The organism is Rathayibacter sp. AY1C1 (assembly GCF_002932105.1).
Classification (GTDB): domain Bacteria; phylum Actinomycetota; class Actinomycetes; order Actinomycetales; family Microbacteriaceae; genus Rathayibacter.
Map to the genome: position 1 here is coordinate 1 of NZ_PSWH01000004.1, position 57,074 is coordinate 57,074.

A 57,074-nucleotide genomic window follows, 5' to 3' on the forward strand; every position below is an offset into this window, starting at 1 on the left:
CCCCCCGCCCCCGCCCCCGACTCCGAGGCGCCGACCGGCCCCGAGGGCGGCGACCCGCGGGGAGACCGGCCGTGATCCCGCTCGGCCGGGTCCCCGACGCGCACGCCTGCTCCCGAGCGGGCTGCCCGCGGACGGCGACGTTCGCGATCGAGTGGCGGAACCCGAGGATCCACGCGGAGGACCGTCGGAAGACCTGGCTGGCCTGCGGCGAGCACCGGGAGTTCCTGCGCGAGTTCCTCCTCGCCCGCGACTTCCCGCTCGAGGTGAAGCCGCTCTACACGGTCGACCGCGGAGCGGAACGATGAGCGGCGACGCGCCCCGTCCCTCCTGGCGCTTCGTCTTCTCGCGACGCTGGTTCGGCTATCTCGCTCTCGCGATCGTCTTCGCCGTCGCCTGCGTGCTGCTCTCGCGCTGGCAGGTCGCGCGGCTCGACCAGGCCGCCTCGACCAACCGGCTGGTCACCGCGAACTGGACCGCCGACCCGGTGGCGCTCGACGGGCTGCTCCCCGCCGACTCCACGTGGGACGACGCGCTCGAGTACCGCCCGGTCGAGGTCACCGGCGTCTACGAGACGCAGGGGCAGACCCTCGTCCGCAACCGGCCCTACAACGGCAACCCCGGCTTCGAGATCCTGACGCCGCTGCGGCTCGACGACGGCAGCGTGTTCGTCGTCGACCGCGGCTGGGTCCCCGTCGGCTCGACCCAGGACTCCCCCGACGCGATCCCCGCGCCGCCCGAGGGGGAGGTGACCGTCGTCGCCCGCCTGAAGCCCGCGGAGGGACGGATCGACGGACGCTCCGCACCGGCCGGCCAGATCGCCACGATCCAGCTCGATGACCTGTCGACGCAGCTGGACGAGCCCCTGCGGACCTCGGCGTACGGCCTGCTGGTCGCCGAGGCGCCGGCGCCGGTCGACGCTCCCCCGCTGGCCGCGATCAAGCCGGTCGCCGACGAGGGCCTGCACATCAGCTACGCCGTCCAGTGGGTGTTGTTCGCCGTCATGGGCTTCGGCGGGCTCGGCTGGGCGATCCGCCACGAGTACCGCATCCGCAACGCCGACGACCCCGAGGTCGTCGCGGCCGAGGAGCGGCGCGAGGAGCGCCGCCGACGCCGCGGCCGCAGCGACTCCGAGGTCGAGGACGAGCTGCTCGACGCCCGCTAGGCGAGCGTGATCAGGTCGAGGTAGTCGGCCGCCCAGTGGTCCTCGGTGCCCTCCGGCATGATCAGGACGCGCTCGGGGTTCAGCGCCTCGACGGCTCCCTCGTCGTGGCTGACCAGGACGACCGCGCCCTCGTAGTGCGCGAGCGCGTCGAGGATCTCCTCGCGGCTCGCGGGGTCGAGGTTGTTGGTGGGCTCGTCGAGCAGGAGCACGTTCGCGCCCGAGACCACGATCATCGCCAGGGCGAGACGGGTCTTCTCTCCGCCGGAGAGGACCCCGGCCGGCTTGTGCGAGTCGTCCCCGGTGAACAGGAACGAGCCGAGGACCCGGCGCGCCTCGGTCTCGGTGAGGTTCGGGCTGGAGGAGACCATGTTCTCGAGCACCGAGCGCTTGACGTCGATCGTCTCGTGCTCCTGCGCGTAGTAGCCGATCCGGAGGCCGTGCCCGGCCTCGATCACTCCGGTGTCGGGCTGGTCCACGCCGCCCAGGATGCGCAGGAGCGTCGTCTTGCCCGCTCCGTTGAGCCCCAGGATGACGACCTTGGAGCCGCGGTCGATCGCGAGGTCGACGGCGGTGAAGATCTCGAGCGAGCCGTAGCTCTTCGACAGGTTCTGAGCCTGCAGAGGGGTGCGACCGCAGGCGGACGGGGTCGGGAACCGGAGCTTCGCGACGCGGTCGACCGCGCGGACCTCCTCGAGCCCGCTGAGCATGCGCTCGGCACGCGCGACCATCTGGTGCGCCGCTGCGGCCTTCGAGGCCTTCGCGCCGAACTTCGCGGCCTGCAGCTGGAGGGCGCCGGCCTTTTTCTCGACGTTGACCCGCTCCTTCTTGCGGCGCTCCTCGTCGGCGGCGCGCTGGCGCTGGTAGTTCTTCCAGTTCATGTTGTAGACGTCGATGACCTGGCGATTGGCGTCGAGGTAGAAGACGCGGTTCACGGTCTCGCCGACCAGCTCGATGTCGTGGCTGATCACGATGAAGCCGCCGCGGTAGTTCTTAAGGAACTCGCGGAGCCAGACGACGGAGTCGGCGTCGAGGTGGTTCGTCGGCTCGTCGAGGATCAGCGTGCTCGCGTCGGAGAAGAGGATGCGCGCGAGCTCGATGCGGCGCCGCTGGCCACCGGAGAGCGTCTTGAGCGGCTGGTCGAGGATCCGGTCGGGGAGGTTGAGGTTGCTCGCGATCGACGCGGCCTCCGCCTCAGCCGCGTATCCGCCGAGGGAGAGGAAGCGGTCCGTGAGGTTGCCGTACTTCTTCATGCCGGCCTCGCTCACGGAGGTGTCGCTGCTCGACATCGCGACCGTCGCCTCCTGCATGCCGAGCACCAGCTGCCCCAGCCCGCGGGCGTCGAGGATGCGGGTGCGCGCGAGCTCCTCCGGGTCGCCGGAGCGCGGGTCCTGAGGGAGGTAGCCGATCTCGCCGCCGCGGTCGACCGTGCCCTTCGAGGCGATGAGGTCGCCCGCGAGGACCTTGGTCAGCGTCGTCTTCCCCGCCCCGTTGCGGCCGACGAGGCCGACCTTGTCGCCGTCGCCCACCCGGAAGGAGACGTTCTCCATCAGGAGTCGGGCGCCGACTCGGAGTTCGAGGTCGTGCACGCTGAGCACAGTGCTGTCCGTTCCCGCCAAGAAATGGCGTTCGGTTCGGGAGGAGTGGGGCAAGGGGCCGCGATGCGGCAGCCCCCTAGTATATTTCCTGAGCCGCGGGGCGGATCCACGTCCGCTCACCGCGGACGCGCTCGCTCCTCGCTCTCGGGCGACCAGGACTCTCGGAGATCACCCATGTCCCCTTCCTCTTCCGCCCTCCCGCGCCCGGTCCTCGCCGACCGGCTCGTCACCCGCTCCGTCGCGACCGACGCCCTGCTGGTGCTCGCGGGTGCAGGTCTCACCGCAGCGATGGCGCAGCTGTTCATCCCGATGTGGCCGGTGCCCTTCACGGGCCAGACCTTCGCGGTCCTCCTGGTCGGCACGACGCTCGGCGCACTCCGCGGCGCGCTCTCCATGCTCGTGTACGCGCTCGTCGGCGCTCTCGGCGCCCCGGTCTTCACCGAGGGCTCGCACGGCTGGGCGGTCCTCGCGGGTCCCACCGGCGGCTACATCGTCGGCTTCGTCCTCGCGTCGATCGTCACCGGGTGGCTCGCCCAGCGGCAGTGGGACCGTCGCGTCCTCGGCACGCTGGTGACCTTCCTCGCCGGCACCGCCACCATCTACCTCGTCGGCCTGCCCTGGCTGGCCGCCGCCCTCGCCTCGCTGGGGCTGCCCGCCGACCTCGGCTCCGTCCTCTCCGCGGGACTCGTGCCCTTCCTGGTCGGCGACGCGCTCAAGGCGCTGGTCGCTGCCGCGCTGCTCCCCACCACCTGGGCGATGCTCTCGCGACGCTCGCGCTGAGCGGTCGCACGGACGCCGAAGGGCCGGGAGGACGATTCCTCCCGGCCCTTCGGGCATCCGGCAGAGGTCGAGCCGCCCGGTCCTCCTACTTGACATCGGTGGAGACTCCACCGACTCGACCGGCGGGGACGACGACGGCCCCGGACTCCGGAGCCGTCCCGCCCGGCCGTTCCGACTCCACGACGGACTGCGACAGGCTGAAGACGACAGGAACGCCGAAGGGCCGGGAGGACGACTCCTCCCGGCCCTTCGGCGTCGGTGTGCAGCGGCTAGATCGAGAAGCCGAGTGCGCGCATCATGTCGCGCCCGTCCTCGGTGATCCGGTCGGGACCCCACGGCGGCATCCAGACCCAGTTGATCCGGAACGCCTCGACGATGCCGTCGAGCGACTCGGCGGTCTGCTCCTCGAGCACGTCGGTCAGCGGGCAGCCCGCCGAGGTGAGGGTCATATGGATGACGAGGGCGTCGTTCTCGTCGTCCCAGCCCAGGTCGTAGATGAGTCCCAGGTCGACCACGTTGACCCCGAGCTCGGGGTCCATGACGTCCTTGAGGGCCTCCTCGACCTGGTCGAAGAGCTTCGGCTCGAGAGTGGTGACCGCCATGATCAGACCGTCGCCGAGGTCAGGAAGCGGTCGTAGCCCTCGTCCTCGAGCCGGGTGGCGAGCTCCTTGCCGCCCTGCTCGGCGACGCGGCCGGCGACGAAGACGTGGACGAAGTCGGGCTGGATGTAGCGGAGGATCCGCGTGTAGTGCGTGATCAGCAGCACGCCGAGACCTGTGCTCTGGTGGGCGCGGTTGACGCCCTCCGACACGATCTTGAGCGCGTCGACGTCGAGGCCGGAGTCGGTCTCGTCGAGGACGGCGAACTGCGGGGCGAGCAGCTCGAGCTGGAGGATCTCGTTGCGCTTCTTCTCGCCGCCCGAGAAGCCCTCGTTGACGTTGCGCGCCGCGAAGGACGAGTCCATGCGGAGGTTCGCCATCGCCGACTTGACGTCCTTCGTCCACGTGCGGATGGCGGGCGCCTCGCCGGCGATCGCGGTCTTGGCGGTGCGGAGGAAGTTGGTGTTGGTCACACCGGGGATCTCGACCGGGTACTGCATGGCGAGGAAGAGGCCCGCGCGGGCGCGCTCGTCGACGGACATGTCGAGTACCTCGACGCCGTCGAGGGTGATCGAGCCGCCGTCGACGTGGTACTTGGGGTGTCCCGCGATCGTGTACGCGAGGGTGGACTTGCCGGACCCGTTCGGGCCCATGATCGCGTGGATCTCACCCTGGTTGATGGTGAGATCGACACCGCGGAGGATCTGCTTGGTCCCCTGCTCGGTCTCGACACTGACGTGGAGATCGCTGATCTGGAGAACGGACATTCAGACTTCCTTCGTGACGGTCGGGTCGATGTAGACGTCGCCGTCGATGATCTCGACGACGAAGACGGGGACCGGCTCGTAGGCCGGGAGGTTCAGGGGGGTGCCGGTGCGGAGGGAGAACTGGGAGCCGTGCGCCCAGCACTCGAGGCTGTCGCCCTCGACGAAGCCCTCGGAGAGCGAGATCTCGCCGTGGGTGCAGGTGTCGCCGATAGCGTGGATCTCGCCGGCGGAGTCCTGCACGACCGCGATCGCGACTCCGTCGACCTCGACCCGCATGGCCTGGTTGGGGATCAGCTCGGAGACCGAGCAGATCATCGCGGCGTTGCTCATGCGGTGACCGCCGCTCCGCGGGAGGAGCCGGTCTGGCCGGCGCTGCCGGCGAGCTCCGCCTCGATCGCGAGCTGCAGTCGGTCCTCGAGCTCGGCGACCTTGATCTGCTGCACGATCTCGCTGAGGAACCCGCGCACGACCAGGCGTCGCGCCTCGTCCTCGCGGATCCCGCGGGACTGTAGGTAGAAGAGCTGCTCGTCGTCGAAGCGGCCGGTCGCCGAGGCGTGCCCCGCTCCGGCGATGTCACCGGTCTCGATCTCGAGGTTCGGGATGGAGTCGGCGCGCGTGCCGTCCGAGAGGACCAGGTTGCGGTTCTGCTCGTAGCTGTCGGTGCCGGTGGCGCTGTTGCGGATCAGGACGTCGCCGATCCAGACGGTGCGCGCGCCCTCGCCCTGCAGCGCGCCCTTGTAGGTCACGCGGCTGCGGGTGTCGGGGGCGTCGTGGTCGACGTACACCTGCTGCTCGAGGTGCTGGCCGCCGTCGGCGAAGTACAGACCGAAGAGCTCGCCGTCCGCTCCGCGCTCGACGAGGTGCGCCGAGGGGTTCACCCGGACGATGGAGCCGCCGAGGGTGACCACGATGTGCTTCACCTTCGCGTCGCGTCCGACCCGCACGAAGTGGTTGGCCAGGTGCCGGGCGTCGTCCGCCCACTCCTGCACGGTGACGACGGTGAGCTGCGCGCCCTCGCCGACGAGGATCTCCACGTTCTCCGCGAGGGAGGCCTCCCCCTCGTTCTGCAGCACGACGACGGCGCGGGCGTAGGGCGCCGCCTCGATGATCGTGTGCGCGGCGCGGGGTGCGGAGCCGAGGCTCGAGCGGACGAGGGTGGCGACCTTCTCGTCCTCGCCCGTCACACGGACGGCGAGGGCCTTCTCGAAGCTCGACCAGGCGTTCGCGGCGGCGCGGTCCTCGGGGAGCCCGGCGGTGCCGATCCGCTGGTCGTCGCGGCCGACCCACGAGACGTCCACACCGTCCACCGCCGCGTGCTCGAGGGGGGCGGGCGAGCCGTCGAGCGCGCCGTCGATGAGATCGCCGAGGCGCGCGACGGGCGTCAGCTTCCAGGCGATCTCGCGGCCGGTGACGGCCTCGAAGGCCTCGACGTCGGCCGACGCGAAGCGCTCGGAGCGCGTCTGCACGGGCGTGAACGCCCCGTCGGAGTGGGCGCTGATGCCCAGGCGCTCAGCGGCGGCCGCGCCGTCGATCTCGGGGGTCGCGGCGCTCGTGGGGACCGTCATCTGGCGGTGGTTCCTTTCGATGGGTGCGGGGCGCCCCGTCCGGGCGCCCCTTCGAGGGGGGAGGCGGGCGTCAACCGACGCTGCCCTCCATCCCCATCTCGATGAGCTTGTTCAGCTCGAGGGCGTACTCCATGGGCAGCTCGCGCGCGATCGGTTCGATGAAGCCGCGGACGATCATGGCCATCGCCTCGTCCTCCGGCAGGCCGCGCGACATCAGGTAGAAGAGCTGCTCCTCGCTGACCTTCGACACCGTCGCCTCGTGGCCGAGCTGCACGTCGTCGACGCGGATGTCGATCGCCGGGTAGGTGTCGGAGCGCGAGATGGTGTCGACCAGGAGGGCGTCACAGCGCACGGTGTTCGCCGAGTGGTGCGCGTTCGCGTCCACCCGGACTTCGCCGCGGTATCCGGCGCGACCGCCGCCGCGGGCGATCGACTTCGAGACGATCGACGACTGCGTGTACGGCGCCATGTGGACCATCTTCGCGCCGGCGTCCTGGTGCTGGCCGGGGCCCGCGAACGCGACGGAGAGGGTCTCGCCCTTGGCGTGCTCGCCGACCAGGAAGATCGACGGGTACTTCATCGTGACCTTGGAGCCGATGTTGCCGTCGATCCACTCCATCGTCGCGCCCTCGTGCGCGATCGCGCGCTTGGTGACGAGGTTGTAGACGTTGTTCGACCAGTTCTGGATCGTCGTGTAGCGCACGCGGGCGTTCTTCTTCACGATGATCTCGACCACGGCCGAGTGCAGCGAGTCCGACTTGTAGATCGGAGCCGTGCAGCCCTCGATGTAGTGGACGTAGCTGTCCTCGTCCGCGATGATCAGGGTCCGCTCGAACTGGCCCATGTTCTCGGTGTTGATCCGGAAGTAGGCCTGCAGCGGGATGTCGACGTGGACGCCCTTGGGGACGTACACGAAGGAGCCGCCGGACCAGACCGCGGTGTTCAGCGCCGCGAACTTGTTGTCGCCCGCGGGGATGACGGTGCCGAAGTACTCCTCGAAGATCTCGGGGTGCTCGCGCAGCGCCGTGTCGGTGTCCATGAAGATGACGCCCTGCTCCTCCAGGTCCTCGCGGATCTGGTGGTAGACGACCTCTGACTCGTACTGGGCCGCGACGCCGCCGACGAGGCGCTGGCGCTCCGCCTCCGGGATGCCGAGCTTCTCGTACGTGTTCTTGATGTCGTCCGGGAGGTCGTCCCAGGTCTGCGCCTGCTTCTCGGTGGAGCGGACGAAGTACTTGATGTTGTCGAAGTCGATGTCCGACAGGTCGGCGCCCCACGTCGGCATGGGCTTGCGCTCGAAGAGCTTCAGGGCCTTCATGCGGCGGTCGCGCATCCAGGCGGGCTCGTTCTTGAGCGCGGAGATGTCGGAGACGACCTCGGGCGAGATGCCGCGTCGCGCGGAGGCTCCGGCGGAGTCCGAGTCGGACCAGCCGAACTCGTAGACGCCCAGGCTCTCGAGCTCGGGGCGGTCGATCAGGATGTCTGACATGTGTACCTCGTTTCCTACCCACTGCTAACCGGTCGGGTCCCGGAGTCATTCCCCCGGGGGTGGCCCGCGGGTGCTCTCCGGCCGGTCGCGCGATCGATCTGATGCGCGGAGCGGATGATGTGCGTCCCTGGATTCCGGAGGTGTGCGTCGGCGCTCCATCGGGCCGTGTGCGGATCACGTGCGCAGGGTGCGTCGAACCGTGACCAGCTTCTCATTCTACCGGCGTCCGCCGTTCAGCGGAACCTCCGCACCTGGGTGTCGGCCGGGCACCGGTGACGTGCCTCCAGACGCGCATGGCCATACCGGTGTCGGTGGTCCGTGATTCGGTTCCGCCATGACGAACGACGCATCGACCCCGATCCCCGCACGACTCGTGACCGCACTGGTGGGCGCCGGCCTGCCGACCGGACCCGCACGGGCGTTCGGCCCTCTCGCCCGCGCGATCGCGGCCGACCTCCCGCTGCGGGCGCTCCCCCGCGTGCTCCTGCGCCTCCGGCGGCACCTGCTCTCCGCCGAGCCGGAGCCCGCGGTCAGGCGGCGGGCTGGAGCTCCTGGGCGGCGTCCCGGCGCTGGGCGCGCACGGTGAACAGCCTCGGGTTCACGTCGAGCAGCACGCGGACCGCGCCGACCCAGATGAGCGCCGAGCCGAGGAGGTGCACCGCGACGAGCGTCTCGGGCAGCGCGGTGAGCGACTGCGCCACCCCGACCAGCGCCTGCAGCACGACGACCACGAGGAAGGCGATCACGCGCCGCCGGGCGAGCTCCGAGCCCGCCGCCCGCGACAGGCGCAGGAGCAGCGCGGCGCCCACGACGAGCACCGCCGTGGCGAGCACGCCGTGCACGACGGTCACGCTCTCCCAGTGGAACTGCATGCGGGGCACCTCCGCGGAGTCGCCGGCGTGCGGGCCGGTCCCCGTCACGAGGGTCCCCACGAGGATCACGAGGAGCGTCAGGCCGACGAGCCCGATGCTGAGCGCCCGCGTCGCGCGGTCCGGCTCGAAGGCCACGGACTGCGAGCGGTGGGCGCGGTGCCACGTCAGTGCGGTGGTGGTGAGGAGGGCGATGGCGAGAACGAAGTGCCCGGCCACGATGTACGGGTTGAGGCCCGAGTGCACGGTCGCGCCGCCCGCGAGGGCGTTCGCGACGACGAGCCAGAACTGCGACCAGGCGAGCCGGGTTATGGTGCGGTCGCGCGGCTTCTGCAGGCGCGCGGCCGTGATCGCCCAGCCCACCGCGACCACGAGGACGCCGGTGAACGCGCGGTTCGTGAACTCGATGAAGCCGTGGATCCCGAGCTCGGGGGTCGAGGTGAGCGAGCCCGGCTCGCACGCCGGCCAGGTGGGGCAGCCGAGGCCCGAGCCGGTCAGCCGGACGACGCCCCCGAAGAAGATGATCAGGATGCTCGCGACGAGCGCCGCGGTGGTCCCCCAGCGCAGTGCGCGCGGACCGAGGGTCACCCGCTCGGCGAGCAAGGAGAACGGCGTCACCATCAGAAGGGCAGCAGCGGGTCGATGCCGACGGCGAGGAAGAGCAGGGTGAGGTATCCGATGGACCCGTGGAACACCCGCATCGGCGAGACGTGCTCGTGACGGATCGCGAGGCTGTAGAGGCGGTGCGTCTCGGCGATGAACCAGACTCCGCTGCCGAGCGCGACCACCGTGTAGAGCACCCCCATGCCGGCGACGGGGATCAGCAGGAGCGAGCAGGCGACGGTGGCCCAGGCGTAGAGGATGACCTGGAGCCCGACGATCGTGCGTCCGCGCACGACGGCCAGCATCGGCACGCCGGCGGCCTGGTAGTCGTCCCGGTACTTCATCGACAGCGGCCAGTAGTGCGGCGGCGTCCAGAGGAAGATGACGGAGAAGAGGATGACGGGGGCCCAGTCGAGCGAGCCGGTGACCGCCGCCCAGCCGATCAGCACCGGCATGCAGCCCGCGATGCCGCCCCACACGATGTTCTGCGGCGTCCGGCGCTTGAGGAAGAGCGTGTAGAACACGACGTAGATCAGGATCGCGGCGAGCGAGAGGCCCGCGGAGAGCCAGTTGGCCGTGAGGCCGAGCCAGACGATCGACAGGACGCCGATCGTGGTCGCGAAGACGAGCGCGGACCGGTCCGAGATCTCCCCGGTCACGAGCGGCCGGTTCTTCGTCCGGTTCATGATCCGGTCGATGTCGCGGTCGAAGTAGCAGTTGAACGCGCCCGCCGACCCGGCGCTCAGGGCGCCGCCGATCAGGACGTTGAGGACCAGCAGCAGGTTCGGGATCCCGCCCTGCGCCAGGATCATCGTCGGAGCGGTCACCACGAGGAGCAGCTCGATCACGCGCGGCTTCGTCAGAGCGACGAAGGCCTTCACCTTGCGCGAGAGGGTCGTCGGCGACGCCCCGTCCCGCTCGACGGCGGTGGTCTCCACGACTGCGTCCATTGCTCCTCTAACGATTCGATGATCCCGAACGAGTGTAATGCGCCCGTCCGGGAGCCGGGCCCGGCGTGCACGCTTGTCCAATCGGACGCAGACATATGCGACCACGCAACCCCCGGTCGGCGGCGCACCCCCCTCCGTATACTCGGGACTGCTCGCCAGAGCGCCCGGCACGCACCCGAGCCCGCCCGACGATCGTCGGCACGGGGCCGAGAGGGCCGTCGCCGGAGCATCGTGTCGAAGTCGTCATGCGGCGTGCTCCACCATGCGAGAGGGCGGACGGTCCCCGTCTGCCCCACGTCTCGAGAAGGGTCAGTACCAAGTGTCAGAACTGCAATGGGAATCCATTGACGAGAAGGCAGTCGACACGGCGAGGGTTCTCGCCGCGGATGCGGTCGAGAAGGTCGGCAACGGCCATCCCGGAACCGCCATGAGCCTCGCGCCCGCCGCCTACCTCCTGTTCCAGAAGGTCATGCGCCGCGATCCGTCCGACGCGACCTGGATCGGCCGCGACCGGTTCATCCTGTCGGTCGGCCACTCCTCGCTGACCCAGTACGTCCAGTTCTACCTGGGCGGCTACGGACTCGAGCTCGACGACCTCAAGGCGCTGCGCACCTGGGGCTCGAAGACCCCGGGCCACCCGGAGTACGGCCACACCGACGGCGTCGAGATCACCACCGGGCCGCTCGGCCAGGGCCTCGCCTCCGCCGTGGGCTTCGCCTACGCCTCGCGCTTCGAGCGCGACCTGTTCGACCCGGAGGCCGCCGCGGGCACCTCCCCGTTCGACCACTTCGTCTACGTGATCGCCGGCGACGGCGACCTGCAGGAGGGCGTCACCAGCGAGGCCTCCTCGCTGGCCGGCCACCAGAAGCTCGGCAACCTGGTCGTCATCTACGACTCCAACCAGATCTCGATCGAGGACGACACCAACATCGCCTTCACCGAGGACGTCAAGGCGCGCTACGAGGCCTACGACTGGCAGGTCCAGGTCGTCGACTGGAAGAAGACCGGCGAGTACCACGAGGACGTCGCCGAGCTGCACGCCGCGATCGAGGCCGCGAAGGGCGAGACCGACAAGCCGTCGCTCATCATCCTGCGCACCATCATCGGCTGGCCGTCGCCGAAGAAGCAGAACACCGGCAAGATCCACGGCTCCGCCCTGGGCGCCGACGAGCTCCGCGGACTCAAGGAGGTGCTCGGCTTCGACCCCGAGAAGACCTTCGACGTCGCCGACGAGGTCATCGAGCACACCCGCAAGGCCGTCGAGCGCGGCCAGGCCCAGCACGCCGAGTGGGACGAGCAGCTCGCCGCCTGGGCGTCCGCGAACCCCGAGAAGAAGGAGCTGCTCGACCGGGTCCTCTCGGGCGAGCTGCCCGAGGGCGTCCAGGAGGCGCTCCCCGTCTTCGAGCCCGGCAAGGAGGTCTCGACCCGCGCCGCGTCCGGCAAGGTCATCAACGCCCTCGCCGGCGTGATCCCCGAGCTGTGGGGCGGCTCCGCCGACCTCGCCGAGTCGAACAACACGACGATCGAGGGAGCCGGCTCCTTCGTCCCGACGGAGTTCTCGACCCACGAGTGGACCGGGAAGAAGGGCGGCCGCGTGCTGCACTTCGGCATCCGCGAGCACGCCATGGGCGCGATCCTCAACGGGATCGTCCTGCACGGCAACACCCGCCCCTTCGGCGGCACCTTCCTGATCTTCTCCGACTACATGCGCCCGGCGGTCCGTCTCGCCGCGCTCATGAAGGCGCCGGCCATCTACGTCTGGACCCACGACTCCGTGGCGCTCGGCGAGGACGGCCCGACGCACCAGCCGGTCGAGCAGCTGTCGACCCTCCGCGCGATCCCGGGCCTGGACATCGTCCGCCCCGGCGACGCGAACGAGGTCGCCTACGCCTGGAAGACCATCCTCGAGCGCCGCGAGGGCCCCGCCGGCCTCGCGCTCACCCGTCAGAACATCCCGGTGTTCGAGCGCGGCGAGGGCGACGCGGAGGGCGAGACCTTCGCCTCCGCCGCGAACGTCGCCCGTGGTGCCTACATCCTGGCCGAGGCGCCGGGCGGCACCCCGGACGTGATCTTCATCGCGACCGGCTCCGAGGTCCAGATCGCCGTCGAGGCGCGCGAGGCCCTGAGGAGCGAGGGCGTCAACGCCCGCGTCGTCTCGGCTCCGTCCCTCGAGTGGTTCGAGGAGCAGGACGCCGAGTACCGCGAGAAGGTCCTGCCCTCCTCGGTGAAGGCGCGCGTCTCGATCGAGGCCGGCCTGAGCCTGGGCTGGCAGAAGTACGTCGGCGACGCCGGCCGCTCCGTCTCGATCGAGCACTTCGGCGCCTCGGCCGACTACAAGACCCTGTTCCGCGAGTTCGGGATCACCACCGAGGCGGCACTGTCCGCCGCCAAGGAGTCGCTCGCAGCCTCCTGACCCGAAGGCCGCGTCCACCACGGACGCGGCCTTCGCCGTCGGAGCAGCGGCTCCCCCTCACACCACGCACCACCTACGCAGAAGAAGAAGAGACATGACCGAGAACACCCCCACCGCAGAGCTCTCCGCCGCCGGCGTCAGCATCTGGCTCGACGACCTCTCCCGCTCGCGCATCTCCACCGGAGGGCTGCAGAAGCTCATCGAGGAGAAGAACGTCGTCGGAGTCACCACGAACCCCACGATCTTCGCCGCGGCCCTGACCAACGGCGAGTCCTACGACGCCCAGGTGCGCGAGCTCGCCTCCGCCGGCACCTCGGTGACCGACGCCGTCTTCGAGATCACCACCGACGACGTCGCCGCGGCGTCCGACATCTTCCGCCCGATCTACGACGCGACCAACGGCTACGACGGCCGCGTGTCGATCGAGGTCGAGCCCGGCCTGGCGCACGACGCCCAGGGCACCATCGAGCAGGCCAGGGCCCTCTGGGCCAAGGTCGACCGCCCCAACGCGATGATCAAGATCCCCGCGACCGTCGAGGGCCTCGAGGCCATCACGGAGGTCATCGGCTCCGGCATCTCGGTGAACGTCACCCTGATCTTCTCGCTCGCCCGCTACCGCGCCGTCATCAACGCGTACCTGGCCGGCCTCGAGAAGGCCAAGGACGCCGGCATCGACCTGTCGACCATCCACTCCGTCGCCTCGTTCTTCGTCTCGCGCGTCGACACCGAGATCGACAAGCGCCTCGAGGCCGTCGGCACCGACGAGGCCCGCGCCCTCAAGAGCAAGTCCGGCGTCGCCAACGCGCAGCTGGCCTACGAGGTCTTCGTCGAGGCGTTCGCCACCGAGCGCGCCCTGCTGCTCCAGGAGTCCGGCGCCAACCGCCAGCGCCCCCTCTGGGCCTCGACCGGCGTCAAGTCGACCGACCTCCCCGACACCCTCTACGTGACTGAGCTCGTCGCGGCCGGCGTGGTCAACACGATGCCCGAGAAGACCCTCGAGGCGACCTTCGACCACGGCGTCATCACCGGCGACACCGTCACGGGCTCGTACGCCGACGCGAACGCCGTCCTCGACGCCGTCGCGGCGCAGGGCGTCTCGTACGCCGACGTCACCGAGCTGCTCGAGAAGGAGGGCGTGGAGAAGTTCATCGTGTCCTGGAACGAGCTGCTGGACACCGTCACCGCGGCGCTCGAGGGCGCGAAGGCGCAGGCCTGATCATGGCCATTCAGATCCACGTCAGCGGAGACGCCGAGAAGGCCGTCGACCGCGTCGTCCCGGAGCTCGTCGCCGACGAGGTCGCGTCCGGCATCACCGCCCAGGTCCCCACCCTGTGGGGCGCCGCGGCGGAGGAGGAGGCGGCCAAGCGCCTCGGGTGGACCGAGTCGACCACCGTCTCCCGCCCCCTGATCCCCCAGATCCTCGCCCTGCGCGAGGAGTTCCAGGCCAAAGGCGTCGACCACATCGTCCTCGGCGGCATGGGCGGCTCCTCGCTCGCGCCCGAGGTCATCACCCGCACCGCCGGCGTCGAGCTCACCGTGCTCGACTCGACGGCGCCCGGCCAGGTGCTCGCGGCCCTGAACGACCGGCTCGCGTCGACCGCGGTCGTCATCTCCTCGAAGTCCGGCTCGACCGTCGAGACCGCGAGCCAGAAGAAGGCCTACGAGAAGGCGTTCACGGAGGCGGGCATCGATCCGCTCGACCGCATCGTCATCGTGACCGACCCGGGCTCGCCCCTGGACACCTCCTCCCGCGAGGCCGGCTACCGCGTGTTCAACGCCGACCCGAACATCGGCGGGCGCTTCTCGGCGCTCTCCGCGTTCGGCCTCGTGCCGTCCGGGCTCGCCGGCGCCGACATCGAGGCCCTCCTCGACGAGGCGGCCGAGGCCTCCCTCGGGCTCGCCGTGGACTACCCCGAGAACCCGGGCCTGATCCTCGGAGCGGCGATCGCCGCGACCAGCCCGCGCCGCGACAAGCTCGCGATCGTGGCCGACGGGACCGACATCGTCGGCTTCGCCGACTGGGCGGAGCAGCTCATCGCCGAGTCCACCGGCAAGGACGGCACGGGCATCCTCCCCGTCGTCCTCGGCACGCTGGCCCCCGAGCTCTCGGAGGACCTGCCCGACGTGCAGGTCGTCCGCCTGGTCGAGGACGCCACGGCGCTGCACCTGTTCCCGCGCGACCGCCACGAGGGCGAGATCCTCCTCTCCGGCTCGCTCGGCGCTCAGATGCTGACGTGGGAGTACGCCGTCGCCGTCGCGGGTCGCCTCCTGGGCATCGACCCGTTCGACCAGCCCGACGTCGAGTCGGCGAAGGTCGCGACCCGGGCCCTGCTCGAGAAGCGCCCCGAGCCCGAGGCGCCCGCGTTCACCGACGCGGGCATCGAGGTCACCGGCAGCAGCAGCGTCACCGAGGGCGTCTCGACGGTCGCCGCTGCTGTCGACCGCCTCCTCGCTCAGTTGGGCGACGGCGGCTACGTCTCGATCCAGGCGTACGTCAACCGCCTCGCGCTCCCGCAGCTCGAGGGCGTGCGCGACCTCCTCGCCGCTCAGGCCCAGCGCCCCGTCACCTTCGGGTGGGGCCCGCGCTTCCTGCACTCGACGGGGCAGTACCACAAGGGCGGCGCGCCGACCGGCGTGTTCCTCCAGATCACCGAGCGCTCCGACGTGGACCTCGAGATCCCGGACAGCCCGTTCACCTTCGGCCAGCTCATCCTGGCGCAGGCCGCCGGCGACGCGAGCGTGCTCGCCGAGCACGGCCGGCCGGTGCTGACCCTCACGCTGACCGACCCCGAGGCCGACCTCGAGGCGCTCTTCGAGGCCCTCAACACCTGATCCGACGGGCACGCCGCCGCTGCGCTCTCGAGCGCGCGGCGGCGTGCCCGCGGTCGTCCCGCGACCACTTCCCGGGGCAGCAGCCGGGCCCGCCCGCTCCTCCCCCTCCCTCACCGATAGCAGTGCGCCGGTCTCACCGGCACACAGAAGGACACTGCACATGTCTGTGGACATCACCCCCGAGTTCAATCCGCTGAGGTTGAGCTTCGACCGCCGGTTGAACCGGATCGCCGGGCCCAGCGGCCTCGTCATCTTCGGCGTGACCGGCGACCTCTCCCGCAAGAAGCTCATGCCCGCGGTCTACGATCTCGCCAACCGCGGCCTCCTGCCTCCCGGCTTCGCCCTCGTCGGATTCGCCCGGCGCGACTGGGACGACCAGGACTTCGAGCAGGTCGTCCACGACTCCGTGAAGAAGCACGCCCGCACCGAGTTCCACGAGGAGGTCTGGGCGCAGCTCGCGCAGGGCATCCGGTTCGTGCAGGGCGAGTTCGACGACCCCGAGGCGTTCGCCCGCCTGAAGACGACCGTCGACGACCTCGACCGCGAGCGCGGCACGAACGGCAACTTCGCCTTCTACCTCTCGATCCCCCCGAAGTCCTTCCCGCAGGTCACCGAGCAGCTGCGCAGCTCCGGCCTCGCCGAGCAGAAGGACGGCCAGTGGCGCCGCGTCGTCATCGAGAAGCCGTTCGGCAGCGACCTGAAGACGGCTCGCGAGCTGAACGACGTCGTCGAGTCGGTCTTCCCGCCCGACTCCGTCTTCCGGATCGACCACTACCTCGGCAAGGAGACGGTCCAGAACATCCTGGCCCTCCGCTTCGCCAACATGATGTACGAGCCGCTCTGGAACTCGAACTACGTCGACCACGTGCAGATCACCATGGCCGAGGACATCGGCGTGGGCGGGCGCGCGGGCTACTACGACGGCATCGGAGCGGCGCGCGACGTCATCCAGAACCACCTGCTGCAGCTGCTCGCCCTGACCGCCATGGAGGAGCCGATCTCGTTCGACGCGGCCGACCTTCGTGCGGAGAAGGAGAAGGTCCTCGCGGCCGTCCGCCTCCCCGCCGACCTCTCCACTTCTACCGCCCGCGGGCAGTACGCCGGCGGCTGGCAGGGCGGCGAGAAGGTGCTCGGCTTCCTCGAGGAGGACGGCATGAGCCCCACCTCGACCACCGAGACCTACGCCGCCATGCGCCTGGACATCGGCACCCGACGCTGGGCCGGCGTGCCGTTCTACCTGCGGGCCGGCAAGCGCCTCGGCCGCCGCGTCACCGAGATCGCGGTCGTGTTCAAGCGGGCACCGAAGCAGCTCTTCGCCGAGAGCCAGACCACGTCGCTGGGCCAGAACGCGCTCGTCATCCGGGTCCAGCCCGACGAGGGCGTCACCATGCGCTTCGGCTCGAAGGTGCCCGGCGCCGGCATGCAGGTGCGCGACGTGACGATGGACTTCGGCTACGGCCACGCGTTCACCGAGGCGAGTCCCGAGGCCTACGAGCGCCTCATCCTCGACGTCCTCCTGGGCGAGCCGCCGCTCTTCCCCCGGCACGAGGAGGTCGAGCTGTCCTGGAAGATCCTCGACCCGATCGAGGAGTTCTGGGCCACGCAGGGCCAGCCCGAGCAGTACCGCCCCGGAACCTGGGGCCCCGATTCCGCCGACGAGCTCCTCGCCCGCGACGGCCGCACCTGGAGGCGTCCATGATCGTCGATCTGCCCGACACCACGACGAGCGAGGTCTCGAAGACCCTCGTCAAGATCCGCGAGGAGGGCGGCGCCGTCGCCCTCGGCCGCGTCCTCACCCTCATCATCGCGACCTCCCGGGGTCACGAGGAGGAGGCCATCGAAGCCGCGAACGACGCGTCCCGCGAGCACCCGATGCGCGTCATTGTGGTCTCGAAGGACGACGGCACCACCACGGTCCCGGTCGACGCGACGGCGCGGGTCGACGCGCAGATCCGGGTCGGAGGCGACGCCGGCGCGAGCGAGGTCGTCGTGCTCCGTCCCTACGGGGACGCGGCCGAGGACGAGGAGAGCCTGGTCACGGGCCTGCTCCTCCCCGACGCCCCCGTCGTGGCCTGGTGGCCGAACAGCGCTCCGGACAACGCCTCCGCGTCCCCGATCGGCCGGATCGCCACTCGGCGGATCACCGACGCGTCGGCCCAGTCGAACCCGGCGGAAGCGCTGCACCACCTCGCGTCCACCTACGCCCCCGGCGACACCGACTTCGCCTGGACCCGCCTCACCCTCTGGCGCGCGCAGCTCGCCGCCGTGCTCGACCAGCCGCCCTACGAGCCGATCACGGCCGTCGAGGTCTCGGGCGCGCCCGACTCGCCCTCGACGATCCTGCTCGCCGCCTGGCTGCAGCTCGAGCTCGACATCCCCGTCGACCACGAGCTCACGATCAGCGCGACCGGGTCCAGCGGGATCCACGGCGTGCGGCTCAGCCGCGACTCCGGAGTGATCGAGCTCGAGCGCTCGGTGCCCAACGTCGCGACGCTCACGCAGCCCGATCAGCCGGTTCACGACATCTCACTCCCCCGCCGCAGCCTCCGGGACTGCCTGGCGGAGGAGCTGCGCCGGCTCGACCCGGATGACCTGTACGGTGAAGTGATCTCGCGCGGGGTCGACATGCTCACTGAGAAGGCCGAGGCCCGCAGCGCCTCCTGAGGTGTGGGCGCCCGTCCAGGGCGCCCGCACCTCAGAGCTTCCCGACACGGAGCCGAACCCCGCCGATCGGCACCCGAACCCGAAGGAGTCCCCTGAGATGACCACCGAACGCCGCGTGCTGGTCCACCGCGACAAGCAGACCCTCGCCGGCTCGGTCGCCGCCCGGTTCCTCACCAAGACGATCGACGTCCTCGACGACCTGGGTTCGGCGAACGTCGTGCTCACCGGAGGGACGATGGGAGCCGCCACGCTCAAGGAGATCGGCTCCTCCTCCGCCGCCGGCAACGTGGACTGGTCGCGCGTGCACTTCTGGTGGGGCGACGAGCGCTGGGTGCCCCGCGGCCACGAGGACCGCAACGACGTCCAGGCCGGGGACCTCTTCAGCGTCCTCGATGTGCCGGCGGCGAACGTGCACTCCTACCCGGCCTCGGACGAGGGCCTGGACCTCGACGGCGCCGCCGCTGCCTACGACGCGGAGCTGCGCGAGCACGCCTCCGAGGGGCGCGACTACCCGCGCTTCGACATCACCTTCCTCGGCGTCGGGCCGGACGGGCACATCGCGTCGCTGTTCCCCGAGCGCTCCGCGATCCGCTCCACGACTCCCGGCGTCCTCGCCGTCCGCAACTCGCCGAAGCCGCCGCCGGAGCGCCTCACCCTCACGCTGCCGCTGATCAACCAGTCGGACCGCATCTGGATGGTGCTCGCCGGCGCCGACAAGGCCTCGGCCCTGGGCCTCGCGCTCGCGGGTGCCAGCACGAACGAGGTGCCCGCGTCGGGCGCGTTCGGTCGCAAGCGCACGGTGTTCTTCGTCGACCAGGAGGCAGCGGCCGAGGTCCCCGAGTCGCTCATCGCTCCGAGCTACTGAGCCCGGTCCGGAAACGACGGAAGGCCCGTCCCCTGAGGGGGCGGGCCTTCCGTCGTTCGTCGTGCGGTGAGGATCAGGACGGGGTCGCGGTGCCTCGTCGGGCGCGCAGCTGCTGCAGCGCCTCCTCGAGGAGCTGAGCCGCCTCGGCCTCGGTGCGGCGCTCCTTCACGTAAGCGAGGTGCGTCTTGTAGGGCTCGGTCTTCGCGACCTGGGGCGGGTTCGCCCGGTCGCGGCCCGCGGGGAGACCGGACTGCGGGGAGTCGATCACCTCGGGGATCTCGTCCTCGGGGAGGGCCGCCGAGAAGTGGCGCACCGTCTCGTTGCCGAGAGCGTCCCAGTAGGAGACCGCGACGCGCTCCGCGTGGAAGCCCCGGTCCTGCTCGCCCATGGGTCCTGCGCCGACGCGCGAACCGCGGATTGCACTGCCGCCTGATGCCATTGCGAGTACCCCTATGCTCCGGTGGTGAACTTGGTGATGAGTCCGAGCACCACGATGCAGGCCAGCCAGACGACGCCCAGGATCACGGTGATGCGGTTCAAGTTGCGCTCGGCGACGCCCGACGCGCCGAGGTTGGAGGTGACTCCGCCCCCGAACATGTCGGACAGACCGCCGCCGCGCCCCTTGTGGAGCAGGATCAGCATGGTGAGCAGGAGGCTCGTGATGCCCAGGATGACCTGGAGCACGACCTGGAGGATGTCCACGCGGTACCTTTCGAAGTTCTGGCGCGTTGCGCGCCCCGACGAGTATAACGGCGCCTGCGAATCCGCGAGGAATGCGTCGTCCCGTGTTCGGGGCGATGTATACGACTGTCCGTCGAGGGGCGGAGCGGGTGGCCTCGTCGCGGTACCCTCGACAACCTCTCCAGTCGCCGGACCGCGAGCCTGTGATCCACGTACTTTCGGATCCATCGAGCCGAACGCGCCACGCTCTCGGAGAGCACCCCGCGACGAGCCGACAGCACCGCACCGGCCAACGCGCGAAGCCGGTGTGGGATCTTCCGAGGCGAACCGGTGATCCGCGTCCGAGCGGATCGCCGTAGCCGAACGCATCCCGCTCTCGGAACCGCGCCCCGTCGCGAAGCCGACCGCGCCACGCCGCGCAGGGAGCGGCGTGGACGACGAGAGGGCGGGCCCGATGGGCCCGCCCTCTCGTCGCAGCAGCTCAGACCCCGACGTGGTTCCGGAATCGCGCGATCGCCGCGAACTCGTCGACCTGGAGGCTGGCGCCTCCGACGAGTGCTCCGTCGACGTCGGGCTCGCGCATGAAGCCGGCGATGTTGCCGGACTTCACGGAGCCGCCGTAGAGGATGCGGGTCTTCGCGGCGGTGTCGGCGCCGAGGACGTCGGCGACGACTCCGCGGAGCGCCTTGCAGACCTGCTGGGCCTGCTCGGGCGTCGCGGCCTGTCCGGAGCCGATGGCCCAGACCGGCTCGTAGGCGACGACGAGGTCGGCGTCCGCGGGGAGGCCGGTGAGGGCCTCCTTCAGCTGGGCGACCGGCACGGCCGACGGGCCGTGCTTCTCGAGGTCCTCCGCGGTCTCGCCGACGCAGATGATCGGAGCGACGCCGTGATTGACGGCCGCGGCCGACTTGGCGGCGATGTCCGCGTCCGTCTCGCCGTGGAGCGTGCGACGCTCCGAGTGGCCGACGATCACGTAGTCGCAGTCGAGCTGCTTCAGGAACTGACCCGAGATCTCACCGGTGTAGGCGCCGCTGTCGAACTTCGAGACGTCCTGCGCGCCGTACTTGAGCGGCAGCTTGTCCGAGTCGACGAGGATCTGCACGGGCCGGAGGTCCGTGAAGGGCGGGAACACCGCGACCTCGACGCCGTCGAAGTCGTGATCGGCGTCCTTGAGGCTCCACGCCAGCTTCTGCACGAAGGCGATGGCCTGGAGGTGGTCCAGGTTCATCTTCCAGTTGCCGGCGATGAGCGGGGTGCGGGCGGTGGTGTCTACCATCCGAGGACCTCCAGTCCGGGGAGGCGCTTGCCCTCGAGGAATTCGAGGCTCGCTCCGCCTCCCGTCGAGATGTGGCCGAACTGGTCGTCGCGGAACCCGAGGGCGCGGACGGCCGCGGCGGAGTCGCCTCCGCCGACGACGCTGAGACCGTCGACCTCGGTGAGCGCCTGCGCGACGGTCTTGGTACCCGCCGCGAACGGCTCGAGCTCGAAGACGCCCATGGGGCCGTTCCAGAACACCGTCCTGGACGCCGCGATGATCTCGGCGAAGTGCGCGGCGGTGTCCGGTCCGATGTCCAGGCCGAGGCCCTTCTCACCGAAGGGCGTGCCCTCGATCGCGTCAGCCGAGGCGACCTGGTGCTCGGCGTCGGGGCCGAACTCCGACGCCACGACGACGTCCGTCGGCAGGACGATCTCCACACCCAGCTCCTTCGCCTTCGCGAGGTAGCCGAGCACGGTGTCGACCTGGTCGGCCTCCAGCAGGCTGGCGCCGACCTCGTGGCCCTGGGCCTTGAGGAAGGTGAAGAGCATTCCGCCGCCGATGAGGATCGAGTCGACCTTCGGCAGCAGGTGCTCGATCACGCCGAGCTTGTCCGAGACCTTCGAGCCGCCGAGGACGACCGCGTAGGGGCGCTCGGGCTTCTCGGTGAGCCGCTCCAGCACCTCGAGCTCGGCCGCGATCAGCGTGCCGGCGGCGCTGGGGAGAAGCTCGGCGAGCTCGTAGACGCTCGCCTGCTTGCGGTGCACGACGCCGAACCCGTCGGAGACGAAGGCGTCGCCGTAGGCGGCCAGCTTCTCGGCGAAGGTGCGGCGCTCGGCTTCGTCCTTGCTCGTCTCGCCGGCGTTGAACCGGAGGTTCTCGAGGACGACGACCTGGCCGTCCTCGAGGGCGTCGACGGCGGCCGAGGCCGCCTCCCCGACGGTGTCCTCGGCGAAGGCCACCGGAGCGTCGAGCAGCTCGCCGAGGCGGGCGGCGACGGGAGCGAGGCTGTACTTCGCCTCGGGCTTCCCCTCGGGGCGCCCGAGGTGGCTCACGACCACGACTCGGGCGCCCTCGGAGACCAGACGCTGGAGCGTGGGCACCGACGCGCGCACGCGGCCGTCGTCCGTGATCGTTCCGTCCTTCAGGGGGACGTTCAGATCGCAGCGAACGACGACGCGCGTGCCTGCGAGGGAGCCCAGTGAGTCCAGAGTGCGGAGCGTCACTGCGCGCAGCCCTTAGAGCTTGCCGGCGACGAACTCGGTGACGTCGACGAGGCGGTTGGAGTAGCCCCACTCGTTGTCGTACCAGGAGGCGACCTTGACCTGGCTGCCGATGACCTTCGTGAGGCCCGCATCGAAGATCGACGAGTGCGGGTCGGTCACGATGTCGCTCGAGACGATCGGGTCCTCGGTGTACTTGAGGATGCCCTTGAGGTCTCCCTCGGAGGCCGCCTTGTACGCCGCGTTGATCTCCTCGACGGTGGCGGGCTTGGTCAGCTCGACGGTGAGGTCGGTGATCGAGCCGGTCGGGACCGGGACGCGGAGGGCGTAGCCGTCGAGCTTGCCGACGAGCTCCGGGATGACCAGGCCGAGCGCCTTGGCGGCACCGGTCGAGGTCGGGATGATGTTGACGGCGGCGGCGCGGGCGCGACGCAGGTCGCTGTGCGGGCCGTCCTGGAGGTTCTGGTCGGCGGTGTACGCGTGGACCGTGGTCATCAGGCCGCGCTCGATGCCGAAGTTGTCGAGCAGCACCTTGGCGAGCGGCGCGAGGCAGTTCGTGGTGCAGGACGCGTTCGAGATGATGTCGTGCGTCGCGGGGTCGTAGGTGTTCTCGTTCACGCCGAGGACCAGGGTCGCGACGTCGCTGCCGGTGGCGGGAGCGGAGACGATGACCTTCTTGGCACCCGCGGTGATGTGCTTGCGCGCGTCCTCCGACTTGGTGAAGCGGCCGGTCGACTCGATGACGACGTCGACTCCCAGCTCGCCCCAGGGGAGGTTCGCGGGGTCGCGCTCCTCGAGGACGATGATCGGCTTGCCGTTGACGACGATGCGGTCGCCGTCGAGCTCGACGGTCGCGTCGAGGCGGCCCGTGATGGAGTCGTACTTCAGGAGGTGCGCGAGGGCCTTGTTGTCGGTGAGGTCGTTGACCGCGACGATCTCGAGGTCGCTGCCCTTGGCGAGGGCTGCACGGAAGAAGTTACGGCCGATACGGCCGAAGCCGTTGATGCCGATCTTGACGGACACAGATATCTCCTGGTGAGGAAAGGCACCTCGACGGTGCAGTGGAGGGGTGGAAGCCGACGACAGGGCGTCCCGGACGCGGGGCCCGGGACGCCGAGATCGCTACGACAGTAGCAGCAGGCCCGAAGTCTTCTCGCGGGCCTTCTCGAAGCGCGCGGAGACGTCGGCCCAGTTCACGATGTTCCAGAACGCCTTGACGTAGTCGGCCTTCACGTTGACGTAGTCGAGGTAGAAGGCGTGCTCCCACATGTCGAGGAGGAGGACCGGGACGGTCGCCGCGGCGAGGTTGCCCTGGTGGTCGTAGAGCTGCTCGATGATGAGCTTCTCGCCGAGAGAGTCCCAGGCGAGGATCGACCAGCCGGAGCCCTGGATGCCGAGGGCCGAGGCGGTGAAGTGGGCGCGGAACTTGTCGAACGACCCGAAGTTGTCGTCGATGGCCGCGGCGAGCTCGCCGACGGGCTTGTCGCCGCCGTCCGGCGAGAGGTTGTTCCAGAACACGGTGTGGTTCACGTGACCGGCGAGGTTGAAGGCGAGGTCCTTCTGGAGCTTGTTCACGTTCGCGAGGTTCTCGCTGTCGCGAGCCTCCTGCAGCGAGGCGAGGGCGGTGTTCGCCCCGGCCACGTACGTCGCGTGGTGCTTGTCGTGGTGGAGCTCCATGATCCGCCCACTGATGTTCGGCTCGAGGGCCGAGTAGTCGTAGGGCAGTTCGGCGAGCGTGTAGTCAGCCATGTGCGATCTCCTGTTCGTGGTCGTCGCTCCCGTGCGACCCGCCGGCGTCTCGGCGTCCTCCGCGAGGCGGAGGAGGAGGGCCGGGAGTGTCCTGAGCGACCCGATCAGTCTAGCGAGGGGGCCCCTCCGCGTTCGGAGGGCTTGCGTTGTTCGACCAGGAGACACTCAGCGTTCGCCGGGCGGGGCGCGCCGTGCGGCCGGGCCTACAGGTCCTGCAGCTCGGCCGGGAGGTTCGCGTCGGTGCCCGGGATGTCGAGGTCGGACGCGCGCTTGTCGGCCATCGCGAGGAGGCGGCGGATGCGGCCGGCGACGGCGTCCTTCGTCATCGGCGGATCGGCGTGGTGGCCGAGCTCGTCGAGGCTCGCGTCGCGGTGCGCGAGGCGCAGGCGCCCGGCGTAGCGGAGGTGCTCGGGGATGTCGTCGCCCAGGATCTCCATCGCGCGCTCGACGCGGGCGCACGCCGCGACGGCGGCCTGGGCGGAGCGGCGGAGGTTCGCGTCGTCGAAGTTGACGAGGCGGTTCGCGGTCGCCCGCACCTCGCGGCGCTGGCGCAGCTCCTCCCAGCTCGCGACGGTCGCGGTCGCGCCCATCAGGGTGAGCATCGCGCTGATGCTCTCGCCGTCGCGGATGACGACCCGGTGGACGCCGCGCACCTCGCGGGACTTGGCCTGGACTCCCAGGCGTCCGGCGGCTCCGACGATCGCCATGGCCGCCTCGTTGCCGGGGCAGATGATCTCGAGCGCCGCGGAGCGGCCCGGGTCGGTCAGCGAGCCCTGGGCGAGGAAGGCGCCGCGCCACAGGGCGGCGAGCTCCTCGCGGGAGCCGGTCGTGAGGCGGTTGGGCAGGCCGCGGACGGGCCGGCCCCGCTGGTCGAGGAGGCCGGTCTGCCGGGCGAGGGTGTCCCCGCCCTCGACGACGCGCACCAGCCAGCTCGTGGTCCTCCGGGATCCGCCGGCCGAGACGATGCTGCCCTCGCTGCGGACGCCGTACAGCTCGGCGAGGTCGCGGCGCACGCGGGTCGCGAGCGGGGCGGAATCGAGCTCGACCTCGACCGCGAGGCGGTTGGAGATGATGTGCAGTCCTCCGGAGAAGCGGAGGATGGTCGCCAGTTCGGCGGCACGGACGGTGTTCTTGCGCGAGACGATCGCGACCAGTTCGCCCTTGACGTCTGCGGTGAGGGCCACGGAGTCTTCCTTACGTCGGGTGCGCGGCTGAGCGCGCGGGGATCATTCTCGGCCGAGGTCGCGGTGCGCCACGTTGACGGCGACGCCCGGCAGCTCGGCCAGACGGGCCGCGACACGGCCCGCGACCGCGACGGAGCGGTGCTTGCCTCCCGTGCAGCCGATCGCGATGGTCGCGTGGCGCTTGTTCTCGCGCTGGTAGCCGTCGAGCACGGGGCGCAGGGCCCGGGAGTAGGAGTCGATGAACTCCTCGGCGCCCTGCTGGGCCAGCACGTAGTCTCTCACCTCTTCGTCGAGACCCGTGTGCGGACGCAGCTCCGGGATCCAGTACGGGTTCGGCAGGAACCGCGCGTCGGCCACCATGTCGGCGTCCGTCGGCAGCCCGTACTTGAAGCCGAAGCTCATCACCGTGACCTGGAGGCCCGCGCGGCCGGCCTCGGCGAAGCGCTCGGTGATGCTGGTGGCCAGCTGGTGGATGTTGAGGTCCGAGGTATCGATGACGATGTCGGCCGACTCCCGCAGCTGAGCGAGGCGCGTCCGCTCGGCGGAGATGCCGTCGAGGAGGGTCCCCCGGCCCTGCAGCGGGTGCGGACGGCGCACCTGCTCGAAGCGGCGGACGAGCGCGGCGTCGGTGGCCTCGAGGAACACCACTCGGAGGTCGACCCCGGCGCGCAGCTCGCGGACGATGTCGCCGAGGTCCTCGAAGAAGTCGCGTCCGCGGACGTCGACGACCGCCGCGATCTTCGGCAGCGTGTCCCCTGCACGCTGCGCCAGGTCGACCAGCGGGCGCAGCATCTGCGGCGGCAGGTTGTCGACGACGTACCAGCCGAGGTCCTCCAGCGCGTTCGCGGCCGTGGACCGGCCCGCTCCGGACATCCCCGTGACGATCAGCACGTCCTGCTGCTCGCTCTCCGTGCTCATGCGCTCTCCGTGCTCGTGTCTGCTCGTGTCCTCGGTGCCGGGCACCGGCCGCTCTCCCCCGGAGCGCGGGCCTCCAGCCTAGGGCGTGCCCCCGACGGCGGACCCGTCCGGATGCAGGTGCGCGTGGATCGCGCCCGCCAGCGTCGGGCCGATGCCCTTGACCTCGGCGATCTCGGCCTCGCCCGCCTCGCGGAGCCGGGCGACGGATCCGAAGTGCTTCAGCAGGTCGCGAACTCGCGTGCCTCCGAGCCCGGGCACCTCGGCCAGCTGCGACGAGATGTCGCGCTTGCGACGCGTCCTCTGGTGGGTGATCGCGAAGCGGTGCGCCTCGTCGCGGATGCGCTGGAAGAGGAAGAGCGCATCGCTGTTGCGCGGCAGGATGACGGGGAAGTCGGAGTCCGGCAGCCAGATCTCCTCGAGGCGCTTGGCGATCCCGCAGAGGGTGATGCCGGTCACCCCGGACTCGTCGAGCGCGCGCTGCGCGGCTGCGACCTGCGGCTGGCCGCCGTCGACGATCAGCAGCTGCGGGGGGTACGAGAACTTGCGCCGCTTGGCCTCGCCGGTCTCGGGGTCGACCGCCGCGGGCTCGACCGGCTCGCGGAGGTACGCGAGGCGGCGGGTGAGCACCTGGTGCAGCGACTCGGTGTCGTCCGTCGACTCGGCGATGGAGAACCGCCGGTACTGGTCCTTCCGCGCGAGCCCGTCCTCGAAGACCACCATCGAGGCGACGATGTTGGTGCCGCTGAGGTGGGAGACGTCGTAGCACTCCATGCGGAGCGGCGCCTCGCTCATGCCGAGGGCGTCGCGGATGTCCTCCAGAGCCTGCGTCCGAGCGGTGAAGTCGGCGGAGCGGCGGGTCTTGTAGAGCATCAGCGAGTGCTTCGCGTTCTGCGTCGCCGTCTCGAGGAGGGCGGCCTTGTCTCCGCGCTGGGCCGCTCGGAGGCGCACGTTCGTGCCGCGCAGTCCGCTCAGCCACTCCTCGAGCGCCTCGGTGTCCTCGGGCAGCTCCGGCACGACGACCTCCCGGGGCGGGACGTCGCCGGTCTCGTAGGCGGCCTGGAGCGCCGTGTCGACGAGCTCCGCCGTGCTCATGTCGAGCTCCATGTCGACGACCCAGCCCCGCTCGCCGCGGATGCGCCCGCCGCGGACCCGGAACTGCTGCACGGAGGCGGCGAGCTCGTCGTGGACGATCGCGTAGAGGTCGACGTCCACGTTGTCCTTGAGCACGACCGCGCTCTTGGCGAGGACCGCGTCGAGGGCGGCGGCCTGATCGCGCAGCTTCCCCGCGCGCTCGTACTCCATCGCCGCCGCGGCCTCGCGCATCTCCTTCTCGAGCTCGCCGATCATCCGGCGGTCGTGGCTGCCCATGAAGGCGACGAAGCGGTCGACCATCTCGCGGTGCTCGGCGAAGGTGACGCGGTGGGAGCAGGGCCCGCCGCAGCGGCCGATCTGCGACGCGAAGCAGGGCTTGCCGCTCTGCATGGCGCGCTTGTAGTTGGAGTCGTTGCAGGTCCTGATCGGGAACGCCTTGATCATCAGGTCGATCGTCTCGTGGATCGCCCAGATCTTGGGGTAGGGCCCGAAGTAGCGGGCCTTCCTGATCTTGGCGTTCCGCGTGACCATCACCCGCGGGGCCTCGTCGCCGAGCGTCACCGCCATGTAGGGGTAGGACTTGTCGTCGCGGAACTTGACGTTGAAGGGTGGATCGAACTCGTTGATCCAGGTGAACTCGAGCTGCAGGGCCTCGACGTCGGTGCCGACGACGGTCCACTCGACGCCGGAGGCCGAGGTGACCATCCGCCGGGTGCGCTCGTGCAGGCTCGGCAGCGGGGCGAAGTAGTTGCTCAGCCGCGCGCGGAGGTTCTTGGCCTTGCCCACGTAGAGCACCCGCCCCCGGGCGTCCGTGAAGCGGTACACGCCCGGGAGGGTCGGGATCTCCCCCGGCTTCGGCCGGAAGTCGACTGTCTGCGCCATGCCTCTCGCTCGCGTCAGCCGAGGATCTCGGCGAGGAACATGCCGGTGTGGCTGCCCTCGACCTTCGCCACGTGCTCGGGGGTGCCCACCGCGACCACCTGTCCGCCGCCGGCGCCGCCCTCGGGACCCATGTCGATCAGCCAGTCGGCCGACTTGATGACGTCGAGGTTGTGCTCGATGGTGATCACCGTGTTGCCCTTGTCGACCAGGCCGTTGAGGACGAGGAGGAGCTTGCGGACGTCCTCGAAGTGCAGGCCCGTCGTCGGCTCGTCGAGCACGTAGACGCTGCGGCCGTTGGAGCGGCGCTGGAGCTCGGTCGCCAGCTTGACGCGCTGCGCCTCGCCGCCGGAGAGCGTGGTCGCGCTCTGCCCGAGGCGGACGTAGCCGAGGCCCACCTCCACCAGCGTGCGGAGGAAGCGGTGGATCGCCGTGATCGGCTCGAAGAAGTCGGCCGCCTCGGCGATCGGCATGTCGAGCACCTCGGCGATGTTCTTGCCCTTGTAGTGCACGGTCAGGGTGTCGCGGTTGTAGCGCGCTCCCCCGCAGACCTCGCACGCGACGTAGACGTCGGGCAGGAAGTTCATCTCGATCTTGATGGTGCCGTCGCCCGAGCAGGCCTCGCAGCGGCCGCCCTTGACGTTGAAGCTGAAGCGGCCGGGCAGGTACCCCCGCGCCTTCGCCTCGGTGGTCTCGGCGAAGAGGTTGCGGATGCGGTCGAACACGCCCGTGTAGGTGGCGGGGTTCGAGCGCGGCGTGCGGCCGATCGGATTCTGGTCGACGTGCACGACCTTGTCGAGGTTCTCGAGGCCGGTGACGCGCGTGTGCTTGCCCGGCACCTTGCGGGCGCCGTTGAGCTGGTTGGCGAGCACGCGGTAGAGGATGTCGTTCACGAGGGTGCTCTTGCCGGAGCCGGAGACCCCGGTGACCGCGACGAACGTGCCGAGCGGGAACTCCGCGTCGACCTTGCGGAGGTTGTTGGCGTTCGCCCCGACGACCTTGATCATCCGCTTGCGGTCGATCTTCCGCCGCTTCTTCGGGACCTCGATCGCCTTGCGGCCCGAGACGTAGTCGCCGGTGAGCGAGTGGGTGTTCTCGAGCAGCGACTCGTAGGAGCCGGAGTGCACGACCTTGCCGCCGTTGACCCCGGCGCCCGGGCCGATGTCGACGATCCAGTCGGCGGTGCGGATGGTGTCCTCGTCGTGCTCGACCACGATCAGCGTGTTGCCCAGGTCGCGCAGCTTGATGAGGGTGTCGATCAGGCGGCGGTTGTCGCGCTGGTGCAGGCCGATGCTCGGCTCGTCGAGCACGTAGAGCACGCCGGTCAGCCCGGAGCCGATCTGGGTCGCCAGGCGGATGCGCTGCGCCTCGCCGCCCGACAGGGAGGCGGCGGCGCGCGAGAGGTTGAGGTAGTTGAGCCCGACCTCGATGAGGAAGTCGATGCGCGCGCGGATCTCGCGCAGCACCTGCGCGGCGATGTGCGCCTCGCGGTCGGTCAGCTCGAGCCGGCTCATGAAGTCCTGGGCGTCGCCGAGGCTGAGGTCGGCCACGTCCGCGATGCTCGCCCCGTGCACGAGCACGGCGAGCACCTCGGGCTTGAGGCGGGAGCCCTTGCACACGGGGCAGGGCACCTCGCGGAGGAACTCGGACCAGCGGGTGCGCTGGACGTCGGTCTCGGCCTGGACGAACTGGCGCTCGATGTAGGGCACGACGCCCTCGAAGCCCGAGGTGTAGCTCATCTCGCGGCCGTAGCGGTTCTTCCACTTGACCTTGACCTCGAAGTTGTCGCCGTGGAGGACGGCCTGCTGCACCTCGGTGCTGAGGCGCTTCCACGGGGTGGTGAGCGTGAAGCCGAGGTCGCGGGAGAGGCCGTCGAGCAGCTTCTCGTAGTACTGGAACAGGCCCTTGCCCTGGGTGGTCCAGGGGATGATGACGCCCTCGGCGATGCTCAGGTCGGGGTCGCCGAGCAGCAGCTCGTCGTCGACCGACATGCGCGTGCCGAGGCCCGAGCACTCCGGGCAGGCGCCGAAGGGCGCGTTGAAGGAGAAGGTCCGCGGCTCGATCTCGGTCAGCGAGATCGGGTGGTTGTTGGGGCAGGACAGCTTTTCGGAGTAGGTGGTCCAGGCGCCGTCGCCCTCGCCGTCGACGTAGTTGATCTGCACGATGCCGTCGGTGAGCCGCAGGGCCGTCTCGAGCGAGTCGGTGAGGCGCCCGAGGATGTCGGGGCCGGCCACGAGCCGGTCGACCACGACGGAGATGTCGTGCTTGTACTGCTTCTTGAGCACCGGCGGCTCGCTCAGCTGGACGAGCTTCCCGTCCACCATGGCGCGGGAGTAGCCGCCCGCGGTCAGCTCCTTGAAGAGGTCGACGAACTCGCCCTTCTTCTGCGAGACGACGGGGCTGAGGATCTGGTAGCGGGTACCGGTCTCGAGCTCCATCAGCTGGTCGGCGATCTGCTGCACGGTCTGCGCGGAGATCCGCTCGCTGCAGATGGGGCAGTGCGGGACGCCGATGCGCGCCCACAGCAGACGCATGTAGTCGAAGATCTCGGTGATCGTGCCGACGGTGGAGCGCGGGTTGCGGTTCGTCGACTTCTGGTCGATCGAGACCGCGGGGCTGAGGCCCTCGATGAAGTCGACGTCAGGCCGGTCCACCTGCCCGAGGAACTGGCGGGCGTACGCGGAGAGGGACTCGACGTAGCGCCGCTGGCCCTCCGCGAAGATCGTGTCGAAGGCCAGGGAGGACTTGCCCGAGCCCGAGAGACCGGTGAACACCACCATCGAGTCGCGCGGGATCTCGAGGTCGACGTTCTGCAGGTTGTGCACCCGCGCGCCGCTCACCACCAGCTTCGAGGACGACTCGTCGAGCGAGGAGACGAAGCGGTGGAAGGAGGGAGAGGGGGTGGAGGAGGGGTCCGTAACGGCGTTCAGGATCGACACCCCGAAAGTGTATGCGGAGCCACCGACATCGCCCGTGGCGTTCGCTGGGCGCTGATCCGCGGGCCCCTCCCCTTGCGGATCAGCGCCTCCGATCAGGACAGGTGCCCGGCCTTCTCCATCTGGCGGAGCTCGCGCTTGAGCTCCTGGACCTCGTCCCGCAGCCGGGCCGCGAGCTCGAACTTGAGCTCGCCCGCCGCCTGGAGCATCTGCCCGTTGAGGTCGGAGATGATCGCCTCGAGGTCGTTGCCGCCGTTCGCGGCGAGACCCTGACGGCGCAGGTTCGGCGTCGGGCTCTTCTTCTTGGCGTCGCGCCCGGCGAGCAGCTTGGCGGTGTCGGCCCCCTCGCGGGCGAGGGCGTCGGTGATGTCGGCGATCTTCTTCCGCAGCGGCGTCGGGTCGATGCCGTGGTCGAGGTTGTAGGCGACCTGCTTCTCGCGTCGGCGGTCGGTCTCGTCGATCGCGAGCCGCATCGAGTCCGTCACCTTGTCGGCGTACATGTGGACCTCGCCCGAGACGTTGCGCGCCGCACGGCCGATCGTCTGGATCAGCGACGTGGACGAGCGGAGGAAGCCCTCCTTGTCGGCGTCGAGGATCGCCACGAGCGAGACCTCGGGCAGGTCGAGCCCCTCGCGCAGCAGGTTGATGCCGACCAGGACGTCGTACACGCCCGCCCGCAGCTCCGAGAGGAGCTCGACGCGCCGCAGGGTGTCGACGTCGGAGTGCAGGTAGCGGACCCGGACGCCGGCCTCCGTGAGGAAGTCGGTGAGCTCCTCGGCCATGCGCTTCGTCAGCGTCGTGACGAGCACGCGCTCGTCGCGCTCGGTGCGGCGCTTGATCTCCTCGAGCAGGTCGTCGATCTGGCCCTTCGTCGGCTTGACGACGATCTCGGGATCGATCAGGCCGGTCGGGCGGATGATCTGCTCGACGATGCCGTCGGCGATGCCCATCTCGTAGCGGCCCGGGGTCGCCGAGAGGTAGACGGTCTGGCCGACGCGCGACTTGAACTCCTCCCACTTCAGGGGCCGGTTGTCCATCGCCGAGGGCAGGCGGAAGCCGTGCTCGACCAGCGTGCGCTTGCGGGAGGCGTCGCCCTCGTACATCGCACCGATCTGCGGCACCGTCACGTGCGACTCGTCGATCACGACGAGGAAGTCGTCCGGGAAGTAGTCGAGCAGGCAGTGCGGGGCCTCTCCCGACTCGCGGCCGTCGATGTGCCGGGAGTAGTTCTCGATGCCGGAGCAGAATCCGATCTGCTGCATCATCTCGAGATCGAAGGTCGTGCGCATCCGCAGGCGCTGCGCCTCGAGGAGCTTGTTCTGCTTCTCGAGGTCGGCCAGGCGCACCTCGAGCTCCTGCTGGATGGTGTCGATCGCACGGTGCATGACGTCCTGGCTGGCGACGTAGTGCGAGCCGGGGAAGACCGACACGGAGTCGAGCTTCCGGACGATGTCGCCGGTGAGCGGGTGGAGCGTGTAGAGCGCCTCGATCTCGTCGCCGAACATCTCGATCCGGATCGCGAGCTCCTCGTACATCGGGATGATCTCGATCGTGTCGCCCCGCACTCGGAAGGTGCCGCGGGCGAAGTCGACGTCGTTGCGCGCGTACTGCATCGACACGAACTTGCGGATGAGGCGGTCCCGGTCGACCCGCTGGCCGACCTGGAGCGCCACCATCGCCTCGAGGTACTGCTCGGGCTGGCCGAGGCCGTAGATGCAGGAGACGGTCGACACCACGATCACGTCGCGGCGGCTCAGGAGCGAGTTCGTGGTGGAGTGGCGCAGCCGCTCGACCTCGGCGTTGACCGAGCTGTCCTTCTCGATGAAGGTGTCGGTCTGCGGGACGTAGGCCTCGGGCTGGTAGTAGTCGTAGTACGAGACGAAGTACTCGACGGCGTTGTTGGGGAATAGCTCGCGGAACTCGTTGGCGAGCTGCGCGGCGAGGGTCTTGTTGTGCGCGAGCACGAGCGTGGGACGCTGCACGGCCTCGACGAGCCAGGCCGTGGTCGCGGACTTGCCGGTCCCGGTGGCGCCCAGCAGGACGACATCGGTCTCGCCGGCGTTGATGCGGGCGCTCAGATCGGCGATCGCGCCGGGCTGGTCACCGCTCGGCTTGTACTCGCTGATGACCTCGAACGGGTGCACGGCACGGGTTGGCTCCATGGTTCGAAGCGTAGCCGCGACCACCGACACCTGACGGCGCGTGCGCTGGCGGCGAACGGGGGTGCGCTCTCCGGCCGGGCCGCTCGGCCACGAGGGCGGGTGTCCGGGAGGGACCGTCAGCGGGCGAGCCGCTCCCACAGCGCGTCGGTCCGAGCGAGCGTCTCCTCCAGCGTGCCGGAGGAGTCGATCACGACGTCGGCGAGGGCGAGGCGCTCCTCGTCGCTCGCCTGCGACGAGACCCGCGCACGTGCCTCCTCCTCGGTCAATCCCCGGAGGGCGACGAGACGCTCGATGCGGAGGTGCTGCGGCGCGTGCACGACGACCACCTCGTCGAACTCCCCCGCTCCGCGGCCCTCGGCCAGGAGGGGGACGTCGTAGACGACCACCGCGTCCGGGTCCGCCTCGGCGGCCTCCGCGAACAGCCGCTGCGAGCGGAGCGTCACCGCCGGATGGGTGATCGCATTGAGGTCGGCGCGGGCCGCCGCGTCCGAGAAGACGATCGCGCCGAGCGCCGGGCGGTCCAGCGCGCCGTCCGCGCGGATCACGGACGGGCCGAAGCGCTCGGCGATCGCCGCCAGCGCCGACTCCCCCGGCTCGACGACCTCGCGCGCGAGGACGTCGGCGTCGACCACCACCGCTCCGTGCTCGGCGAGACGGCGGGCGACAGTGGACTTGCCCGAGGCGATGCCTCCGGTGAGGGCGACGAGATGCACCCGGCCACCCTACCCAGCGCCGTCGCCCGGAACGCCGAACGGCCGGCCCCCGAGGGGACCGGCCGTTCGATGCGATGTGCTCGCGATCAGTTGTTCGAGGACAGCTTCTCGCGGAGCGCGGCGAGCGACTCGTCGTCGGCGAGGGTGCCGCCGGTGGTCGACTCGCTGGTGAAGCCGGCGCCGACCGAGACGCCCTCGGAGACGGTGGCCGCCTCCTCCTGCGACTTGGCCACCTGGGCCTTGTGGGCCTCCCAGCGCGCCTGAGCAGCGGCGTACTCCTGCTCCCAGGCCTCGCGCTGCGACTCGAAGCCCTCGCGCCACTCGTTGGTCTCGGGGTCGAAGCCCTCGGGGTACTTGTAGTTCCCCTGGTCGTCGTACTCCGTGGCCATGCCGTAGAGCGCCGGGTCGAACTCGGTGCCCTCGGGGTCGACGTTCTCGTTCGCCTGCTTGAGCGAGAGGGAGATGCGGCGACGGTCGAGGTCGATGTCGATGACCTTGACGAACACCTCTTCGCCGACCGACACGACCTGCTCGGCGAGCTCGACGTGCTTGCCCGACAGCTCGGAGATGTGGACGAGGCCCTCGATGCCGTCCGCGACGCGGACGAAGGCACCGAACGGGACCAGCTTCGTGACCTTGCCCGGCGCGACCTGTCCGATCGCGTGGGTGCGGGCGAAGACCTGCCACGGGTCCTCCTGGGTCGCCTTGAGCGAGAGCGACACGCGCTCGCGGTCGAGGTCGACCTCGAGGATCTCGACGGTGACCTCCTGGCCCACCTCGACGACCTCGGAGGCGTGCTCGATGTGCTTCCAGGAGAGCTCGGAGACGTGGACGAGACCGTCGACCCCGCCGAGGTCGACGAACGCACCGAAGTTGACGATCGACGACACGACGCCCTTGCGGACCTGACCCTTGTGCAGGTTGTTCAGGAACGTGGTGCGGCTCTCGGACTGGGTCTGCTCGAGGAGCGCGCGACGCGACAGGACCACGTTGTTGCGGTTCTTGTCGAGCTCGAGGATCTTCGCCTCGATCTCCTGGCCGAGGTACGGCGTGAGGTCGCGGACGCGGCGCAGCTCGATGAGCGAGGCCGGGAGGAAGCCGCGGAGGCCGATGTCGACGATGAGACCGCCCTTGACGACCTCGATGACCGAGCCGGTGACGACGCCGTCCGACTCCTTGATCTTCTCGACGTCGCCCCACGCACGCTCGTACTGCGCACGCTTCTTGGACAGGATCAGGCGACCCTCCTTGTCCTCCTTCTGGAGGACGAGGGCCTCGACGCTGTCGCCCACGTTGACGACCTCGGAGGGGTCGACGTCGTGCTTGATGGAGAGCTCGCGCGAGGGGATGACGCCCTCGGTCTTGTAGCCGACGTCGAGGAGGACCTCGTCGCGGTCGATCTTCACGACGGTGCCTTCGATGAGGTCTCCGTCGTTGAAGAACTTCAGAGTCTTTTCGACCGCGGCAAGAAAGTCTTCAGCAGACCCGATGTCGTTGATCGCGACCTGCTTGGTTGCCTTGTCGGTCGTTGCGGTTGTCATTAAGGGATGCTCCAGGATGGATGGGTCTCGGGCGGCGGCCGCCTGCGGGCCTCGCGGCTCGGCGGAATGGTGACCACTGCGGTGGTGAGGGATGTGCCTCCGGCCCGGGAGCCGCGCTCGGCCGGCCGGAGGACCGGCCTTCCTCGCGCGCCGCGGGCACGGCGGCGCCACAGATGTGACACCCCAGCTTAGACGCCCCGGGAGGCGCACGGCAATCTCGCCGCGCCCGTCCAGGCGCGGGTTCCGGAGTCAGCCGGCGAGGGAGGAGCGGAGGGTGTCGAGACCGACGCCGCCGAGGTCGAGCGCCCTCCGGTGGAAGGCCGCGAGCGAGAACGCGGCGCCCTCGCGCGCCTCCGCCTCGTCGCGCAGCTGCTCCCAGATCCGCTGCCCGATCTTGTAGGACGGAGCCTGCCCCGGCCAGCCGAGGTACCGGTTCACCTCGAAGCGCACGAACGCGTCGTCCATGTTCACGTTGGCCCGCATGAAGTCGAGGGCCGACTCGGCGGTCCAGACGGTGCCGGAGCCCGGCATCGGCTTCTGGAGGTGCACGCCGATGTCCAGCACGACGCGCGCCGCGCGCATCCGCTGGCCGTCGAGCATGCCCAGGCGGTCGGCCGGGTCGTCGAGGTAGCCGAAGCGCTCCATCAGCCGCTCCGCGTAGAGCGCCCAGCCCTCGGCGTGGCCGGAGGTCCCGGCGAGCTGACGGCGCCAGGTGTTGAGGCGGGCGCGGTTGTGGACGGCCTGGCCGATCTGCAGGTGATGGCCCGGGACGCCCTCGTGGTAGACCGTGGTCAGCTCCCGCCAGGTGGCGAACTCGGTGACTCCGGCCGGGACCGACCACCACATCCGCCCTGGGCGCGAGAAGTCGTCGCTCGGACCGGTGTAGTAGATGCCGCCCTCCTGGGTCGGCGCGATCCTGCACTCGAGGCGGCGCACCTCCTCCGGGATGTCGAAGGCGGTGCCGGCGAGCTCGCGGACGGAGCGGTCGCTGGTCTCCTGCATCCACGCCTGCAGAGCGTCGACGCCGTGCAGAGTGCGGGCCGGGTCCGCCTCGAGGTGGGCGATCGCCTCGGCGACGGAGGCGCCGGGCAGGATCTCGCGCGCGATCGCCTCCTGCTCGGACGTCGTGCGGGCCAGCTCCTCGATCCCCCACTCGTAGGTCTCGTCGAGGTCGACGACAGCGCCGAGGAAGCGGCGGGAGTGCAGCGCGTACAGCTCCCGGCCGACGGCGTCCTGCTCGGTCGCGGCGGGGGCGAGCTCGCCCCGGAGGAACTGCGCGAGCGACCCGTAGGCGGCCGAGGCACGGCGGGCGCCGTCCTCCAGCCGCTGAGCGAGCGACGCGGGCAGGGATCCGGCGGCGGGAGCGGCCTCCGCGGCCAGCTCGGCGAAGAACCCGCGGGGAGCGGCGATCTTCCGCGCCTGCTCGGCGACGAGCTCGACCTGGCGGCGGGCGGGGACCACGCCGGTGCGGATCCCCTCGCGCAGGGTCTCCGCGTAGCCCTCGAGGGCGGCCGGCACGGCCAGCAGCCGCTCGGCGACCGCCTCCCAGTCGGCGACCTCGTCCGTCGGCATCAGGTCGAAGACGTCGCGCAGCTCCTGCGCCGGGGACGCGATCACGTTGAGGTCCCGCAGCGGCAGACCGGCGTCGTGCCCCTCCAGGGAGAGCCGGAGCTGGGCGCCGAGGTCGGCGGCCGTGACGCGGTCGACGTCGTCCACGGGGTCGGCGGCCTCGAGCTCGGCGAGGGCCGAGGCGGTCGCCGCCCGGGCCTGCTCGAGACCGGCCGGCGAGTAGTCGCCCAGACGGCCGTTCGCGCCGCTGCGTCCGATCGCGGTGCCGAGGGTGGGGTCGAGGTCGACGAGCGTGTCGACCCAGCGCTCGGCGACGGCGTCGACGGCGGTGGGCTCGCGGGGGGTGTCGGTGCTCATGCCTCCGAGCCTAGCCAGGCCCTGCGGCCGGCTCAGTGCGCGGCGACGTCCCAGTCGGACCCGTGGCCCACCTGCACCTCGAGCGGGACGCTCAGGTCGGCGGCACCCGCCATCCGGCCGCGGACGACCGCCTCGAGCGACTCCTCCTCGCCGGGGGCGACGTCGAAGATCAGCTCGTCGTGCACCTGGAGGAGCATCCGCGAGCCGAGCCCCTGCTCGTCGAGGTCGGCCTGCACGCCGATCATCGCGCGCTTCATGATGTCGGCGGCCGAGCCCTGGATCGGCGAGTTGAGTGCCGCCCTCTCGGCGTTGTCGCGGAGGACGCGGTTCGCGCTCTGCAGGTCGGGGAACGGACGCCGGCGTCCGAAGATCGTCTCGGTGTAGCCGGTCTCGCGGGCCTGCTCGACGACGCTGCGGAGGTAGTCGCGCACCGCGCCGAAGCGGACGAAGTAGTCGGTCATCAGCTGCTTGGCCTCGGCGCTCGAGATGCGCAGCTGCTTCGACAGGCCGAAGGCGCTCAGGCCGTAGGCGAGACCGTACGACATCGCCTTGACCTTGTTGCGCATGGCCGAGGTGACGTCGCCCGGATCGACGCCGAAGATCCGCGATCCGACGAAGCGGTGCAGGTCCTCGCCGGAGTGGAAGGCCTCGATCAGCCCGGCGTCCCCGGAGAGGTGCGCCATGATCCGCATCTCGATCTGCGAGTAGTCGGCGGTGAGGAGGGTGCTCGCGTCCGCTCCGTGGACGAAGGCGGTGCGGATGCGGCGGCCCACCTCGCTGCGGACGGGGATGTTCTGCAGGTTCGGGTCGTTGGAGGAGATCCGGCCGGTGGCCGTGCCGGTCTGGTCGTAGCTGGTGTGGATCCGGCCGTCGGCGGTGACCGACTTCTCGAGCGTCTCGATGATCTGCTTGAGCTTGGTCGCGTCGCGGTGCTCGAGGAGCAGCCCGAGGAACGGGTGCGGGTGGGACTCCTGCAGGTCGGCGAGGGCGGAGGCGTCGGTGGTGTAGCCCGTCTTCGTGGCCCGGGTGCGCGGCATGTCGAGCTCCTCGAAGAGGACCTGCTGCAGCTGCTTGGGCGAGCCGAGGTTCATCTCGTGGCCGATCTCCGCGAACGCGCGGCTCGCGAGGTCGGCGGCCGAGACGGTCAGCTCGGCGCGGAGGCGCGCCAGCACGTCGGCGTCGATCGCGACGCCGGTGAGCTCCATCGTCGCGAGGACCTGGACGATCGGCAGCTCGATGTCGACGAGCACCGAGAGCATCCCCTCGCCCAGCCGCTCGCGCAGCGGAGCGACGAGCCGGTACGCGTACCAGGCCTCGGTGGCGGGCCCCATCGGATCGACGGTGGGGACCAGCTGGTTCGGGTCGCCCTGCGCCATGGTCTCGTCGAGGTGCTGCGCGACCTGCGCCGCGAGCGTGGCCGGGTGCCCGGTGGGCTGCACCAGCCAGGAGGCGACGCGGGTGTCGAACGCGAGCCCCGCGACGGGGAGTCCGGCCCTCCGCAGCGCCTTGATCTGGGGCTTCGCGTCGGCGAAGTACTTGGGGGCGGGCCCGGCCAGCCACTGCTCGAGCGCGGTGTAGTCGGGTCGCTCGGCGGCCCACGGGACGAACGCCGTCTCCTTCTCGACCGCGAGACCCACACCCTCGAGCCCGCCGGCTCCGAGCAGGACCTGCACGGCGACGGGCGCGGTGCCCTTCGCCGACACGCGGTCGAGCCAGTGCGCGAGCTCCTCGTCGACCAGGGTGCGGACGGCGGGTGCGGAGGTCGTGACCACGTCGCCCGCCAGGGCCGCGGCAGCGCCGTCGACGCCCTCCTCCGCGGCGATCGTGAGGACCCGCTCCTGCAGGGTCTTGAACTCGAGGCGGCTGAAGATCTCGCGGACCGCGTCGGGATCGATCGGACGGCGCGTCAGATCGTGCGGCCCGAGGGGGAGCTCGACGTCCGTCACCAGCCGGTTGAGGCGGCGGTTGCGGAGCGCGTTCTCCTTCTGCTCGCGTAGCTTCTCGCCGACCACGCCCTTGATCTCGTCGGCGTGGGCGATGATGTCGGCGACCGTGCCGTACTGGTTGACCCACTTCGCGGCCGTCTTGGGGCCGACCTTGTCGACGCCGGGCAGGTTGTCGCTGGTCTCGCCGACGAGCGCGGCGATCTCGGGGTACTGGTGCGGCTCGACGCCGTACTTCTCGAAGACCTTGTCGCGGTCGTAGCGGGTGAGCTGCGAGACGCCCTGGGTGGAGGGGTAGAGCAGGGTGACGTCCGGGGTCACCAGCTGTATGGTGTCGCGATCGCCCGAGACGACCAGCACGCGGAAGCCGGCCTCGGCCCCCTGGCGCGCGAGCGTCGCGAGGATGTCGTCGGCCTCGAAGTCCTCCTTCGAGACGGTCCGGATGTTCATGGCGTGCAGCGCCTCCTCGAGGAGGGGGACCTGGCCCTTGAACTCGGGCGGCGTCTCGCCGCGGGTGCCCTTGTACTCCGGGTACTCGCGGGTGCGGAACGAGTAGCGGGAGATGTCGAACGCGACGCCGAGGTGGGTCGGCTTCTCGTTCTTCAGCAGCAGGATCAGCATCGAGAGGAAGCCGTGGATGGCGTTGGTGTGCTGGCCCTCGCGGGTCTGGAAGCTGTCGACCGGGAGCGCGTAGAACGCCCGGAACGCCAGGGAATGGCCGTCGACGAGCAGGAGGGTAGGCTGTTCCGGATCTGACACAGGGCCAGACTACACAGCGCCTCCGACACCGGATCGGCCCGCTCGCGCCCGCCGGTCAGGGCCGCTCCGAGGCTCCAGCGCGAGGAGCGACGTGACCGAGCCGACCCCCACCACGACCGCCTGGATCCGCCCGCCCGCGCTCGACCTGGTCGCCGGGATCGGCCGCGGCATGGGCGAGCTCGCCGAGCGGATGGGGATCCTCTGGCACGAGCTCACCCCGCAGCACTCGGTGGCCTCGATGCCCGTCGAGGGCAACCGGCAGCCGGTCGGCATCCTGCACGGCGGCGCGCACGTCGTGCTCGCCGAGTCGATGGGCTCGATCGCGGCGAACGTGCACGCCGGCGCGGGCCGCCTGGCGATGGGCATCGAGCTGAACGCGAGCCACAGCCGGTCGGTCCACTCGGGCTTCGTGATCGCCACCTGCGACGCGATCCACCTGGGCTCCACCCTCACCACCCACGAGATCGTCGTGCGCGACCAGGAGGGGCGCCGCCTCTCCACCGTGCGGATCACCAACATCATCCGAGACGCCCGCTGACGGGGAGCGGACGGGTCCCCCTCGCGGGAGCGGAGGGCGAGGACCGCGATCGCCGTCGGGACCGCCCGCGCCTGCGCGCGACCGGGGATCGACCGGTCGGCCGCGCCGCTCGGAGGCCCGGCACCGCGGCGAGCGGCACTGTCAAGCGACGGCGCGCGACTGTGCCCGGTGGTGCCCGAAGGGCGACACTGAGCGGATGAGCCTTCGCCATCTCCTCAAGAGCCTCCCGTCCATGCCCTCCGACCTGCCCTCGTTCGACGCGGAGGCGGCTCCGGCCGATCCTCTCGAGCTGTTCGCGCAGTGGCTCGAGGAGGCGAAGGACGCGGGCCAGCTCCTCCCCCACGGCGCCACGCTCTCCACCGCCTCCGACGACGGCACCGTCTCGGCGCGCGTGCTCGTGCTGCGCGAGATCGACGAGGCGGGCTGGGCGTTCTCCACCCATGCCACCAGCCCCAAGGGACGCGCCATGGAGGAGAACCCGCACGCCGCGCTGACCTTCTTCTGGCCGGTCCAGGGCCGTCAGGTCCGGGTCGAGGGCCGGGTCGAGCGCGCCTCCGCGCAGGAGTCGGCCGACGACTTCCGCCGCCGCTCCGAGGCCGCTCGCACCGCCCTGCTCGTCGGACGCCAGAGCGAGCCGATGCGCAGCGCGCAGGACTTCGGCCTCGTCACGCTCCAGACCAGCGTCGCCGTGGGCTGCTCGCCCGCGACGCTCGACCGGGAGTGGGCCGTCTACCGCGTCGTGCCCGAGCGCATCGAGTTCTGGCAGGGCTCGACCGCGCCGGAGCAGGATCACACCCGTCTCGAGTACCGCCCGGGAACGACGGAGGCGGGCGGCTCCCCGTGGGAGCGCACCCGCCTCTGGCCCTGAGGCCGTGGGCCCTCGGGCCCGGCCTCGCGCTAGGCCTTCTTCGTGCTCAGCTGCTCGATGATCGCCTGCGCGACGTCGTGCATGGTGAGCCGGCGGTCCATGGAGGCCTTCTGGATCCAGCGGAACGCCTCGGGCTCGGTGAGCCCCATCTTCTCGTTGAGCAGGCCCTTGGCGCGGTCGACGAGCTTGCGGGTCTCGAAGCGCTCGACCATGTCGGCGACCTCGGCCTCGAGGGTGAGGATCTGGGCGTACCGCGAGAGGGCGATCTCGATCGCGGGCAGCAGGTCGTTGGGCGTGAAGGGCTTCACGACGTAGGCGAGCGCTCCGGCCTCGCTGGCGCGCTCGACGAGCTCCTTCTGGCTGAAGGCGGTGAGCAGGACGACGGGCGCGATGTGCGCCTTCGAGAGGCGCTCGGCCGCCGAGATGCCGTCGAGCTGGGGCATCTTGACGTCCATGATGACGAGATCGGGGCGCAGCTCGGTGGCGAGGGCCACAGCGGTCTCGCCGTCGCCGGCCTCGCCGACGACCTCGAAGCCGTTGTCGCGGAGGATCTCCACGATGTCGAGGCGGATGAGGGATTCGTCTTCGGCGACGACGACCCGACGGGGTGCGGTCGACGAGGGTTCCTGGTCAGTCACGCCGATGAGCCTACGGTATTCTCGACGGGCTGGTGATGAGCCGGTGTGGCGGAATGGCAGACGCGGGGCACTCAAAATGCTCTGTCCGAGAGGGCTTGTGGGTTCGAGTCCCACCACCGGTACCCGCCTGGTCGCGCGGTGCGCGCCTCCGCTCGCTAGCGTCGTCGGATGAGCACCGACCCCTGGCCCCTGTTCTCGCTGGAGCTGCGCACGCCGCGGCTCGAGCTGCATCCGGTCCGCGACGCCGACCTCGGCCCTCTCGCCGACGCGGCCCTCGCGGGCGTGCACGAGAGCGGCCGCTCGCCGTTCCCCTCCCCCTGGGCCGAGGCGCCGGCGGAGCGCCTGCCCGGCGAGCTCGCCCGCTTCCACTGGTCGCAGCGCGCGCAGACGACGCGGGAGGCGTGGCGCGTCGCGTTCGCCGTGGTCGAGGACGCCCGGGTCGTCGGCTGTCAGGACGTGGTCGCCGAGTCCTTCGCCACCACCCGCACCCTGACCTCGGGCTCGTGGCTCACCCGCTCGGCGCAGGGCCGCGGCCTCGGGCAGGAGATGCGAGCGGCCGTCCTCCTCCTCGCCTTCGACCACCTCGGAGCCGAGGTCGCCGAGAGCGCCGCCCTCGCCTGGAACACCCGCTCGATCCGGGTCTCGGAGGCCCTCGGCTACCGGCCGAACGGGACGCACCGGATCGTCGGTCCGGACGGTGCGCCGGTCGAGGAGCTGCGGTTCCGCGTCACGCCGGAGACTTTGGTGCGGCCGGAATGGACGCTGGAGGCCTCGGGGATCGACGCCGCACGAGCGGTCCTCGTCCAGGACCCGCTCGGTCCGCCCTCCCCTGTCTGATTCACCAGAACATCGTGCCCGGCGAGCCCTTGAACGGACCGACCACACGCGAGGTGATCCAGCCGCCGTAGAAGTCGCCCGGCTGCGGCTGGACCGTCTCGCCGTCGACCGTGCAGGAGTCCATCCGGCCGGGGTAGAGGGCGACGGTGTCGACGAGGGCCTCGAAGCCGGCCATCGGCTCGGGGTACGTCCAGCCCACCGCCTCCGCGACCGCTCCTCCTCCCCCGCGCACGGTCAGGTAGGAGGCCGCGCCCTTGAACTCGCAGATGCTGCGGCCGGGCGCGGGCTCGAGCGCCCCGGGCGCGAACGAGGACACGGGGAGGTAGTAGACGGGAGGGTGGCTCGTCTCGAGGACGCGGAGAGCGTCGCGGGACTCGGCGACGACGACGCCGCCCAGCCGCACGACCACGTGCTCGGTGGTGGTCTCGACCCTCGGCGGTCGCGGGTAGTCCCAGACGGATTCCTGGCCCTCGGCGGGCGGCACGCGCTTCATCCCGCTCACGCTACGCGGCGGGGAGCGGTGCTCCGGCGCCTCCCAGAGGATGCCCGGGCGGACGCCGCGGCTCCGCAGATCCCCGCCGCCGGGACGCGCGGGGGCCCCGGTCGCGTAACGTCGTCCCTGCGGCGGAACCCCGAGCCCGCGCGCAGAAGGAATCCAGAGTGCCCACCGAATGCATCCACGGCCTCGACATCGCGCTCTGCGACGTCTGCACCCCGAAGAAGCTCCCCGAGCAGGTCGGCCGTGCCACCCGCGCCCCCGCGCGCGTGCCCGGGACCTCCCGTGCGGCCACCGCCCGCGCCGCCGCCCGCGGCACGGCGCGCGAGAAGCCCCTGCCGAAGGTCGACATCGCCGCGCAGCGGATCTACCACGTCACCCACCTCGACAACCTCGAGGCGATCGTCGCCGCCGGCGCGATCCTGGCGGACCAGCAGCTCCAGGAGCGCCCCGCGATCGACGTCAGCGCCGAGACCACCCGCGAGCACCGCCGTGCCGTGCAGGTGAAGGACGGCGTCAGCGTCGCCGGCTTCGTGCCCTTCTTCCTCTCCCCCGACGCCGCCCTCTGGGCCGACCTGCGCGGCGAGCGGGTCGCTCCGCACTGGTCGCCGAGCGCCCACGAGACCACCGCCTCGCAGTACGTCGTCCTGGTGGGCTCGCTCGCCTCCGCCCCGGTGCTGAGCGACGGCGACGCCTCCCACGTCCTCACGCGCTTCACCGAGGGCGACGCGCTCGTGCGCACCTTCGCGCGCCTCCTGGTCGACGAGCCGGCCCTGCGCAGCGCGGAGGCGCTCGTGCCCGAGCGCTTCCCGCTCGAGGGCGTCGCGACGGTCGGCGTGGCGTCGGTCGCCGCCCGCAACCGCGTCAAGGCTCTCTTCGAGGGCATCGACGCCTCTCCCCGCGTCGCCGTCTATCCGCCGTGGTTCCACCCGGTGGCCGAGGAGGAGTGACCCGGCGCTAGTCGGCCTCGAGGAGGTCGAGGCGGTCGGCCAGGTACCGGCGCAGCGGCATCAGTCCCTGCTCGCCCAGACCGGGCGCCCAGCGCACGAGCACCTCGGAGCCGCGCAGGGCCAGCGGCTCCTGGCCCGACTCGAGCGCTGCGGCGTCCAGTGCGAGGCGCCGCCAGCCGTAGTTGACGATCTCGCCCTCCTGGAACGGACCGTCGAAGGCGGCGCGCCGGATCTCGCGGCGCGCCTCCTGCGACTCGGACTGGTTGTTGGCGTGCAGCGGAGCGACGGCACGAGTGACCGATCCCGTCGCGAGGAGCTCGCCCTCGCGTCCGAGGAGCACCACGCCGAGGCGCCACGCGCGGGTCACCGGCGCCATCACCGGCTTGCGGCGGAAGCCGAGGATCGCGCGCGGCGTCCGCAGCTCGGCGACGGCCTGGTCGGCGATGCCGCGGGCGTCGAGCTCTGCGGAGAGCTCGCGCAGGAGCGCGGCCAGATCGGCGGCGGCCTGCTCGGCCCCGGGTGCTGCGGGCATCGCTCCTCCTCGGCTCGTCCCGCCAGCCTACGGGCGCGGTGTGCACCGGCCACCCCGCTCCGCACCGCTAGCATCGCCTGACGACACCGAGGAGGACGAGCGATGCGCGTCATCATGATGGGCCCGCCCGGCGTGGGCAAGGGCACCCAGGCGGCCGTGCTGTCGCGCGAGCTGGGGGTGCCGGCGATCTCCACCGGCGATCTGTTCCGCGCGCACGTCGCCGACGGCACCGACCTCGGACGGCGTCTGCGGGCGCTCGTGGAGGCCGGCGAGTACGTGCCGGACGAGCTGACGAACGCCCTGGTCGCCGAGCGCATCGCCGAGGAGGACGCCCGGGACGGGTTCATCCTCGACGGCTACCCGCGCACGCTCGCCCAGGTGGACGCGCTGGCGGAGCTCCTCGAGGAGCGGGGCACGCCGCTCTCGTGCGTCGTGCTGCTGACGGCCAACGCGGACGTGGTCCTCGAGCGGCTGCACGTGCGGGCGCAGGAGCAGGACCGCGCCGACGACGACCCCGAGGTGGTGCGGAACCGGATCGAGGTCTACGAGCGCGAGACGGCTCCTCTGGCGGAGGTCTACGACGAGCGCGAGCTCCTGGTGCGGATCGACGGCTCCGCCTCGCAGGACGAGGTCGCCGCGAGGATCATCGCGGCGTGCCGGCCCGAGTGAGCCGACCCGCCGCGACGCGGGGTCAGATCGCCGAGGCGAGGACCTCGTCGAGCTTGGCCGAGGCCTCCTCGTCGGTGCCCTTCAGGGCGAGCGAGAGCTCCGACACGAGGATCTGACGCGCCTTGAGGAGCATCCGCTTCTCGCCGGCCGAGACGCCGCCCGCCTGCTCGCGGCGCCACAGGTCGCGGACGACCTCGCTGACGCGGTACACGCTGCCGCTGGCCATCTTCTCCTGGTTGGCCTTGAAGCGGCGGGACCAGTTGCTGGCCTCCTCCGCGACGTCGCTGCGCAGGACGTCGTAGACCGCCTGGACTCCGGCGTCGTCGATGATCTCGCGGACGCCGACGAGCTCGGCGTTCTCGACGGGGAGGGTGATGGTGAGCTCGCTCGTGTGCACGTTCATCGTCATGAACGTCTTCTCGACGCCCTTGACCGAGCGCTTCTCGAGCCCGGTGATCGTCACCGCTCCGTGGTGCGGGTAGACCAGGGTCTCGCCGACCTCGAATGTCATCATGTCGTGCCTTTCGTCGTGGGGCGTGGTGGGAGTGAGGAGTCCAGGGGGCGCAGCGGCGCCGCGGCGAGCCAGGCCGGGAGCAGCGCGACGAGGTGCTCGACCAGCTCCTCGTCGGTGCCGTCGAGGGAGCCGGCGAGCCAGGCGCCGACCACGGAGAGGACGCCGCCGGCCGCGAAGATCGCGGTGAGCTCGGGGTCGACCGCTGCGGGGACGTCGACCCGGGCGAGCACCTCGCGGTGCAGGGCGAGCGCCGTGTCGAGCACGGCGTCGTCGGAGGCGACCCGGGCGGAGGGCCGCGCGCGGAGCCGGGCATGGAAGGCGTGGCGGTCGACCAGCCGCTCGACGAGCCGCGAGTAGCCGCGCTGCAGGGCGTCGGCTCCGGAGCGGTCGGCGGGATCGCCCTCGGCGACGTCGGCGACCACGAGGTCCTGGCGGAGCAGCGCGGAGGCGACTCCCGCCGCGTCGTCGAAGTGGGCGTAGAACGAGCTGCGGCTGATCCCGGCCTCGCGCACGATGTCGCTCACCGCGATGCCCTCGGCCCTCTCGCCGTCGCTCTGCATGACGAGCCGCTCGACCGCGTCGAACACGCGGCGGCGGGTGCGCCGGGCTCGCGGATCGGCGGAGCCGAGCGCCGAGGGGGACTCCGCCGCGGGCACGGAGGCGAGGCGGGCGGGAGTCATCGACGTCAGTCTACCACTTCCCGGACAGGTGTACGGGAAGAGCGTCAGGCGCCCGTGCGAACCTGGTCGAGGCCGGCGATGCGGTCGATCGCGGCCTGCTCGCTCGGCGAGACCCGGCCGAGATACCGGCCCAGGAACACGAACAGCAGGCGGTTCGCCGTGATCGCGGGCCACCACGGGCGCCGGAGGCCCAGGAGCCTCCGCACCTCGGGGCTGAGTGAGGCGACCGCGCCGGCGAACAGCAGCGGGTAGACCACGCCCGCCTCGCCCGGCAGCCGGATGTCGCGGAGGAAGCCGACCGCCTCGTGCACGCGTGCGTCGGGCTTGAGCTCGCCCGCGAATCCGGCGAGCTGCGCGCGGAGCTCCGCGACGCTCTCGGGCGGATCCTGCACTCCGAGCAGCCGGCCGGAGGCGGCCCACTCGCGCACGTAGGCGTCGGGGCCGCCGGGGATCCGTCCGCCCCAGATCTCGTGGGCGCCGAGGAACGCGTCGGTGAAGGCGTCGTGCACCCAGAGCAGCAGGCGGGGGTCCTGCGCCGAGTAGGAGCGCTCGCGCCCGCCGGCGTCCTCGTAGGAGCCGACGATCCGCTCGTGCACGCCGGTCACCCAGCGCGCCGCTCCGCTCGCCGCGGCGGTGTCGCCGAAGCTGGTGGTCAGGACCCAGCGGACCGTGTTGTCGAGCCGGCCCATCGGGTCCTCGCGGTAGCGGGAGTGGTCGTGCACACCGGCCATCGCTCCGGCGTGGAGGGTCTGCATGAGCAGAGCCCGCACTCCGGCGATCATCGTGGGCAGGCCGCCGTTGACCGCCCAGACCGCGCTGCCCGGTCCGAAGAGCCCGGCGTCGTCGCCCTTCTCGAGGGCCACGATCCAGTCGGCGCGGGGGCGGGGGCGGCGGCGTCTCATCCGCTCAGTGTGCGCTCGGATCCTGGGCCGCGGCTGGCCGTTCTGTCACCCTTCGTGGGGCCGTGGTCACTCGGCCAGCAGTTCGCGGACGTCGTCGGCCGACAGCGCCCGGGCGAAGAGCTCGCCCTCGTCGAGCACCGCCGTGCTGAGGCGGCCCTTGCGCTCCTGGAGGCGCACGATCTTCTCCTCGATCGTGTCCGTCGCCACCAGCCGGTACACGTTCACCCGCCGCTCCTGGCCGATGCGGTGCGCGCGGTCGACGGCCTGCGCCTCGGCCGCCGGGTTCCACCACGGGTCGAGGATGAAGACGTGGTCGGCCTCGGTGAGGGTGAGCCCGGTGCCGCCCGCCTTCAGGCTGATCAGGAAGACGGGCGCGGCTCCGGAGCGGAACTCCTCGATCACTCCCGCGCGGTCCCGCGTGGAGCCGTCGAGCTGCACGAACGGGATGCCGCGCCGACGCAGCCGCTCCCCCGCCCGCTCCAGGTACGAGGTGAAGGTGCTGAAGATGAGGGCCCGACGGCCCTCCGCGATCACGTCGTCGAGCTGCTCGACGAGCACGTCGAGCTTCGCGGACGGGACGTGCCGGTAGGCCGGGTCGACCAGGGACGCGTCGAGCGCGAGCAGGCGCAGGAGGGTGAGCGATCGGAACACCGTGAAGCGCTGCCGGTCGAGGTCGTCGACCAGGCCCAGGAGCTTCCGCCGCTCGCGCTGGAGGTAGCCGTCGTAGAGCACCCTGTGGGCGGGCGTCAGCGCGACTTCGATCGTCTGCTCCTGCTTCTCGGGGAGCTCTGGCGCCACCGCCTCTTTGGTGCGGCGGAGCAGGAACGGACGCAGTCGTCGGCGCAGTCTCTCGAGGCGGTGGCGCGCGCCCTCGGTGTGGCTGACGGTCCGTCCCTCGGACAGATCGGGCGAGGCGATGCCGACGGGCGCCTCCGCGTGCAGGATCGGCCGGGTGTACTCCTCGCGGAAGCGGCGCAGCGGCGGCAGGAGCCCGGGCGCCACCAGGGCGAGGACCGCCCAGAGCTCGTCGAGCGAGTTCTCCAGCGGTGTGCCGGTGAGCGCGAGCGTGACGGGCGCGCCGACCCCGCGGGCGGCCCGGTGCGTCTGCGAGGCGGGGTTCTTGACGAACTGGGCCTCGTCGAGGATCAGCGCCGACCACGTCCTCGACGCCCAGCGCTCGCCGCCGAGGCGCAGGACCGCGTAGCTGGTGAGGACCACGTCCGCGTCGGCCGGGATCGCGTCGAGCGCGCCCTCCCGCGAGCTCGCGACGACGTGGACGCGCAGGGCGGGCGCGAAGCGCTCGGCCTCCGAGCGCCAGCCCGGCACGACCGAGGTGGGGGCGACCAGGAGGAACGGCGCGCGGCGGATCCCGGCGCGGCCCGCCTCCTCGACCGCGTCGAGCATCATGGCCAGCGCCTGCAGGGTCTTGCCGAGGCCCATGTCGTCGGCCAGGATCCCGCCGAGCCCGTGACGGAGGCGGTGCACGAGCCAGGCGTAGCCCGCCCGCTGGTACGGACGCAGCCGGGCGGTCAGGCCCTCCGGCGGCTCCACGTCCTCCGGCGACCCGGCGGCCAGCGCGGAGTCGAGCACGGCGCGCCACGCGTCGGAGGGGACGCTCTCGTCGGCGAGCTCCTCCAGCTCGTTCCACAGCCCGGCCTGGTGCCGGCCGAGCCGCGGTCCCGTCTCCCACTCCTCGAGCTCGTCCGCCCGGGTCAGCAGCTCCCGGAGCCGGTCGAGGCCGGGGTGCGCGAGCGAGAGGTAGGAGTGGTCGACCAGGCGGATGCGGTCGCCGCCCGCGGCCAGAGCGCGGAAGAGGGGCAGGAACGGCACGGTCGCGTCGCCGATGCTCACGACGACGCCGAGGTCGAACCAGTCGGCGCTCTCGGTGTCGACCGCGGTGATGGTGAGCGTGAGCGGTCCGGTCAGCAGGCGGTAGTCCGGGGCCGCGCCCTCGCGCTCGATCCGGACCCCGCCGATCCCCTCCAGCTGCGGGAGCTGCTCCACCACGAACACCGCCGCCTCGGCCCCGCGCAGGACCGCGCTCGTCCCCGGCTCCGGCACGAGAGCGGACCCGGCCTCGCCGAGCACCGAGCGCACCCGGCGGAGCACCGCGCGCTCGAGAGCCGCGTCGGCCGTGCCGTCGAGCTCGCCCGCGCGATCGGGCGAGCGGCGCCAGTGCCAGCCCACCCTGACGGCGCGCCGCGGCTCGAACGAGACCGTGCAGACCAGGCGCGGGGGCTCCGGATCGTCCAGGACGAGGTCGACGCCCTCCTCGCGCACCGCGACGCGGCCGCGGAGGGCGGGGAGGTGCTCGCCGACGAACTCGGGCACGTCCTCCGCCGGGACCTCCGTCTCCTCGGGGTGGTCGAGGAGCCGCAGCTCCTCGTCGTCGAAGGGCAGGGACGCGGGCGCGAGCAGGAGCGAGGACGGATCGCCGCCCTCGACCACGTAGACGCCGTGCCGGGCGACCGGACGCGCCGACTCGGGCGCGTGCTCCGCGCCGTCGATCCGCAGGACGGGCCGCAGCCGGAGCGCTCCCTCCTCCGCCGAGACCGTCACCGCCACATGCGCGGGACCGGCGAGACGGACCGCGCCCTTCTCCGGGGCGAGCAGCGGGATCCCGGCGGCCTGCGCCTGCTCGAGCAGCCGCCAGAGCAGTGGGCTCTCGTAGTCGTCGAGGTGGATCCAGTCGGGGTCCTGCCCGAGGTGGACGGTGCGCGTGGCGCGGTGCAGAGCCGCGAACTCGGCGAACCAGCGCTGGTGAGCGGGGTCGAGCGAGAGCCGGTGGGTCTGGAAGTTCAGCGACTTCCAGGTGAGGGTGGTGCGGTTCCAGGCGCCCCCGCGCCCACGGACGGCGGGGCGGGTGGCCAGACGGTGGTCGCGGCGCTCGTCGGGATCGTAGGTCTTCGCCGTGACGCGCTCGCTCGCCGGCGCCCGCCACGGATCGTCGGCCCGGCGCACCAGCCGGCGCAGCTCGAACTGCAGCCCGATCGGAGTGAGGACGGTCGGCGACTCGGCCTCGGGGGGTCCGCTGAGCTCGCCGACGCGGGCGCGCCAGGAGGAGGGGGTCGACTCGGGAGGCACCGCCCCATGCTGCCACGCGCCGCCGACACCCCCGCCCGCACCGCGTGACGGGCAGAATCGGAGGATGACCAGCAGCGACTCCCCCGCGCCCACCGTCCTCACCCTCGGCAGCGAGAGCCTGCGCCTCGCCCTGACGATCGCCGGGGCCGAGATGACGTCCCTCCGCGACGACGAGGGCCGCGAGTACCTGTGGCAGGCCGGCCCGGAGTGGCGCCGGCACGCTCCCGTCCTGTTCCCGATCATCGGGCGCCTCCCCGGCGACACGCTGCACCACGACGGCGCGGACCACCGGATGGGGCAGCACGGCTTCGCGCGGGACCGGGTCTTCGAGCTCGCGGGCGTCTCGGCGGACGAGGCGGTGTTCCGGCTCCGGAGCGACGACGCCACGCGCGCGGTGTTCCCCTTCGACTGGACGCTCCTCATCGCCTACGCCGTGACCGGCGCCTCGCTCCGGATCACCCAGACCGTCGAGAACAGGGGTCCCTCTCCGCTGGGCTTCTCGCTCGGGAACCACCCGGCCTTCGCGCTGCCGCTGCCCGAGGGCCGCGGCGAGCACCGCATCCGCTTCGCGCAGCCCGAGCCGGAAGGGTACCGCCGCGCTCCGGAGAACCTGCTGCTCGATGCGCGCCACCCGGCGCCGCTCGAGGACGGGGTCCTGACAGTGGACGACGCGCACTTCGAGGAGGGCGTGATGATCTTCGACGAGCCGCGCCGGCGGACCCTCCGGCTCGAGGCCGACGGCGCCGCCCGCGCGATCGTCGTCGACACCGGGGACTTCGACGTGGTCGGCGTGTGGAAGCCCGTCGGGGCCCCGTTCGTCTGCCTCGAGCCGTGGCGGAGCGTCCCGACCCCCGAGGGCTGGGACGGCGACATCGTCGACAAGCCGCGCCAGATCGTCCTCGAGCCGGGCGGCCGGCGGTCGCTGTCCTACAGCATCGCGCTGAGCTGAACGTCCTCGCGCTGGATCTGCGCGTCGAGCAGCTCGAAGCGGCGGATGATCAGCCCCTCGCGGGTGGCCCAGGGGCAGATCACCAGGGTCTCGATGCCGAGGGCGTCCATGGCCGCCTCCGCGACGAGAGCGCCCGCGAGCAGCTGCGGAGCCCGCAGAGCGGAGACGCCGGGCAGCGCTGAGCGGTCGGCCGCGCTGATCGCGGCGAGGCGGGCGGACCACAGCCGGAGATCGACCAGGTGCAGCTCGCGGCGCACCAGCGGACCGGCGGCGCTCGGAGCGGCGCCGGTGATCCGCGCCAGCGAGCGGAAGGTCTTCGACGTGCCTGCGACCAGGTCGGGGCGCGCCAGGGCGAGGAAGCCGCGGACGGGCTCCGCGAGCACCTCGCGGGCGTGACGCCGGGCGGCCTTCACGCTCGTGGCCGAGGCGGGATCGCCGACCAGCAGGTCCCGCGTCACCCGCCCCGCTCCGAGCGGGACCGACACGGCGAGCTCGGGCACCTCGTCCACGCCCATCGAGAGCTCGAACGAGCCGCCGCCGATGTCGAGGTCCAGGATCGAGCCCGCGCCCCAGCCGAACCAGCGGCGCACGGCGAGGAAGGTGGCCGACGCCTCCGCCTCGCCGCCGAGCTCCTGGAGGTGCACTCCCGTCTCGGCGCGGACCCGGTCGAGGACCGCCGCGCCGTTGCCGGCCTCGCGGATCGCCGAGGTCGCGAACGCCAGCAGGTCCTCCGCGCGGTGCTCGCGGGCGACCTCGGCGGCCTCGGTCACGAACGCGATCAGCTCGCGCTGGCCCCGCTCGGTGATCTCCCCCGCCTCGTCGAGGTGCGCCACGAGAGCGAGGCTCCGCTTGTGCGAGCGGTAGGGCACCGGGCGGGCGCCGGGGTGCGCGTCGACGAGGAGCAGGTGGACCGTGTTGGAGCCGATGTCGAGCACGCCGAGTCGCATGGGTCCACGGTATCCGCCCGCGGAGGCGCGTCCCGCCACGCGGACCGCCGGGGAACGCCGGAGGGCCCGGCCGCTCTCGCGACCGGGCCCTCCGGGGGTGCTGGACTCAGTGGTCCCAGTTCTCGGCCCTGTCGGCCGAGCTGGACGAGCCGACGATGTGCACCCGCATGTCGTTCGTCGTGCCGGCGCGCCCGGGGGGCGATCCGGAGACGACGACCACGGTCTCGCCCGCCTGGGCGAGGCCCTCGCGGAGCAGCACCGCGTCCACCTGCGCGAACATCGCGTCGGTGTGGTTGACGCGCGGCGTGACGAAGGACTGGACGCCCCAGTTCAGCGCCATGCGGCGGCGGACGGCCGGCTCGGGGGTGAAGCCGATGATTGGGATGCCGTGGCGCAGGCGCGTCATGCGGCGGACCGAGTCGCCCGACTCCGTGAACACGCAGAGGAACTTCGCCTCGACGAACTCCGCGACCTCGGCGGCGGCCAGCGTGACCGATCCGCCCTGGGTGCGGGGCTTGCTGCCCAGCGGGGGGATGCGCTCAAGGCCGTGCTCCTCGGTGGACTCGACGATGCGGGCCATGGTCTGCACGGTGACGACGGGCCAGGCTCCGACGCTGGTCTCGCCCGAGAGCATGACCGCGTCCGCGCCGTCGAGGATGGCGTTCGCGACGTCCGAGGCCTCGGCCCGCGTGGGGCGGGGGCTCTCGATCATCGACTCGAGCATCTGGGTCGCGACGATGACCGGCTTCGCCCAGCGGCGGGCGAGCTCGACGGCGTGCTTCTGCACGATCGGCACCGCCTCGAGGGGCAGCTCGACGCCGAGGTCGCCGCGGGCGACCATGATGCCGTCGAAGACGTCGATGATCTCCTGCAGGTTGTCGACCGCCTGCGGCTTCTCGATCTTGGCGATGACGGGAGCCTTGCGGCCCTCCTCCGCCATGATCTCGTGCACGCGCTCGATGTCGCTGGCGTTGCGCACGAAGGAGAGGGCGATGATGTCGGCGCCGAGGCGGATCGCCCAGCGGAGGTCGTCCTCGTCCTTCTGGGAGAGGGCGGGGACGTTGACCGCGACACCGGGCAGGTTGATGCCCTTGTTGTTCGAGACGTTGCCGGGGACGACGACCTCGGTGACGACCCGGGGGCCCTCGACGGCGGTGACGCGGACAGCGACCTTGCCGTCGTCGATGAGGAGCATGTCGCCCGGGTTCACGTCGTCCGGGAGGCCCTTGAACGTGGTGCCCGAGAGCTCGCGCGTGCCGAGGACGTCCTCGGTGGTGATGGTGAAGACGTCGCCCTCGGCGAGGGCGTACGGGCCGCCCTCGAACTTGCCGAGGCGGATCTTCGGACCCTGCAGGTCGACGAGGATCGCGACCGCGCGCCCGGCGTCGTCCGCGGCCTTCCGCACGATGCGGTAGATGCCTTCGTGGACGTCGTAGCTTCCGTGACTGAGGTTCATGCGGGCCACGTCCACGCCGGCGTCGATGATCGCACGAATGGTCTCGTACGACGACGTTGCCGGGCCGAGGGTGGCGACGATTTTCGCTCGTCTCATTGAGGGGGTGCTCCGTTGTTCTGCGCCCGGAGGCGCGTCGTTAGCGGGGAGGGTGAGCTGATTGCTGGCGGGCCGAGACTATCGCGTCCCGGGGACTAGAGCGTGAAGCCCCGGTCGTTGGGGCCGACCGGCGCCGGCAGCTGGGTCGTGCCCTCGAGGTAGCGGTCGACCTCGGCCGCGACGGAGCGGCCCTCCGCGATCGCCCAGACGATCAGGGACTGGCCGCGCCCGGCGTCGCCGGCCACGAAGACGCCGGGGACGGTGGTCTCGAAGGCGTCGCCGCGCGCGACGTTGCCGCGCTCGGTGAAGGGGACGTCGAGCTGGCGGCCGAGGTGGTCCGCCTCCGGGCCGGTGAAGCCGAGGGCGAGCAGGACCAGGTCGGCCGGGATCTCGCGCTCGGTGCCCGCCTTGGGGACGCGGCGTCCGTCGAGGTACTCGGTCTCGGCCACGCGCACCGCGCGGACCTCGCCGCCCTCGTTCGCGAGGAACTCCACGGTCGACGCGAGGAACATCCGCTCCCCGCCCTCCTCGTGGGCGCTCGAGACCTCGAACACGGTCGGGTCCATCGGCCAGGGCTGGCTGTCCGGGCGCTGAGACGGCGGCTGCTGCCCGATCGCCAGGTTCGTGACCGACGCGGCCTTCTGGCGGTGGGCGGTGCCGATGCAGTCCGCTCCGGTGTCGCCTCCGCCCAGGACGACGACGTGCTTGCCCTCGGCCGAGATCTGCTCGAAGACGCGGTCGCCCGCGATCGCGCGGTTCGACTGCACGAGGTACTCCATGGCGAAGTGCACGCCGTCGAGGTCGCGCCCCGGGATCGGCAGGTCGCGCGGCACGAGAGCGCCGGTGGCGACCACGACCGCGTCGTAGCGCGCCCGCAGGTCGTCCCAGGTGATGTCGGAGCCGATGTCGACGCCCGCGCGGAACCGGGTGCCCTCGGCCTTCATCTGGTTCAGGCGGAGCTCGAGGTGCTTCTTCTCCATCTTGAAGTCCGGGATCCCGTAGCGCAGGAGGCCGCCGATGCGGTCGTCGCGCTCGTAGACCGCGACGGTGTGCCCGGCGCGGGTGAGCTGCTGAGCTGCGGCGAGCCCCGCCGGGCCGGAGCCGACGACCGCGACGGTCTTGCCGGTCAGGCGCTCCGGCGGGTGCGGCTGCACCCAGTCGTTGCCGAAGGCCTGATCGATGATCGAGACCTCGATCTGCTTGATCGTGACGGCGGGCTGATTGATGCCGAGCACGCAGGACGACTCGCACGGCGCCGGGCAGAGCCGGCCCGTGAACTCCGGGAAGTTGTTCGTCGCGTGCAGGCGCTCGATCGCCTGGCGGCCCTCGCCGCGCCACATCAGGTCGTTCCACTCGGGGATCAGGTTCCCCAGCGGGCAGCCCTTGTGGCAGAACGGGATGCCGCAGTCCATGCAGCGGCCCGCCTGCCGGCGCAGCACGGCGGAGTCGCCCTGCTCGTAGACCTCTTTCCAGTCCATCAGGCGGACGGACACGGGACGCCGCTTGGGCAGCTCCCGGTCCTGCACCTTCAGGAACCCCTTGGGATCAGCCACCGGTCACCTCCAGAATCCGTCCCCAGACGACGTCGCCGTCGGGGTCGAGCCCCTCCTCCACAGCGGATGCGCGCGTCGCGAGCACCGCGGCGAAGTCGCGGGGCAGTACCTTGACGAAACGCGAGACCGTTCCGTCGAAATCGTCGAGCATCCCCTGGGCCAGGGTCGACTCGGTCTCCGCGACGTGCCGCTCGAGCAGGTCGCGAAGGATCTCCACGTCGGCGCTGCCGAGCTCGGAGAGGGTCAGCTCGCCGGAGGCGATCGCGTCGCGGTTCACGAGCTCGCGGCGCAGGCCGTGGATGTAGGCCGTGCCGCCCGACATGCCGGCGCCGAGGTTCCGCCCGGTCTCGCCGAGGATCACCGCCAGGCCGCCGGTCATGTACTCGAGCGCGTGGTCGCCCACTCCCTCGACCACCGCGGTGGCGCCGGAGTTGCGGACCAGGAAGCGCTCGCCGACCATCCCGCGGATGAACATCGTGCCCTGGGTCGCCCCGTAGCCGATCACATTGCCCGCGATCACGTTCGTCGAGGCGTCGAAGGTGCTGCGGCGGTCCGGCCGCACCACGATCTGGCCGCCCGAGAGGCCCTTGCCGACGTAGTCGTTGGAGTCGCCCTCGAGCCGCAGCGTGATGCCGGCGGGGAGGAACGCTCCGAGCGACTGCCCGGCCGAGCCGCGGAGCGACACGACGATGGAGTCGGCCGGCAGGCCGTTCTCGCCGAATCGGACGGTGACCTCGTGGCCCAGCATGGTGCCGACGGCGCGCTCGGTGTTCTTGATCTCGCGCTCGATCCGCACGGTGCCGCGGTGGTCGAGCACGTTCGCCGCGAGGCGGATCAGCTCGTTGTCGAAGTGGTGCTCGAGCTCGTGCTCCTGCGCGCGGCCGTGGCGGCGCGGCTCCTCCGCCGTGAAGACCGGTCCGACGAGGATCGGCGTCAGGTCGAGCCCGCTCGCCTTCCAGTGCTCGATCGCCTGGTCGACGTCGAGCAGCTCGCGGTGTCCGACGATCTCGTCGACGCTCCGGAAGCCGAGCTGCGCGAGGTACTCGCGCACCTCCTGGGCGATGAACTCGAAGAAGTTGACGACGAACTCCGGCTTTCCGGAGAACCGCTGGCGCAGCTCCGGGTTCTGCGTCGCGACGCCCACCGGGCAGGTGTCGAGGTGGCAGACGCGCATCATGATGCAGCCCTCGACGATCAGCGGGGCCGTCGCGAAGCCGAACTCCTCGGCCCCGAGCAGCGCGCCGATGACGA

General features: G+C 71.2%; 49 protein-coding genes and 1 tRNA gene (1 of these 50 running past the window's edge). 16 read left to right on the plus strand and 34 right to left on the minus strand.

What is annotated here, in order from left to right:
* Positions 1–71: 71 nt before the first annotated feature.
* Positions 72–305 carry a hypothetical protein gene (locus tag C5C71_RS02915; protein WP_104221947.1) on the plus strand — a complete coding sequence of 78 codons (234 nt, stop codon included), beginning with the start codon at positions 72–74 and terminating at the stop codon, positions 303–305.
* Positions 302–1,162 (plus strand): SURF1 family protein, encoded by an 861-nt coding sequence (locus C5C71_RS02920; protein WP_104250363.1) that lies wholly within the window; start codon positions 302–304, stop codon positions 1,160–1,162. Before C5C71_RS02915 ends, C5C71_RS02920 begins: the two co-directional genes overlap by 4 nt.
* Here C5C71_RS02920 and C5C71_RS02925 read toward each other — a convergent pair.
* On the minus strand, positions 1,159–2,757 hold the full coding sequence (locus tag C5C71_RS02925; protein ID WP_104221943.1) for an ABC-F family ATP-binding cassette domain-containing protein: 1,599 nt from the start codon (positions 2,755–2,757) through the stop codon (positions 1,159–1,161). The genes C5C71_RS02920 and C5C71_RS02925 overlap by 4 nt on opposite strands.
* 174 nt (positions 2,758–2,931) lie before the next feature.
* Between C5C71_RS02925 and C5C71_RS02930 the strand changes: the two genes are divergently transcribed.
* Positions 2,932–3,537: a biotin transporter BioY gene (locus C5C71_RS02930; protein ID WP_104232632.1), complete on the plus strand. Its 606-nt coding sequence runs from the start codon at positions 2,932–2,934 to the stop codon at positions 3,535–3,537.
* Between the two features lie 269 nt (positions 3,538–3,806).
* On the opposite strand, the gene C5C71_RS02935 is transcribed toward C5C71_RS02930, so the two are convergent.
* The 7 genes from C5C71_RS02935 to C5C71_RS02965 form a co-directional block, all read right to left on the minus strand.
* Positions 3,807–4,139 (minus strand): metal-sulfur cluster assembly factor, encoded by a 333-nt coding sequence (locus C5C71_RS02935; protein ID WP_104221939.1) that lies wholly within the window; start codon positions 4,137–4,139, stop codon positions 3,807–3,809.
* A gap of 2 nt (positions 4,140–4,141) precedes the next feature.
* Positions 4,142–4,903: a Fe-S cluster assembly ATPase SufC gene (gene sufC / locus C5C71_RS02940; RefSeq protein WP_104221937.1), complete on the minus strand. Its 762-nt coding sequence runs from the start codon at positions 4,901–4,903 to the stop codon at positions 4,142–4,144.
* Positions 4,904–5,233 (minus strand): non-heme iron oxygenase ferredoxin subunit, encoded by a 330-nt coding sequence (locus C5C71_RS02945; RefSeq protein WP_077222834.1) that lies wholly within the window; start codon positions 5,231–5,233, stop codon positions 4,904–4,906. It abuts the gene before it with no gap.
* Entirely contained in the window at positions 5,230–6,468 is a 1,239-nt protein-coding gene (sufD, locus tag C5C71_RS02950) for a Fe-S cluster assembly protein SufD (protein WP_104268636.1), read from the minus strand. Before sufD ends, C5C71_RS02945 begins: the two co-directional genes overlap by 4 nt.
* A 70-nt stretch (positions 6,469–6,538) precedes the next feature.
* Positions 6,539–7,957 carry a Fe-S cluster assembly protein SufB gene (gene sufB / locus C5C71_RS02955; protein WP_104221933.1) on the minus strand — a complete coding sequence of 473 codons (1,419 nt, stop codon included), beginning with the start codon at positions 7,955–7,957 and terminating at the stop codon, positions 6,539–6,541.
* 530 nt (positions 7,958–8,487) lie between these two features.
* Positions 8,488–9,447 (minus strand): heme A synthase, encoded by a 960-nt coding sequence (locus C5C71_RS02960; RefSeq protein ID WP_104337123.1) that lies wholly within the window; start codon positions 9,445–9,447, stop codon positions 8,488–8,490.
* Positions 9,447–10,379: a heme o synthase gene (locus C5C71_RS02965; protein ID WP_104232635.1), complete on the minus strand. Its 933-nt coding sequence runs from the start codon at positions 10,377–10,379 to the stop codon at positions 9,447–9,449. Before C5C71_RS02965 ends, C5C71_RS02960 begins: the two co-directional genes overlap by 1 nt.
* Before the next feature lie 319 nt (positions 10,380–10,698).
* Here C5C71_RS02965 and tkt point away from each other — a divergent pair, with 319 nt between their 5' ends.
* The 6 genes from tkt to pgl all read left to right on the plus strand — a co-directional run bounded on the left by tkt (position 10,699) and on the right by pgl (position 19,153).
* Positions 10,699–12,792, plus strand: a complete 2,094-nt coding sequence (gene tkt / locus C5C71_RS02970; RefSeq protein ID WP_104221926.1) for a transketolase — start codon at positions 10,699–10,701, stop codon at positions 12,790–12,792.
* Positions 12,793–12,886: 94 nt separating this feature from the next.
* On the plus strand, positions 12,887–14,008 hold the full coding sequence (gene tal, locus C5C71_RS02975) for a transaldolase (RefSeq protein ID WP_104337124.1): 1,122 nt from the start codon (positions 12,887–12,889) through the stop codon (positions 14,006–14,008).
* Between the two features lie 2 nt (positions 14,009–14,010).
* The gene (locus C5C71_RS02980) at positions 14,011–15,624 is read left to right on the plus strand and encodes a glucose-6-phosphate isomerase (RefSeq protein WP_104337125.1); all 1,614 of its coding nucleotides are present in this window, start codon (positions 14,011–14,013) and stop codon (positions 15,622–15,624) included.
* Positions 15,625–15,784: 160 nt separating this feature from the next.
* Positions 15,785–17,323, plus strand: a complete 1,539-nt coding sequence (gene zwf, locus C5C71_RS02985) for a glucose-6-phosphate dehydrogenase (protein ID WP_104225293.1) — start codon at positions 15,785–15,787, stop codon at positions 17,321–17,323.
* Positions 17,320–18,288, plus strand: a complete 969-nt coding sequence (locus tag C5C71_RS02990; protein ID WP_104337126.1) for a glucose-6-phosphate dehydrogenase assembly protein OpcA — start codon at positions 17,320–17,322, stop codon at positions 18,286–18,288. The genes zwf and C5C71_RS02990 overlap by 4 nt, the downstream gene beginning before the upstream one ends.
* Positions 18,289–18,385: 97 nt before the next feature.
* Positions 18,386–19,153 carry a 6-phosphogluconolactonase gene (pgl, locus tag C5C71_RS02995; RefSeq protein WP_104221917.1) on the plus strand — a complete coding sequence of 256 codons (768 nt, stop codon included), beginning with the start codon at positions 18,386–18,388 and terminating at the stop codon, positions 19,151–19,153.
* Positions 19,154–19,226: 73 nt separating this feature from the next.
* On the opposite strand, the gene C5C71_RS03000 is transcribed toward pgl, so the two are convergent.
* The 15 genes from C5C71_RS03000 to polA form a co-directional block, all read right to left on the minus strand.
* Positions 19,227–19,592 carry an RNA polymerase-binding protein RbpA gene (locus tag C5C71_RS03000; RefSeq protein WP_055791968.1) on the minus strand — a complete coding sequence of 122 codons (366 nt, stop codon included), beginning with the start codon at positions 19,590–19,592 and terminating at the stop codon, positions 19,227–19,229.
* Positions 19,593–19,603: 11 nt separating this feature from the next.
* Positions 19,604–19,855 carry a preprotein translocase subunit SecG gene (gene secG / locus C5C71_RS03005; RefSeq protein WP_104221915.1) on the minus strand — a complete coding sequence of 84 codons (252 nt, stop codon included), beginning with the start codon at positions 19,853–19,855 and terminating at the stop codon, positions 19,604–19,606.
* A gap of 460 nt (positions 19,856–20,315) precedes the next feature.
* On the minus strand, positions 20,316–21,110 hold the full coding sequence (tpiA, locus tag C5C71_RS03010; protein WP_104267318.1) for a triose-phosphate isomerase: 795 nt from the start codon (positions 21,108–21,110) through the stop codon (positions 20,316–20,318).
* A complete protein-coding gene (locus C5C71_RS03015; protein ID WP_104337127.1) occupies positions 21,104–22,315 on the minus strand; it encodes a phosphoglycerate kinase in 1,212 nt (403 codons plus the stop codon). Before C5C71_RS03015 ends, tpiA begins: the two co-directional genes overlap by 7 nt.
* A gap of 12 nt (positions 22,316–22,327) precedes the next feature.
* Positions 22,328–23,335, minus strand: a complete 1,008-nt coding sequence (gene gap / locus C5C71_RS03020; protein WP_104221909.1) for a type I glyceraldehyde-3-phosphate dehydrogenase — start codon at positions 23,333–23,335, stop codon at positions 22,328–22,330.
* Positions 23,336–23,434: 99 nt separating this feature from the next.
* The gene (locus C5C71_RS03025) at positions 23,435–24,061 is read right to left on the minus strand and encodes a superoxide dismutase (RefSeq protein WP_104221907.1); all 627 of its coding nucleotides are present in this window, start codon (positions 24,059–24,061) and stop codon (positions 23,435–23,437) included.
* Positions 24,062–24,264: 203 nt separating this feature from the next.
* Positions 24,265–25,245 (minus strand): DNA-binding protein WhiA, encoded by a 981-nt coding sequence (whiA, locus tag C5C71_RS03030; protein ID WP_104221905.1) that lies wholly within the window; start codon positions 25,243–25,245, stop codon positions 24,265–24,267.
* 42 nt (positions 25,246–25,287) lie between these two features.
* Positions 25,288–26,163, minus strand: a complete 876-nt coding sequence (gene rapZ, locus C5C71_RS03035; RefSeq protein WP_097166020.1) for an RNase adapter RapZ — start codon at positions 26,161–26,163, stop codon at positions 25,288–25,290.
* 78 nt (positions 26,164–26,241) lie between these two features.
* Entirely contained in the window at positions 26,242–28,137 is a 1,896-nt protein-coding gene (gene uvrC / locus C5C71_RS03040; RefSeq protein WP_104337128.1) for an excinuclease ABC subunit UvrC, read from the minus strand.
* Between the two features lie 14 nt (positions 28,138–28,151).
* Positions 28,152–30,977, minus strand: a complete 2,826-nt coding sequence (uvrA, locus tag C5C71_RS03045) for an excinuclease ABC subunit UvrA (protein ID WP_244229661.1) — start codon at positions 30,975–30,977, stop codon at positions 28,152–28,154.
* Positions 30,978–31,165: 188 nt separating this feature from the next.
* A complete protein-coding gene (gene uvrB, locus C5C71_RS03050; protein ID WP_104221901.1) occupies positions 31,166–33,232 on the minus strand; it encodes an excinuclease ABC subunit UvrB in 2,067 nt (688 codons plus the stop codon).
* A gap of 116 nt (positions 33,233–33,348) precedes the next feature.
* Positions 33,349–33,945 carry a dephospho-CoA kinase gene (coaE, locus tag C5C71_RS03055; RefSeq protein ID WP_104337129.1) on the minus strand — a complete coding sequence of 199 codons (597 nt, stop codon included), beginning with the start codon at positions 33,943–33,945 and terminating at the stop codon, positions 33,349–33,351.
* Positions 33,946–34,031: 86 nt separating this feature from the next.
* Entirely contained in the window at positions 34,032–35,486 is a 1,455-nt protein-coding gene (gene rpsA / locus C5C71_RS03060; RefSeq protein WP_104221897.1) for a 30S ribosomal protein S1, read from the minus strand.
* 249 nt (positions 35,487–35,735) lie between these two features.
* Positions 35,736–37,412, minus strand: coding sequence for a DUF885 domain-containing protein (locus C5C71_RS03065; protein ID WP_104337130.1), 1,677 nt, complete (start codon positions 37,410–37,412; stop codon positions 35,736–35,738).
* Positions 37,413–37,444: 32 nt separating this feature from the next.
* Positions 37,445–40,114, minus strand: a complete 2,670-nt coding sequence (gene polA / locus C5C71_RS03070; protein ID WP_104337131.1) for a DNA polymerase I — start codon at positions 40,112–40,114, stop codon at positions 37,445–37,447.
* A 91-nt stretch (positions 40,115–40,205) separates the two neighbouring features.
* Between polA and C5C71_RS03075 the strand changes: the two genes are divergently transcribed.
* Together C5C71_RS03075 and C5C71_RS03080 are read left to right on the plus strand one after the other, a co-directional pair.
* Complete coding sequence (locus C5C71_RS03075; protein WP_374953047.1) at positions 40,206–40,652, plus strand: PaaI family thioesterase; 447 nt, start codon at positions 40,206–40,208, stop codon at positions 40,650–40,652.
* Positions 40,653–40,848: 196 nt separating this feature from the next.
* Entirely contained in the window at positions 40,849–41,520 is a 672-nt protein-coding gene (locus C5C71_RS03080; RefSeq protein ID WP_104221891.1) for a pyridoxal 5'-phosphate synthase, read from the plus strand.
* Positions 41,521–41,549: 29 nt separating this feature from the next.
* On the opposite strand, the gene C5C71_RS03085 is transcribed toward C5C71_RS03080, so the two are convergent.
* On the minus strand, positions 41,550–42,158 hold the full coding sequence (locus C5C71_RS03085; RefSeq protein WP_104221889.1) for an ANTAR domain-containing response regulator: 609 nt from the start codon (positions 42,156–42,158) through the stop codon (positions 41,550–41,552).
* Positions 42,159–42,197: 39 nt separating this feature from the next.
* On the opposite strand from C5C71_RS03085, the gene C5C71_RS03090 reads away from it, so the two are divergent.
* A tRNA-Leu gene (locus C5C71_RS03090) sits at positions 42,198–42,280 on the plus strand.
* Positions 42,281–42,326: 46 nt separating this feature from the next.
* Entirely contained in the window at positions 42,327–42,995 is a 669-nt protein-coding gene (locus C5C71_RS03095) for a GNAT family N-acetyltransferase (RefSeq protein ID WP_104337132.1), read from the plus strand.
* Position 42,996: 1 nt separating this feature from the next.
* Here the strand turns inward: C5C71_RS03095 and C5C71_RS03100 are convergent, their stop codons facing one another.
* Positions 42,997–43,488: a DUF427 domain-containing protein gene (locus C5C71_RS03100; RefSeq protein WP_104337133.1), complete on the minus strand. Its 492-nt coding sequence runs from the start codon at positions 43,486–43,488 to the stop codon at positions 42,997–42,999.
* Positions 43,489–43,655: 167 nt separating this feature from the next.
* Here C5C71_RS03100 and C5C71_RS03105 point away from each other — a divergent pair, with 167 nt between their 5' ends.
* A complete protein-coding gene (locus tag C5C71_RS03105) occupies positions 43,656–44,441 on the plus strand; it encodes a DarT ssDNA thymidine ADP-ribosyltransferase family protein (protein WP_104221883.1) in 786 nt (261 codons plus the stop codon).
* A 7-nt stretch (positions 44,442–44,448) separates the two neighbouring features.
* Here the strand turns inward: C5C71_RS03105 and C5C71_RS03110 are convergent, their stop codons facing one another.
* Positions 44,449–44,973 (minus strand): hypothetical protein, encoded by a 525-nt coding sequence (locus C5C71_RS03110; RefSeq protein WP_104225304.1) that lies wholly within the window; start codon positions 44,971–44,973, stop codon positions 44,449–44,451.
* 102 nt (positions 44,974–45,075) lie between these two features.
* Between C5C71_RS03110 and C5C71_RS03115 the strand changes: the two genes are divergently transcribed.
* Positions 45,076–45,642, plus strand: coding sequence for an adenylate kinase (locus C5C71_RS03115; RefSeq protein WP_104337134.1), 567 nt, complete (start codon positions 45,076–45,078; stop codon positions 45,640–45,642).
* Between the two features lie 22 nt (positions 45,643–45,664).
* On the opposite strand, the gene C5C71_RS03120 is transcribed toward C5C71_RS03115, so the two are convergent.
* From C5C71_RS03120 to C5C71_RS03135, 4 genes are all read right to left on the minus strand, one after another.
* On the minus strand, positions 45,665–46,153 hold the full coding sequence (locus tag C5C71_RS03120; RefSeq protein WP_068257183.1) for a CarD family transcriptional regulator: 489 nt from the start codon (positions 46,151–46,153) through the stop codon (positions 45,665–45,667).
* Positions 46,153–46,836 carry a TetR/AcrR family transcriptional regulator gene (locus C5C71_RS03125; RefSeq protein WP_104225305.1) on the minus strand — a complete coding sequence of 228 codons (684 nt, stop codon included), beginning with the start codon at positions 46,834–46,836 and terminating at the stop codon, positions 46,153–46,155. The genes C5C71_RS03120 and C5C71_RS03125 overlap by 1 nt, the downstream gene beginning before the upstream one ends.
* 44 nt (positions 46,837–46,880) lie before the next feature.
* Entirely contained in the window at positions 46,881–47,738 is an 858-nt protein-coding gene (locus tag C5C71_RS03130; RefSeq protein ID WP_104221875.1) for an oxygenase MpaB family protein, read from the minus strand.
* Between the two features lie 66 nt (positions 47,739–47,804).
* Positions 47,805–50,822, minus strand: a complete 3,018-nt coding sequence (locus C5C71_RS03135) for a DEAD/DEAH box helicase (protein WP_104337156.1) — start codon at positions 50,820–50,822, stop codon at positions 47,805–47,807.
* 64 nt (positions 50,823–50,886) lie between these two features.
* On the opposite strand from C5C71_RS03135, the gene C5C71_RS03140 reads away from it, so the two are divergent.
* On the plus strand, positions 50,887–51,771 hold the full coding sequence (locus C5C71_RS03140) for an aldose 1-epimerase family protein (RefSeq protein WP_104337135.1): 885 nt from the start codon (positions 50,887–50,889) through the stop codon (positions 51,769–51,771).
* On the opposite strand, the gene C5C71_RS03145 is transcribed toward C5C71_RS03140, so the two are convergent.
* The 4 genes from C5C71_RS03145 to gltB form a co-directional block, all read right to left on the minus strand.
* Positions 51,750–52,718 (minus strand): exopolyphosphatase, encoded by a 969-nt coding sequence (locus C5C71_RS03145; RefSeq protein WP_104221871.1) that lies wholly within the window; start codon positions 52,716–52,718, stop codon positions 51,750–51,752. The two genes, C5C71_RS03140 and C5C71_RS03145, sit on opposite strands and share 22 nt — an antisense overlap.
* A gap of 106 nt (positions 52,719–52,824) precedes the next feature.
* Positions 52,825–54,270: a pyruvate kinase gene (gene pyk / locus C5C71_RS03150; RefSeq protein ID WP_104221869.1), complete on the minus strand. Its 1,446-nt coding sequence runs from the start codon at positions 54,268–54,270 to the stop codon at positions 52,825–52,827.
* A 95-nt stretch (positions 54,271–54,365) separates the two neighbouring features.
* Entirely contained in the window at positions 54,366–55,823 is a 1,458-nt protein-coding gene (locus C5C71_RS03155; RefSeq protein ID WP_104246790.1) for a glutamate synthase subunit beta, read from the minus strand.
* Positions 55,816–57,074, minus strand: partial view of a glutamate synthase large subunit gene (gene gltB / locus C5C71_RS03160; protein WP_104221865.1) — the end only. Its footprint extends 3,337 nt past the window's final position; only the last 1,259 of its 4,596 coding nucleotides appear in the window; the start codon falls outside the window, past its right edge — the gene reads right to left on this strand; the stop codon is at positions 55,816–55,818. Before gltB ends, C5C71_RS03155 begins: the two co-directional genes overlap by 8 nt.

What these genes read in the sequence shown, in the direction of transcription:
- C5C71_RS03100 (WP_104337133.1), bottom strand. Translation starts at nt 43,488, where the DNA reads ATGAAGCGCGTGCCGCCCGCCGAGGGCCAGGAATCCGTCTGGGACTAC.
- C5C71_RS03065 (WP_104337130.1), bottom strand. Translation starts at nt 37,412, where the DNA reads ATGAGCACCGACACCCCCCGCGAGCCCACCGCCGTCGACGCCGTCGCC.
- sufD (WP_104268636.1), bottom strand. Translation starts at nt 6,468, where the DNA reads ATGACGGTCCCCACGAGCGCCGCGACCCCCGAGATCGACGGCGCGGCC.
- C5C71_RS03145 (WP_104221871.1), bottom strand. Translation starts at nt 52,718, where the DNA reads ATGCGACTCGGCGTGCTCGACATCGGCTCCAACACGGTCCACCTGCTC.
- C5C71_RS02980 (WP_104337125.1), top strand. Translation starts at nt 14,011, where the DNA reads ATGGCCATTCAGATCCACGTCAGCGGAGACGCCGAGAAGGCCGTCGAC.
- pyk (WP_104221869.1), bottom strand. Translation starts at nt 54,270, where the DNA reads ATGAGACGAGCGAAAATCGTCGCCACCCTCGGCCCGGCAACGTCGTCG.
- tal (WP_104337124.1), top strand. Translation starts at nt 12,887, where the DNA reads ATGACCGAGAACACCCCCACCGCAGAGCTCTCCGCCGCCGGCGTCAGC.
- C5C71_RS03000 (WP_055791968.1), bottom strand. Translation starts at nt 19,592, where the DNA reads ATGGCATCAGGCGGCAGTGCAATCCGCGGTTCGCGCGTCGGCGCAGGA.
- rpsA (WP_104221897.1), bottom strand. Translation starts at nt 35,486, where the DNA reads ATGACAACCGCAACGACCGACAAGGCAACCAAGCAGGTCGCGATCAAC.
- C5C71_RS03120 (WP_068257183.1), bottom strand. Translation starts at nt 46,153, where the DNA reads ATGACATTCGAGGTCGGCGAGACCCTGGTCTACCCGCACCACGGAGCG.
- C5C71_RS02965 (WP_104232635.1), bottom strand. Translation starts at nt 10,379, where the DNA reads ATGGACGCAGTCGTGGAGACCACCGCCGTCGAGCGGGACGGGGCGTCG.
- C5C71_RS02935 (WP_104221939.1), bottom strand. Translation starts at nt 4,139, where the DNA reads ATGGCGGTCACCACTCTCGAGCCGAAGCTCTTCGACCAGGTCGAGGAG.
- C5C71_RS03130 (WP_104221875.1), bottom strand. Translation starts at nt 47,738, where the DNA reads ATGAGACGCCGCCGCCCCCGCCCCCGCGCCGACTGGATCGTGGCCCTC.
- C5C71_RS03095 (WP_104337132.1), top strand. Translation starts at nt 42,327, where the DNA reads ATGAGCACCGACCCCTGGCCCCTGTTCTCGCTGGAGCTGCGCACGCCG.
- C5C71_RS03110 (WP_104225304.1), bottom strand. Translation starts at nt 44,973, where the DNA reads ATGCCCGCAGCACCCGGGGCCGAGCAGGCCGCCGCCGATCTGGCCGCG.
- C5C71_RS03025 (WP_104221907.1), bottom strand. Translation starts at nt 24,061, where the DNA reads ATGGCTGACTACACGCTCGCCGAACTGCCCTACGACTACTCGGCCCTC.
- uvrC (WP_104337128.1), bottom strand. Translation starts at nt 28,137, where the DNA reads ATGGCGCAGACAGTCGACTTCCGGCCGAAGCCGGGGGAGATCCCGACC.
- C5C71_RS02990 (WP_104337126.1), top strand. Translation starts at nt 17,320, where the DNA reads ATGATCGTCGATCTGCCCGACACCACGACGAGCGAGGTCTCGAAGACC.
- sufB (WP_104221933.1), bottom strand. Translation starts at nt 7,957, where the DNA reads ATGTCAGACATCCTGATCGACCGCCCCGAGCTCGAGAGCCTGGGCGTC.
- C5C71_RS03080 (WP_104221891.1), top strand. Translation starts at nt 40,849, where the DNA reads ATGAGCCTTCGCCATCTCCTCAAGAGCCTCCCGTCCATGCCCTCCGAC.
- rapZ (WP_097166020.1), bottom strand. Translation starts at nt 26,163, where the DNA reads ATGAGCACGGAGAGCGAGCAGCAGGACGTGCTGATCGTCACGGGGATG.
- zwf (WP_104225293.1), top strand. Translation starts at nt 15,785, where the DNA reads ATGTCTGTGGACATCACCCCCGAGTTCAATCCGCTGAGGTTGAGCTTC.
- C5C71_RS03115 (WP_104337134.1), top strand. Translation starts at nt 45,076, where the DNA reads ATGCGCGTCATCATGATGGGCCCGCCCGGCGTGGGCAAGGGCACCCAG.
- uvrB (WP_104221901.1), bottom strand. Translation starts at nt 33,232, where the DNA reads ATGGAGCCAACCCGTGCCGTGCACCCGTTCGAGGTCATCAGCGAGTAC.
- C5C71_RS02960 (WP_104337123.1), bottom strand. Translation starts at nt 9,447, where the DNA reads ATGGTGACGCCGTTCTCCTTGCTCGCCGAGCGGGTGACCCTCGGTCCG.
- C5C71_RS02945 (WP_077222834.1), bottom strand. Translation starts at nt 5,233, where the DNA reads ATGAGCAACGCCGCGATGATCTGCTCGGTCTCCGAGCTGATCCCCAAC.
- C5C71_RS02930 (WP_104232632.1), top strand. Translation starts at nt 2,932, where the DNA reads ATGTCCCCTTCCTCTTCCGCCCTCCCGCGCCCGGTCCTCGCCGACCGG.
- tpiA (WP_104267318.1), bottom strand. Translation starts at nt 21,110, where the DNA reads ATGGTAGACACCACCGCCCGCACCCCGCTCATCGCCGGCAACTGGAAG.
- C5C71_RS03140 (WP_104337135.1), top strand. Translation starts at nt 50,887, where the DNA reads ATGACCAGCAGCGACTCCCCCGCGCCCACCGTCCTCACCCTCGGCAGC.
- sufC (WP_104221937.1), bottom strand. Translation starts at nt 4,903, where the DNA reads ATGTCCGTTCTCCAGATCAGCGATCTCCACGTCAGTGTCGAGACCGAG.
- pgl (WP_104221917.1), top strand. Translation starts at nt 18,386, where the DNA reads ATGACCACCGAACGCCGCGTGCTGGTCCACCGCGACAAGCAGACCCTC.
- C5C71_RS02920 (WP_104250363.1), top strand. Translation starts at nt 302, where the DNA reads ATGAGCGGCGACGCGCCCCGTCCCTCCTGGCGCTTCGTCTTCTCGCGA.
- C5C71_RS03125 (WP_104225305.1), bottom strand. Translation starts at nt 46,836, where the DNA reads ATGACTCCCGCCCGCCTCGCCTCCGTGCCCGCGGCGGAGTCCCCCTCG.